The sequence below is a fragment of the Streptococcus sp. V913 genome (genome assembly GCF_054353455.1).
In genome coordinates, this window is record NZ_JBTHHX010000002.1 from 287,820 (window position 1) to 342,651 (window position 54,832).

General features: G+C 40.7%; 63 protein-coding genes, 1 tRNA gene, 4 pseudogenes and 2 other annotated features (2 of these 70 only partly in view). Of the genes and pseudogenes, 52 read left to right on the forward strand and 16 right to left on the reverse strand.

Annotated elements, in window-relative coordinates:
* Both carB and ACXYSL_RS05340 read left to right on the forward strand, forming a co-directional pair.
* Positions 1-2,510, forward strand: the 3' portion of a protein-coding gene (gene carB, locus ACXYSL_RS05335; protein WP_458624178.1) for a carbamoyl-phosphate synthase large subunit. The gene continues 667 nt to the left of window position 1, outside the view; only the last 2,510 of its 3,177 coding nucleotides appear in the window; the start codon falls outside the window, past its left edge; its stop codon occupies positions 2,508-2,510.
* 221 nt (positions 2,511-2,731) lie between these two features.
* Positions 2,732-4,066: an Nramp family divalent metal transporter gene (locus tag ACXYSL_RS05340; protein WP_000100450.1), complete on the forward strand. Its 1,335-nt coding sequence runs from the start codon at positions 2,732-2,734 to the stop codon at positions 4,064-4,066.
* Positions 4,067-4,182: 116 nt separating this feature from the next.
* Here the strand turns inward: ACXYSL_RS05340 and ACXYSL_RS05345 are convergent, their stop codons facing one another.
* A complete protein-coding gene (locus ACXYSL_RS05345) occupies positions 4,183-4,425 on the reverse strand; it encodes a type B 50S ribosomal protein L31 (protein WP_000710762.1) in 243 nt (80 codons plus the stop codon).
* Positions 4,426-4,520: 95 nt separating this feature from the next.
* Positions 4,521-5,456 (reverse strand): DHH family phosphoesterase, encoded by a 936-nt coding sequence (locus ACXYSL_RS05350; RefSeq protein ID WP_458624179.1) that lies wholly within the window; start codon positions 5,454-5,456, stop codon positions 4,521-4,523.
* Between the two features lie 103 nt (positions 5,457-5,559).
* Between ACXYSL_RS05350 and ACXYSL_RS05355 the strand changes: the two genes are divergently transcribed.
* From ACXYSL_RS05355 to ACXYSL_RS05385, 7 genes and pseudogenes are all read left to right on the forward strand, one after another.
* Positions 5,560-6,003 carry a flavodoxin gene (locus ACXYSL_RS05355; protein WP_001162125.1) on the forward strand — a complete coding sequence of 148 codons (444 nt, stop codon included), beginning with the start codon at positions 5,560-5,562 and terminating at the stop codon, positions 6,001-6,003.
* Positions 6,004-6,118: 115 nt separating this feature from the next.
* Complete coding sequence (locus ACXYSL_RS05360; RefSeq protein ID WP_458624180.1) at positions 6,119-6,385, forward strand: chorismate mutase; 267 nt, start codon at positions 6,119-6,121, stop codon at positions 6,383-6,385.
* On the forward strand, positions 6,382-6,756 hold the full coding sequence (gene crcB, locus ACXYSL_RS05365) for a fluoride efflux transporter CrcB (protein ID WP_458624181.1): 375 nt from the start codon (positions 6,382-6,384) through the stop codon (positions 6,754-6,756). Before ACXYSL_RS05360 ends, crcB (ACXYSL_RS05365) begins: the two co-directional genes overlap by 4 nt.
* Complete coding sequence (crcB, locus tag ACXYSL_RS05370; RefSeq protein ID WP_458624182.1) at positions 6,750-7,079, forward strand: fluoride efflux transporter CrcB; 330 nt, start codon at positions 6,750-6,752, stop codon at positions 7,077-7,079. Before crcB (ACXYSL_RS05365) ends, crcB (ACXYSL_RS05370) begins: the two co-directional genes overlap by 7 nt.
* Before the next feature lie 118 nt (positions 7,080-7,197).
* Positions 7,198-7,545, forward strand: a complete 348-nt coding sequence (rplS, locus tag ACXYSL_RS05375) for a 50S ribosomal protein L19 (RefSeq protein ID WP_001068669.1) — start codon at positions 7,198-7,200, stop codon at positions 7,543-7,545.
* 42 nt (positions 7,546-7,587) lie between these two features.
* A tRNA-Arg gene (locus tag ACXYSL_RS05380) sits at positions 7,588-7,659 on the forward strand.
* A 151-nt stretch (positions 7,660-7,810) separates the two neighbouring features.
* A pseudogene (locus ACXYSL_RS05385) lies at positions 7,811-8,376 on the forward strand (AbiV family abortive infection protein).
* Between the two features lie 78 nt (positions 8,377-8,454).
* On the opposite strand, the gene yidA reads toward ACXYSL_RS05385, so the two are convergent.
* On the reverse strand, positions 8,455-9,261 hold the full coding sequence (gene yidA / locus ACXYSL_RS05390) for a sugar-phosphatase (RefSeq protein WP_084875458.1): 807 nt from the start codon (positions 9,259-9,261) through the stop codon (positions 8,455-8,457).
* A 12-nt stretch (positions 9,262-9,273) separates the two neighbouring features.
* Positions 9,274-10,578: an HD domain-containing protein gene (locus ACXYSL_RS05395; protein WP_458624183.1), complete on the reverse strand. Its 1,305-nt coding sequence runs from the start codon at positions 10,576-10,578 to the stop codon at positions 9,274-9,276.
* 71 nt (positions 10,579-10,649) lie between these two features.
* On the opposite strand from ACXYSL_RS05395, the gene ACXYSL_RS05400 reads away from it, so the two are divergent.
* On the forward strand, positions 10,650-11,027 hold the full coding sequence (locus ACXYSL_RS05400; RefSeq protein ID WP_458624184.1) for a YwiB family protein: 378 nt from the start codon (positions 10,650-10,652) through the stop codon (positions 11,025-11,027).
* Between the two features lie 24 nt (positions 11,028-11,051).
* Here ACXYSL_RS05400 and ACXYSL_RS05405 read toward each other — a convergent pair whose 3' ends face one another.
* Together ACXYSL_RS05405 and ACXYSL_RS05410 are read right to left on the reverse strand one after the other, a co-directional pair.
* Positions 11,052-12,134, reverse strand: a complete 1,083-nt coding sequence (locus ACXYSL_RS05405) for a DEAD/DEAH box helicase (RefSeq protein ID WP_033605701.1) — start codon at positions 12,132-12,134, stop codon at positions 11,052-11,054.
* Positions 12,131-13,108 carry a Gfo/Idh/MocA family protein gene (locus ACXYSL_RS05410; RefSeq protein WP_000915909.1) on the reverse strand — a complete coding sequence of 326 codons (978 nt, stop codon included), beginning with the start codon at positions 13,106-13,108 and terminating at the stop codon, positions 12,131-12,133. The genes ACXYSL_RS05405 and ACXYSL_RS05410 overlap by 4 nt, the downstream gene beginning before the upstream one ends.
* 155 nt (positions 13,109-13,263) lie before the next feature.
* Between ACXYSL_RS05410 and ACXYSL_RS05415 the strand changes: the two genes are divergently transcribed.
* The 4 genes from ACXYSL_RS05415 to rpmA all read left to right on the forward strand — a co-directional run bounded on the left by ACXYSL_RS05415 (position 13,264) and on the right by rpmA (position 15,152).
* The gene (locus tag ACXYSL_RS05415; protein WP_223326393.1) at positions 13,264-13,959 is read left to right on the forward strand and encodes a YoaK family protein; all 696 of its coding nucleotides are present in this window, start codon (positions 13,264-13,266) and stop codon (positions 13,957-13,959) included.
* Between the two features lie 54 nt (positions 13,960-14,013).
* Positions 14,014-14,133: a sequence feature (ribosomal protein L21 leader region), on the forward strand.
* A 34-nt stretch (positions 14,134-14,167) separates the two neighbouring features.
* A complete protein-coding gene (rplU, locus tag ACXYSL_RS05420) occupies positions 14,168-14,482 on the forward strand; it encodes a 50S ribosomal protein L21 (protein ID WP_277771750.1) in 315 nt (104 codons plus the stop codon).
* Between the two features lie 15 nt (positions 14,483-14,497).
* Entirely contained in the window at positions 14,498-14,842 is a 345-nt protein-coding gene (locus tag ACXYSL_RS05425) for a ribosomal-processing cysteine protease Prp (RefSeq protein WP_000613705.1), read from the forward strand.
* A gap of 16 nt (positions 14,843-14,858) precedes the next feature.
* Positions 14,859-15,152, forward strand: coding sequence for a 50S ribosomal protein L27 (gene rpmA, locus ACXYSL_RS05430; RefSeq protein ID WP_000916509.1), 294 nt, complete (start codon positions 14,859-14,861; stop codon positions 15,150-15,152).
* A gap of 229 nt (positions 15,153-15,381) precedes the next feature.
* Here the strand turns inward: rpmA and ACXYSL_RS05435 are convergent, their stop codons facing one another.
* The 6 genes from ACXYSL_RS05435 to ACXYSL_RS05460 form a co-directional block, all read right to left on the reverse strand.
* Positions 15,382-16,395 carry a tyrosine-type recombinase/integrase gene (locus ACXYSL_RS05435; protein ID WP_223326395.1) on the reverse strand — a complete coding sequence of 338 codons (1,014 nt, stop codon included), beginning with the start codon at positions 16,393-16,395 and terminating at the stop codon, positions 15,382-15,384.
* A 255-nt stretch (positions 16,396-16,650) separates the two neighbouring features.
* A complete protein-coding gene (locus ACXYSL_RS05440; protein WP_084940174.1) occupies positions 16,651-17,394 on the reverse strand; it encodes a type II toxin-antitoxin system PemK/MazF family toxin in 744 nt (247 codons plus the stop codon).
* 71 nt (positions 17,395-17,465) lie between these two features.
* A complete protein-coding gene (locus tag ACXYSL_RS05445) occupies positions 17,466-17,735 on the reverse strand; it encodes a DUF4177 domain-containing protein (protein WP_084921068.1) in 270 nt (89 codons plus the stop codon).
* Between the two features lie 22 nt (positions 17,736-17,757).
* Positions 17,758-18,144, reverse strand: coding sequence for an ImmA/IrrE family metallo-endopeptidase (locus ACXYSL_RS05450; protein WP_084940175.1), 387 nt, complete (start codon positions 18,142-18,144; stop codon positions 17,758-17,760).
* A 201-nt stretch (positions 18,145-18,345) separates the two neighbouring features.
* Positions 18,346-19,461, reverse strand: a complete 1,116-nt coding sequence (locus ACXYSL_RS05455) for a hypothetical protein (protein ID WP_084940176.1) — start codon at positions 19,459-19,461, stop codon at positions 18,346-18,348.
* Between the two features lies 1 nt (position 19,462).
* A complete protein-coding gene (locus tag ACXYSL_RS05460) occupies positions 19,463-19,816 on the reverse strand; it encodes a helix-turn-helix domain-containing protein (RefSeq protein WP_084940177.1) in 354 nt (117 codons plus the stop codon).
* A gap of 300 nt (positions 19,817-20,116) precedes the next feature.
* On the opposite strand from ACXYSL_RS05460, the gene ACXYSL_RS05465 reads away from it, so the two are divergent.
* Together ACXYSL_RS05465 and ACXYSL_RS05470 are read left to right on the forward strand one after the other, a co-directional pair.
* Positions 20,117-20,326: a helix-turn-helix domain-containing protein gene (locus ACXYSL_RS05465; RefSeq protein ID WP_084940178.1), complete on the forward strand. Its 210-nt coding sequence runs from the start codon at positions 20,117-20,119 to the stop codon at positions 20,324-20,326.
* A gap of 10 nt (positions 20,327-20,336) precedes the next feature.
* Positions 20,337-20,477, forward strand: a complete 141-nt coding sequence (locus tag ACXYSL_RS05470) for a hypothetical protein (RefSeq protein ID WP_158085803.1) — start codon at positions 20,337-20,339, stop codon at positions 20,475-20,477.
* On the opposite strand, the gene ACXYSL_RS05475 is transcribed toward ACXYSL_RS05470, so the two are convergent.
* The 3 genes and pseudogenes from ACXYSL_RS05475 to ACXYSL_RS05485 all read right to left on the reverse strand — a co-directional run.
* Positions 20,451-20,831 carry a DUF2513 domain-containing protein gene (locus tag ACXYSL_RS05475; protein WP_084940179.1) on the reverse strand — a complete coding sequence of 127 codons (381 nt, stop codon included), beginning with the start codon at positions 20,829-20,831 and terminating at the stop codon, positions 20,451-20,453. The genes ACXYSL_RS05470 and ACXYSL_RS05475 overlap by 27 nt on opposite strands.
* A gap of 190 nt (positions 20,832-21,021) precedes the next feature.
* Positions 21,022-21,189 (reverse strand): YjzC family protein, encoded by a 168-nt coding sequence (locus ACXYSL_RS05480; RefSeq protein ID WP_458624185.1) that lies wholly within the window; start codon positions 21,187-21,189, stop codon positions 21,022-21,024.
* 399 nt (positions 21,190-21,588) lie between these two features.
* Positions 21,589-21,684 (reverse strand): annotated as a pseudogene (locus ACXYSL_RS05485) (AraC family transcriptional regulator); the annotation flags it as partial.
* Here ACXYSL_RS05485 and ACXYSL_RS05490 point away from each other — a divergent pair.
* From ACXYSL_RS05490 to ACXYSL_RS05585, 20 genes and pseudogenes are all read left to right on the forward strand, one after another.
* Positions 21,677-22,585: a LysR family transcriptional regulator gene (locus tag ACXYSL_RS05490; RefSeq protein ID WP_458624186.1), complete on the forward strand. Its 909-nt coding sequence runs from the start codon at positions 21,677-21,679 to the stop codon at positions 22,583-22,585. The pseudogene ACXYSL_RS05485 and the gene ACXYSL_RS05490 overlap by 8 nt on opposite strands.
* Positions 22,582-23,049, forward strand: a complete 468-nt coding sequence (lspA, locus tag ACXYSL_RS05495; RefSeq protein ID WP_458624187.1) for a signal peptidase II — start codon at positions 22,582-22,584, stop codon at positions 23,047-23,049. Before ACXYSL_RS05490 ends, lspA begins: the two co-directional genes overlap by 4 nt.
* A complete protein-coding gene (locus ACXYSL_RS05500; protein ID WP_458624188.1) occupies positions 23,033-23,932 on the forward strand; it encodes an RluA family pseudouridine synthase in 900 nt (299 codons plus the stop codon). Before lspA ends, ACXYSL_RS05500 begins: the two co-directional genes overlap by 17 nt.
* Before the next feature lie 101 nt (positions 23,933-24,033).
* On the forward strand, positions 24,034-25,143 hold the full coding sequence (gene proB / locus ACXYSL_RS05505; protein ID WP_458624189.1) for a glutamate 5-kinase: 1,110 nt from the start codon (positions 24,034-24,036) through the stop codon (positions 25,141-25,143).
* A 9-nt stretch (positions 25,144-25,152) separates the two neighbouring features.
* Positions 25,153-26,415, forward strand: a complete 1,263-nt coding sequence (locus ACXYSL_RS05510; protein ID WP_458624190.1) for a glutamate-5-semialdehyde dehydrogenase — start codon at positions 25,153-25,155, stop codon at positions 26,413-26,415.
* A gap of 3 nt (positions 26,416-26,418) precedes the next feature.
* Positions 26,419-27,216, forward strand: a complete 798-nt coding sequence (proC, locus tag ACXYSL_RS05515; RefSeq protein WP_458624191.1) for a pyrroline-5-carboxylate reductase — start codon at positions 26,419-26,421, stop codon at positions 27,214-27,216.
* Between the two features lie 118 nt (positions 27,217-27,334).
* Positions 27,335-27,973: a dTMP kinase gene (tmk, locus tag ACXYSL_RS05520; protein WP_247916900.1), complete on the forward strand. Its 639-nt coding sequence runs from the start codon at positions 27,335-27,337 to the stop codon at positions 27,971-27,973.
* Complete coding sequence (locus ACXYSL_RS05525; RefSeq protein WP_458624192.1) at positions 27,970-28,860, forward strand: DNA polymerase III subunit delta'; 891 nt, start codon at positions 27,970-27,972, stop codon at positions 28,858-28,860. Before tmk ends, ACXYSL_RS05525 begins: the two co-directional genes overlap by 4 nt.
* A gap of 36 nt (positions 28,861-28,896) precedes the next feature.
* The gene (gene yabA, locus ACXYSL_RS05530; RefSeq protein WP_000358229.1) at positions 28,897-29,214 is read left to right on the forward strand and encodes a DNA replication initiation control protein YabA; all 318 of its coding nucleotides are present in this window, start codon (positions 28,897-28,899) and stop codon (positions 29,212-29,214) included.
* A 2-nt stretch (positions 29,215-29,216) separates the two neighbouring features.
* Positions 29,217-30,083: a 16S rRNA (cytidine(1402)-2'-O)-methyltransferase gene (rsmI, locus tag ACXYSL_RS05535; protein WP_458624193.1), complete on the forward strand. Its 867-nt coding sequence runs from the start codon at positions 29,217-29,219 to the stop codon at positions 30,081-30,083.
* 143 nt (positions 30,084-30,226) lie between these two features.
* Positions 30,227-31,561 (forward strand): methylenetetrahydrofolate--tRNA-(uracil(54)-C(5))-methyltransferase (FADH(2)-oxidizing) TrmFO, encoded by a 1,335-nt coding sequence (trmFO, locus tag ACXYSL_RS05540; RefSeq protein ID WP_458624194.1) that lies wholly within the window; start codon positions 30,227-30,229, stop codon positions 31,559-31,561.
* A gap of 83 nt (positions 31,562-31,644) precedes the next feature.
* Positions 31,645-32,382 (forward strand): UMP kinase, encoded by a 738-nt coding sequence (gene pyrH / locus ACXYSL_RS05545; protein WP_000002996.1) that lies wholly within the window; start codon positions 31,645-31,647, stop codon positions 32,380-32,382.
* Positions 32,383-32,388: 6 nt separating this feature from the next.
* On the forward strand, positions 32,389-32,946 hold the full coding sequence (gene frr / locus ACXYSL_RS05550; RefSeq protein WP_458624195.1) for a ribosome recycling factor: 558 nt from the start codon (positions 32,389-32,391) through the stop codon (positions 32,944-32,946).
* A 59-nt stretch (positions 32,947-33,005) separates the two neighbouring features.
* Positions 33,006-33,860 (forward strand): RNA-binding virulence regulatory protein CvfB, encoded by an 855-nt coding sequence (gene cvfB / locus ACXYSL_RS05555; RefSeq protein WP_009730017.1) that lies wholly within the window; start codon positions 33,006-33,008, stop codon positions 33,858-33,860.
* An 11-nt stretch (positions 33,861-33,871) separates the two neighbouring features.
* Positions 33,872-34,450: a GrpB family protein gene (locus tag ACXYSL_RS05560; RefSeq protein ID WP_029710828.1), complete on the forward strand. Its 579-nt coding sequence runs from the start codon at positions 33,872-33,874 to the stop codon at positions 34,448-34,450.
* A gap of 23 nt (positions 34,451-34,473) precedes the next feature.
* Positions 34,474-34,689 (forward strand): YozE family protein, encoded by a 216-nt coding sequence (locus tag ACXYSL_RS05565; protein WP_458624196.1) that lies wholly within the window; start codon positions 34,474-34,476, stop codon positions 34,687-34,689.
* Between the two features lie 80 nt (positions 34,690-34,769).
* Complete coding sequence (locus tag ACXYSL_RS05570) at positions 34,770-35,738, forward strand: PhoH family protein (RefSeq protein ID WP_458624197.1); 969 nt, start codon at positions 34,770-34,772, stop codon at positions 35,736-35,738.
* Positions 35,731-35,934 (forward strand): hypothetical protein, encoded by a 204-nt coding sequence (locus tag ACXYSL_RS05575; RefSeq protein ID WP_458624198.1) that lies wholly within the window; start codon positions 35,731-35,733, stop codon positions 35,932-35,934. The genes ACXYSL_RS05570 and ACXYSL_RS05575 overlap by 8 nt, the downstream gene beginning before the upstream one ends.
* On the forward strand, positions 35,931-36,431 hold the full coding sequence (locus tag ACXYSL_RS05580; protein ID WP_458624199.1) for a GNAT family N-acetyltransferase: 501 nt from the start codon (positions 35,931-35,933) through the stop codon (positions 36,429-36,431). The genes ACXYSL_RS05575 and ACXYSL_RS05580 overlap by 4 nt, the downstream gene beginning before the upstream one ends.
* Before the next feature lie 62 nt (positions 36,432-36,493).
* Positions 36,494-36,768 (forward strand): annotated as a pseudogene (locus ACXYSL_RS05585) (TfoX/Sxy family protein).
* Between the two features lie 291 nt (positions 36,769-37,059).
* Here ACXYSL_RS05585 and ald read toward each other — a convergent pair.
* Positions 37,060-38,172 carry an alanine dehydrogenase gene (ald, locus tag ACXYSL_RS05590; RefSeq protein WP_458624200.1) on the reverse strand — a complete coding sequence of 371 codons (1,113 nt, stop codon included), beginning with the start codon at positions 38,170-38,172 and terminating at the stop codon, positions 37,060-37,062.
* A 176-nt stretch (positions 38,173-38,348) separates the two neighbouring features.
* Between ald and ACXYSL_RS05595 the strand changes: the two genes are divergently transcribed.
* From ACXYSL_RS05595 to ACXYSL_RS05670, 16 genes and pseudogenes are all read left to right on the forward strand, one after another.
* Complete coding sequence (locus ACXYSL_RS05595) at positions 38,349-38,918, forward strand: GNAT family N-acetyltransferase (RefSeq protein ID WP_458624201.1); 570 nt, start codon at positions 38,349-38,351, stop codon at positions 38,916-38,918.
* Between the two features lie 66 nt (positions 38,919-38,984).
* Complete coding sequence (locus ACXYSL_RS05600; protein ID WP_000387315.1) at positions 38,985-39,635, forward strand: helix-hairpin-helix domain-containing protein; 651 nt, start codon at positions 38,985-38,987, stop codon at positions 39,633-39,635.
* Positions 39,619-41,859, forward strand: coding sequence for a DNA internalization-related competence protein ComEC/Rec2 (locus tag ACXYSL_RS05605; RefSeq protein ID WP_458624202.1), 2,241 nt, complete (start codon positions 39,619-39,621; stop codon positions 41,857-41,859). Before ACXYSL_RS05600 ends, ACXYSL_RS05605 begins: the two co-directional genes overlap by 17 nt.
* A gap of 186 nt (positions 41,860-42,045) precedes the next feature.
* Entirely contained in the window at positions 42,046-42,234 is a 189-nt protein-coding gene (locus ACXYSL_RS05610; protein ID WP_458624252.1) for a hypothetical protein, read from the forward strand.
* 32 nt (positions 42,235-42,266) lie between these two features.
* Positions 42,267-42,860: an ATP-binding cassette domain-containing protein gene (locus ACXYSL_RS05615; RefSeq protein WP_458624203.1), complete on the forward strand. Its 594-nt coding sequence runs from the start codon at positions 42,267-42,269 to the stop codon at positions 42,858-42,860.
* Positions 42,857-44,041, forward strand: coding sequence for a hypothetical protein (locus ACXYSL_RS05620; RefSeq protein WP_458624204.1), 1,185 nt, complete (start codon positions 42,857-42,859; stop codon positions 44,039-44,041). The genes ACXYSL_RS05615 and ACXYSL_RS05620 overlap by 4 nt, the downstream gene beginning before the upstream one ends.
* Before the next feature lie 167 nt (positions 44,042-44,208).
* Positions 44,209-44,340, forward strand: a sequence feature (ribosomal protein L20 leader region).
* A gap of 15 nt (positions 44,341-44,355) precedes the next feature.
* Positions 44,356-44,886, forward strand: a complete 531-nt coding sequence (gene infC / locus ACXYSL_RS05625; RefSeq protein WP_007521573.1) for a translation initiation factor IF-3 — start codon at positions 44,356-44,358, stop codon at positions 44,884-44,886.
* Positions 44,887-44,918: 32 nt separating this feature from the next.
* On the forward strand, positions 44,919-45,119 hold the full coding sequence (gene rpmI / locus ACXYSL_RS05630; RefSeq protein WP_001125942.1) for a 50S ribosomal protein L35: 201 nt from the start codon (positions 44,919-44,921) through the stop codon (positions 45,117-45,119).
* 51 nt (positions 45,120-45,170) lie between these two features.
* The gene (rplT, locus tag ACXYSL_RS05635) at positions 45,171-45,530 is read left to right on the forward strand and encodes a 50S ribosomal protein L20 (RefSeq protein WP_000124834.1); all 360 of its coding nucleotides are present in this window, start codon (positions 45,171-45,173) and stop codon (positions 45,528-45,530) included.
* 174 nt (positions 45,531-45,704) lie between these two features.
* A complete protein-coding gene (locus tag ACXYSL_RS05640) occupies positions 45,705-47,369 on the forward strand; it encodes an Hsp70 family protein (RefSeq protein ID WP_458624205.1) in 1,665 nt (554 codons plus the stop codon).
* Positions 47,370-47,382: 13 nt separating this feature from the next.
* Positions 47,383-50,154, forward strand: a complete 2,772-nt coding sequence (locus ACXYSL_RS05645; protein ID WP_096422406.1) for a J domain-containing protein — start codon at positions 47,383-47,385, stop codon at positions 50,152-50,154.
* A gap of 97 nt (positions 50,155-50,251) precedes the next feature.
* A complete protein-coding gene (gene gloA, locus ACXYSL_RS05650; protein WP_007521580.1) occupies positions 50,252-50,632 on the forward strand; it encodes a lactoylglutathione lyase in 381 nt (126 codons plus the stop codon).
* Positions 50,633-50,878: 246 nt separating this feature from the next.
* Entirely contained in the window at positions 50,879-51,679 is an 801-nt protein-coding gene (locus ACXYSL_RS05655) for a dihydroorotate dehydrogenase electron transfer subunit (RefSeq protein WP_007521582.1), read from the forward strand.
* Entirely contained in the window at positions 51,642-52,628 is a 987-nt protein-coding gene (locus ACXYSL_RS05660) for a dihydroorotate dehydrogenase (RefSeq protein WP_172843644.1), read from the forward strand. Before ACXYSL_RS05655 ends, ACXYSL_RS05660 begins: the two co-directional genes overlap by 38 nt.
* Positions 52,629-52,750: 122 nt before the next feature.
* Entirely contained in the window at positions 52,751-54,619 is a 1,869-nt protein-coding gene (locus tag ACXYSL_RS05665) for a glucosaminidase domain-containing protein (protein WP_045616951.1), read from the forward strand.
* A gap of 169 nt (positions 54,620-54,788) precedes the next feature.
* Positions 54,789-54,832 (forward strand): annotated as a pseudogene (locus tag ACXYSL_RS05670) (DNA/RNA non-specific endonuclease); it runs 977 nt beyond the window's last position.

The window sequence follows — 54,832 nt, forward strand, 5'->3', positions numbered from 1 at the left end:
ATTCAGCTGACAATGCCCTCGTTGTTTGTAACATGGAAAACTTTGACCCAGTGGGGATTCACACAGGGGATTCCATCGTATTCGCCCCTGCGCAAACCATGTCAGACTATGAAAACCAAATGCTACGTGACGCGAGCTTGAGCATTATTCGCGCCCTCAAGATTGAAGGTGGGTGTAACGTTCAGCTGGCCCTTGACCCCCATAGCTTCAAGTACTATGTTATCGAAGTAAACCCTCGTGTATCGCGTTCGTCAGCCCTTGCTTCTAAGGCGACGGGTTATCCAATTGCTAAATTGGCTGCCAAGATTGCTGTCGGTTTGACCTTGGATGAGGTCATCAACCCAGTTACAGGTTCAACCTATGCCATGTTTGAGCCAGCCCTTGACTACGTCGTTGCTAAGATTCCACGTTTCCCATTTGACAAGTTTGAAAAAGGTGAGCGCCGTCTTGGTACCCAGATGAAGGCCACTGGTGAAGTCATGGCTATCGGTCGTAACATCGAGGAGTCACTTCTCAAGGCCTGTCGTTCACTTGAAATTGGCGTTCACCACAATGAAATGCCTGAACTTGCAGCAGTTTCTGATGATGCCTTGATTGAAAAAGTTGTTAAAGCCCAAGATGACCGTCTCTTCTACGTATCAGAAGCCATTCGCCGTGGCTATACTCCAGAAGAAATTGCTGAATTGACCAAGATTGATATCTTCTATCTTGATAAACTCTTGCACATCTTTGAAATTGAGCAGGAATTGGGTGCCCATCCACAAGATTTAGACGTTTTGAAAACAGCCAAACTCAATGGTTTCTCAGACCGTAAGATTGCGGAGCTTTGGAAAACGACAGCTGACCAAGTTCGCCAACTTCGCTTGGAAAATAAGATTGTCCCAGTTTACAAGATGGTCGATACCTGTGCAGCCGAGTTCGACTCTGAAACGCCATATTTCTATTCAACCTATGGCTGGGAAAATGAGTCTATCAAATCTGAAAAGGAATCCGTTCTTGTCCTAGGTTCAGGTCCAATCCGTATCGGTCAAGGGGTTGAGTTTGACTACGCAACCGTTCACTCTGTTAAGGCTATCCAAGCAGCTGGTTACGAAGCCATCATCATGAACTCAAACCCAGAGACCGTTTCTACAGACTTCTCGGTATCTGATAAGCTCTACTTTGAGCCATTAACTTTTGAAGATGTTATGAATGTTATTGACTTGGAGCAACCAAAAGGGGTTATCGTTCAGTTCGGTGGTCAAACAGCCATCAACCTTGCGGAGCCTTTGGCAAAAGCAGGGGTGACTATCCTTGGTACGCAAGTCGCTGACTTAGACCGTGCCGAAGACCGCGATCTCTTCGAGCAAGCCCTTAAAGACTTGGATATTCCACAGCCACCAGGACAGACAGCAACCAATGAAGAAGAAGCAGTACTTGCAGCTCGCAAGATTGGCTTCCCAGTACTCGTTCGCCCATCTTATGTCTTGGGTGGACGTGCCATGGAAATCGTTGAAAACGAAGAAGACCTCCGTTCTTACATGCGTACAGCTGTTAAGGCTAGTCCAGACCACCCAGTTCTTGTTGACTCTTACATTGTTGGGCAAGAGTGTGAAGTTGATGCCATTTCAGACGGTGAAAATGTCCTTATTCCTGGTATCATGGAGCATATCGAACGTGCCGGTGTCCACTCAGGTGACTCAATGGCCGTTTACCCACCACAAACCTTGTCTCAAAAGGTGCAGGAAACCATCGCAGACTATACCAAACGCCTAGCAATCGGTCTTAATTGTCTTGGGATGATGAACATCCAGTTTGTCATCAAGGACGAAAAAGTCTATGTTATTGAGGTCAATCCACGTGCCAGCCGTACGGTGCCATTCCTTTCTAAGGTAACTAATATTCCTATGGCTCAGGTAGCGACTAAGCTCATTCTTGGTCAAAGTCTTGAAGAACTTGGCTACCAAGATGGCCTTTATCCAGAAAGCACTCGCGTTCATATCAAGGCGCCTGTCTTCTCTTTTACGAAACTAGCTAAGGTAGACAGCTTACTAGGTCCTGAAATGAAGTCAACAGGTGAAGTTATGGGTTCTGATACGACTCTTGAAAAAGCTTTGTACAAGGCTTTTGAAGCTTCTTATCTTCACTTGCCAACCTTTGGAAATGTGGTCTTTACCATCGCTGATGATGCCAAAGAAGAGGCCTTGGACTTGGCTCGTCGTTTCCAAAATATCGGCTATGGTATCCTCGCAACAGAAGGGACAGCAACCTTCTTTGCCAGTCATGGACTCGAAGCCCAACCTGTTGGTAAGATTGGTGACGATGAACAGGATATCCCAAGCTATGTCCGTAAAGGAAAAATCCAAGCGATCATCAATACTGTCGGAACCAAACGAACTGCTGACGAAGATGGTGAGCAAATCCGTCGTTCAGCCATTGAACACGGTGTGCCACTCTTTACAGCCCTAGATACTGCTAATGCCATGCTTAAGGTGCTTGAAAGCCGTAGTTTTGTCACAGAAGCGATCTAGTTGAGAAAGAATTTTTACAGTTTTAAAGCCAGCGTCAAAAAACGCTGGCTTTTACAATACTGATATTGCCTATTTCAACTATCATTTCTTTTATTAGGAATCATTCTAAAATGTGATATAATAAGGGTGAATTGGAAATAGGTAAACTATTTTCATCATTCTTTCAAAAAAATATTCTATTAAGAAATATGTAAAGACAGATTAGAAAGTGGGAAATCCCTATGTCCTCTTATGAAAAAGTCTCTCTTTCTGAGATCAATCAATCTATTGAGACTCCAAATAACAATCATTTTTGGCAAAATCTAAAAGCATTCTTAGGACCTGGTGCACTTGTGGCAGTTGGCTACATGGATCCTGGAAATTGGATCACCAGTGTGGTTGGTGGTGCCTCCTACAAGTACAGCCTTTTATTTGTTATTTTAATTTCATCCATCATTGCTATGCAGCTACAACAGATGGCTGGGAAGCTCGGTATCGTGACTAGGATGGACCTAGCACAGGCAACAGCTCATCATGCTCCCAAGTGGCTTCGCTATAGTTTGTGGGTGATTTTAGAATTAGCTTTAATGGCGACAGACTTGGCTGAGGTTCTAGGTTCAGCGATTGCCTTAAATCTTTTGTTTAAAATACCGATTATGATTGCTATCCTCTTAACCGTTTTAGATGTGTTTCTTTTGTTGTTGTTGATGAAATTTGGTTTCAAAAAAATTGAAGCTATTGTTACGACCCTTATTTTAACCATATTAGCCATCTTTACCTATCTTGTGGCCTTATCCAATCCAAGTATCCAGGGGATCATTGGTGGTTATTTGCCAACTTCAACTTTATTTGAAACACCGTTACCGGGTCATGAAAGTCAATTGACCTTGGCTCTGGGGATTGTAGGAGCGACAGTCATGCCCCATAATCTCTATCTCCATTCCTCTCTATCCCAAACAAGGAAAATCAATCACAAAGATAAGAAGGATGTTCGAAAAGCCGTGCGTTTTATGACCTGGGATTCAAATCTTCAGTTGTCCCTAGCCTTTATTGTCAATTCCTTGCTGCTCATTTTAGGTGCCTCCCTCTTTTTTGGTCATGCATCTGAAATTTCAGCTTTCTCCCAAATGTACAATGCTTTACAGGATTCGACAATAGCAGGAGCGATAGCCAGCTCAACCTTGTCAACTTTATTTGCTCTAGCCCTCTTAGCAAGTGGTCAAAATTCGACCATTACAGGCACTTTGACAGGACAGATTGTCATGGAAGGTTTCTTACATCTAAGATTGCCTCAGTGGCTTATCCGTATCGGTACCCGTATTTTTGCCTTGCTACCTGTGATTATAGTCGCCGTTTTATTTGGGTATCAAGAAAAAACCTTGGATCAGTTATTGGTCTATTCACAGGTCTTTCTTTCAATTGCTCTTCCGTTTTCAATTTTCCCCTTGATTTATCTAACCTCTAAAAAGTCACTGATGGGAGAATTCACCAATGCCAAGTGGAACACAATCCTAGGTTACGCAGTTTCAATCATCTTGACCATTCTCAATATCAAGCTTCTTTTCGATATTTTTTAAACTTGTTTAAATCAGGTCTCGGCATCAGCTTGAGGATTGATAAAGAAATAATAGTAGCGGTTGGTTCATGAAAATAAGAAACAAAAAAAGAACAGTTGAAACTGTTCTTTTTATGATTATTTGAGACCGTATTTTTTGTTGAAACGATCCACACGTCCATCTGCTTGAGTGAACTTTTGACGTCCAGTGTAGAATGGGTGTGAGTCTGATGATATTTCCACACGGATCAATGGGTAAGTTTCGCCTTCGAACTCAACAGTTTCGTTAGAGCGTTTTGTTGAACCGCTAAGGAATTTGTAACCAGTAGTTGTGTCCATGAAGACAACTGGGCGATATTCTGGATGGATATCTTTTTTCATTTTGCAATATTTCCTTTCTGCCATGGTCTCTTTGTGAGCCATAGATTGTTACCTTACTAGTCTATCAGATTCTGATAAGTTTGGCAAGTATTTTATCAGTTTTTAAGCAAGTTTTTTAACTTTTGATAGATGATTTCGTTTTCTTCTAGACTATAGGAATTGGCGCCACTAGCTAATGGATGTCCTCCTCCGTCGTGTTCTTTGGCAATTTCATTGATAGGGGTGATTTTACTGCGCATACGCACACGGAAGTGACCGTCAGCTTGCTCAACAAAGATAGCCCAAGCCTTAACAGTATCAATTCGACCAGGTGCTCCGACAATCGCAGCCGTTTCAGCATCCGTAACCTTATATTTTTCCAAGATGTCTTGAGTAAGCAGAACGCGTGCAGCCCCATTCTCATCAACTTCTAAGTGATCATAGACATAGCCTTGCAATTTTGCAATCTTGAAGCTCATGGTATCCATTTGACGAGACAATCCAGCAAAGTCAAAATCAACTTCTCGGAGCTGGGCAGCTATTCTAAAGGTACGAGCACTAGTTGACGGGTAGAGAAAACGGCCCGTGTCCCCGACAATTCCTGCATAGAGAAGTCGTGCCGCTTCACTAGACAAAGCCAGCTGATTTTCTTGAGCAAATAGAGTAATCATCTCACTGGCACTGCTTGAACTTGTATCCACCCAAGATAGGTCACCATAGATATCATCATTGGGATGGTGATCGATTTTGATGGTGAAAGCAGCTTGTTCATAGCGTTTATCATCGATACGAGGACGATTTGCTGTATCACAAATAATAGCAAGGGCTTCGTGGTAGTCACTGTCTTGGATAGTATCCATTTCCGCCATCCAGGTTAGAGTTGGTTCGTTAAAACCGACTGCTTTGATAGTCTTTTCTGGAAAATGGTGTGTGAGAAGAGCTTTCAAGCCCACTTGACTCCCTATGGCATCAGGATCTGGTTTCATATGACGATGAATGATAATGGTATCGTATTCTTTGATTTTCTCAAATATTTGCTGGCAAATTTCCATAAATAACCTCAATTCTTTCTCATTTCATTGTAGCACAAGAATTTTTATTTTTAAAATGAAAAAGATATGATATAATGGAGAAAGATAAATTGAGGAGGACGATATGGCATTAGCAAAAATTGTATTTGCCAGTATGACCGGTAATACCGAAGAAATTGCAGATATTGTAGCAGACAAATTACGTGACTTGGGCTTGGATGTCGATGTGGATGAATGTACGACTGTTGACGCTTCAGACTTCTTGGAAGCGGATATCGCAATCGTTGCGACCTATACCTACGGAGATGGAGAGTTGCCAGATGAGATGATGGACTTCTACGAAGACCTAGCAGATCTCAACTTGAACGGTAAAATCTACGGGGTTGTTGGATCAGGTGATACCTTCTACGACGAATTCTGTAAGGCTGTCGATGACTTTGATCGCGTTTTTGTAGCGACAGGAGCAGAAAAAGGTTCAGAGTGTGTTAAAGTAGATCTTTCTGCTGAGGAAGAAGACATCGAACGTTTGGAACAATTCGCAGAAGAATTGGCTGCAAAAGTAGGATAAGAATCAAACTGCACTGACTGGAAGGAGTTGGTGCAGTTTTTAGTAGTTAAACTAGATTTTACTAGCCTATTTGGTGGCTTTTTGATACAATAATTCAAATAAAGGAGGAGACTGTATGAACTTAGATATTATTCGCCAAGAAATTGATCAAATCGACGACCAAATCGTCAAGCTCCTAGAAGAACGAATGCACTTAGTTGAAGGGGTTGTCGCTTATAAGAAAGCATCAGGTAAGCCAATCTTAGATTCTAAGAGAGAAGAAGTTATTTTTGAGAAAGTCAAAAATCGAGTAGAAGATAAGCGCTATCGGGAGACCATTGTTGCGACTTTTTCAGACATTCTCAAACGTTCGCGTGATTATCAGGATCAAAACATCAAATGAAAAGAGAACAATTCTATCCGCTCGGAATTTTTCTGGCTGCAATGGTGGGAGGCCTTGTCCGCTATCTCATTTCCACTTGGTTACCAGCTAGTCCAGACTTTCCTTGGAGTACCCTCCTTGTCAACTATCTGGGCATTTTCTGCTTGGTCTATCTGGTAAAAGGCTATCTGGTCTATAAGGGAAGTAGTAAAGGTTTGGTTCTGGCGCTGGGTACAGGCTTTTGTGGTGGTTTAACAACCTTTTCTAGCCTGCTCTTGGATGCTGTGAAATTGCTCGATACTGGGCGTTATCTTAGTTTAGTCCTATATTTGATTTTTAGTATTGGTGGAGGCCTGCTCTTGGCTTATTATCTAGGGAGGAAGAAATGGTAATCGTCTATCTTGCAATCGTCTGTGGCTTTGGAGCCCTAGTGCGGTATTTCTTTTCCCGATATAATCAATCCTCAAAATTGCCCCTAGGAACTCTCATAGCCAATCTTCTCGGTTGCTTTTTGATTGGCTTGCTCTACAACCATGTGGAGTCCAAGGAAGTTTATGCCGTCCTAGCGACAGGTTTCTGTGGTGGGTTGACGACCTTTTCAACTCTAAATGACGAGCTGCAAAGACTGTTAAGTGACAAGAAGGTATTTTATAGCTATTTCCTCTTAACTTACATAGGCGGTTTTGTTGCGATTTTTTTAGGAATTTTGCTATAAATTTCTTTACTTTTAGGTGGAAATTTGGTAAACTGTATCTTGTGCGTAATGGACGCACAAAAATACAGTTTATCCGCTGAGGAAGGTTCCTCAAGATTGACAAAGATAGGAGAATAAAATGAATCCATTAATCCAAAGTTTGACTGAAGGTCAACTTCGTACAGATATCCCATCATTCCGTCCTGGTGACACTGTTCGTGTACACGCGAAAGTTGTCGAAGGTAACCGTGAACGTATCCAGATTTTTGAAGGTGTTGTTATCGCACGTAAAGGTGCTGGCATCTCAGAAAACTACACAGTTCGTAAAATCTCTAACGGTGTAGGTGTTGAGCGTATCTTCCCAATCCACACTCCACGTGTTGAAAAGATCGAAGTTGTTCGTTATGGTAAAGTACGTCGTGCGAAATTGTACTACTTGCGTGCTCTTCAAGGTAAAGCAGCTCGTATCAAAGAAATCCGTCGTTAATTCGACTAAAAAACTCTGCTTACCCAGCAGAGTTTTTCTCTAGCTCCCTTAGTTCAATGGATATAACAACTCCCTCCTAAGGAGTAGTTGCAGGTTCGATTCCTGCAGGGGGCATATAAACTATTGATTTTACTAGGGTTTGAGGTATTTCGCCCCAAATTAACTTCTAATTACAAGAATTATATGAAGTACCGACATAGGTTCGATAAGAAATCGCTAGAATCAGTTTAACATATTATCACGAATTATAAACTTTGGAGTACTAATGGTTAATAAAGATTGTTCTTTTGATAAGGTAAAAGTTATCTTAAACGGAACTAGCAATTTTTATATTTCTTCAAATGAAGAGTTGAATAAATGTTTAGATCATGTTGTTCAGTTGATTTCGGATTCATATGTTTTATATATAAATAATTCATACACCTCCTCCTCTTTTTTAGCCATTAGTGTGCTAGAAGAGGTTGGAAAAATTCAAATGGGAATATTTATTAAAGGTTCAGATTCTTATGTGAGAAAAGACAAATTAAGAGTTCATAAGTCCAAACAAATTGTAGGAGCGAGCTACACTATTTGTATGGGCGAAAGGATTAAAAATGCAATTTCTAATGAAAATTTGGAAAAATTTTTCGATTTATTTATTCTGGTGAATTAAAAGATTTAAGAGAAAAAGCAATTTATTGTGATAGAAAAAATAACAGTGTTGTAATACCGAAAGATTTAATCACTCAAGAATTTGCAAGAAATTTGCTTTTATTTGCGATAGAATCGTTTGATGATAATCTAGTTGGCTGGACGAATTACTCAATAGAGTTATCAAAGAAAACTGATTGATTTTTTGAAATTGTTGCTAATTCTAAGATGAAATAGAAAAAACCGCTCTGCTGAGCGGTTTTCGTATTTTATCATACTTTACAATACCCATGTACGGATAGCATGGGCTACGCCAGATTCGTCATTTGTTTTAGTGATGTATTTGGCGATTTTTTTGAGTTCTGGATTTCCATTTTCCATAACAACGGGATTACCCACGACTTCCAGCATGGCACGGTCATTTTCTTCGTCACCAATCGCCATAGTTTCATCTTTGGTTAATCCGAGTTTTTCAGCTAAGTGAGTGATGGCTGAGCCCTTGTCTACATTCTTTTTAAGTAGTTCTAGGTAGAAAGGAGCAGATTTGTTGATAGAGTAGCGTTCGTAAAATTCTGCTGGGATTTTTTCAATCGCAGCATCCAGAATTTCTGGTTCATCGATAAACATACATTTGACGATTTCTTTATCAGCCATTTCTTCAGGTGTACGATAGAAGATTGGCATGCTGACGAGGGTTGATTCGTGTACCGTGTATTTTCCGATATTGCGATTGGCAGTATAGATACCATCCTTGGTAATAGCGTGCATGTGGACACCGAGCTTACGGCTGAGAAATTCCATATCCAAATAATCCTCATAGGTCAAGGATTCGCTGATAATCTCATGGCCAGTAGCAGTTTCTTGGACAAGGCCACCGTTGAAGGTCACCACATAGTCACCCTCATCTCTCAACTGCAAGTCGTCCAGAAGTTTGGCAACACCTGCGATGGGACGACCTGTTGCAATCACGATTTTGACACCGGCTTGTTTGGCGTCTTGGATGGCAGAAAAGACTTCAGGAGTGATTTCTCTTTTACTGTTGACTAGGGTACCATCGATATCGACGGCGATTAGTTTAATACTCATAAATTTCCTCTTCTAGTTTTTATTTGGGGTAAAATGATCGTTCTCAATCAAGTGTAAAAATTGCTGGGTAATGCTTGCGAAGATGCTGTTTTGGTCCAACATTTCTTTCGGAAAATAGAAACGATTGTCTCCGTGGCGACTGCCAGCAAGGGATTGAACGATAGGAGATAAGCTAGAGAGTTCTGCCAGTTCTCCATTTTTCTGTAGAATCTCAATCTGTGTTCGTGGATTTTCAGATTCGGGACGATAGATATCATAAGGGAGGTCAAAATTCTTATGAATAGCAGTATAGTAGTCTGGATCAAAACCGATTTCTTCAACCAGTTGTCTCATGGTTGCGAGTTGGTCTTGGTCTTCTTGTGAAAAAGTAATGGATTTAAAGACCTTGCGGTTGACAAAGCGTTGCGACAAATCTGCGAGAATCTTGTCAGGACTGGTCATCCAGAGCTGAAAGTAGGTATTCATCACGCCATCATCAAGAGCTAGATAGTCAGACAAGGTCACATTTTTTTCAAAGAAAGGAAGAAGGTGTGGAGAAGTTCGTGAAAAGAAGTCCTTGTCCTCAGGAAAGAGTTCCTTAGCGCGTTTGAGGAGATTCTGTAGGAGAACTTCCATGGCGCGTGTTGCTGGGTGGAAATAAACCTGCATATACATCTGGTAGCGACTGAGAACATAGTCTTCGATGGCATGCATGCCATTGCGCTGAAAGGCGATACCATTTTCAACAGGACGAATCACTCGGAGGATTCGAGTCAGGTCAAATTCCCCATAAGATGCTCCTGTAAAATAAGAGTCGCGCAAGAGATAATCCATACGGTCTGCATCAATCTGACTAGAAATGAGCTGAACGACCTGCTTGTTAGGATAGGTATGGTCGATAACACTGGCTACCTTTTCCGGGAAATCTGGCGCTACTTGTAGCAGGACTTGGTGAATCTCTGTCTCAGGACTTTGGATGATTTCCTGGGTAATGGCTTCATGATCTGTATCAAAGAGATGCTCAAAAGTATGGGAGTAGGCACCATGCCCGAGGTCATGAAGGAGCGCAGCGGTCATGGTTAAGAGAGACTCAGCAGGATCCCATTCTTCAGGATATTTTTCTTCAAAAATCTCCGTGATACGACGAGCGATCTCATAGACACCCAAACAATGGGAAAAGCGACTGTGCTCCCCACCATGGAAAGTATAGCTGGAAGTCCCTAGCTGTTTGATACGACGCAGACGTTGAAATTCTTTTGTATTGATCAAGTCATAGATGACCTGGTTGTTTACATGGATGTAGTTGTGAACTGGGTCACGGAATACTTTTTCGTTCATATGACCATTATAGCAAAATCCTGCTCTTTTTGGTAAAATAGTAGGACAAGAGACAAGAAAGAGGATTTGATGTGAAGATTCGAATGCGAAATAGGATTCAGCTTGATGAACAGTTGGAAGTCATCGACCAACTCTATGACGTGGAAGTGCGTAAAAAAGGGGATTATAGCTATTTACTCTTTTATAATGAGGAAAAGGAAAAAGTGGTTCTCAAGTTTCATCAAGAAGAACTGGTGATGAGCCGTTTTTCCACTCCCAAGACCATCATGCGTTTTCTAAAGGATAGTGATAGTTTGGCCTATATTCCTACTCCAATGGGGATGCAGGAGTTCATCATTCAAACAAGTCACTACAAACTGGATGGACAAAAGATTGAGCTAGCCTATCAACTACAAAATCCAGAGGGACACCCTTTTGCCAGCTATCAATTGGAAATTACTTGGGGATAAGAAAAAGGTTGGTGTGAGCCAACCTTATTTGATATAGAGTTCTTGGTTTTTTAGGACAATTTCACCTACACTTGCGAATTTCTTGAGTTTTTTAAGTTCTTCAGGATGGGTTACGAGAGTGATAACATAGCCCTCTTTACCCATGCGACCTGTACGACCAGCGCGGTGAGTGTAAGTTTCGATATCTCTGGGAATATCAAAGTTTATGACACATTCTAGACTATCGATATCAATTCCACGAGCCAGAAGGTCTGTTGCAAGAAGAAGAGTTAGTTGCTTGTCCTTAAACTTTTCCAAGATAACTTTTCTAAACTTGACATTGACATCACTAGCGAGGGAAACAGCCAAGACATCTCGATATTGCAGTTTTTCTTCTGCACTTCCTAGATCTGACAAGCTGTTAAAGAAGACCAGACCACGGAAATCCTCTACATGAGCCAGCTTTCGTAGCATATCCACACGATGGCGTTGGTCCACCTGCATGTAGAAGTGTTGAATGTTGTCCAACTTTTGATCAGAAAGATCAATGGTGCGCGTGTTGGTAGCAATCTTTTCTTGGTCAAACTTGGTCGTCGCACTCATGTAGATGAGTTGGTGGTCACGAGGTGCGTAGTGAGTGATTTTCTCGACAAAGTGAATCTGAGAATCATCAAGCAATTGGTCAAATTCATCCAGAATGATGGTTTCCACATTCATCATCTTGATTTTTTTCAATTTAATCAACTCAAAGATACGGCCAGGAGTTCCAATCAGAATTTCTGGTCCTTTTTTTAGGCGTTCAATCTGACGTTTCTGACTCGAACCTGATAAGAAGAGCTGAGCAGTCAAGCCGATAGCCTCTGCCCACGTTTTACATACATCAAAAATCTGTCCAGCAAGTTCCGTATTTGGTGCTAGAATCAAGAGTTGCTGGGCTTTTTTCTTTTGTAGCCTGAGAAGGCTTGGCAGGAGGTAAGCGAGGGTCTTACCAGTTCCTGTTGGGCTCACTCCTAGGAGGTTTTCTCCAGCAAGAATAGGTTCAAATAGTTGAGTTTGAATGGGGGTGAATTCTTGGAAACCGAGTTGGTCACTTAGTTCTTGCCATTCAGTCGGTAGTTTGGTTTTCATTTTTCTGCCTCAAATCTAATGCCAGCAGTCTGGCGCATGGTATATAATAGGTCATGAACAGAACCTGCATCATCCAGCCAGTTCTGGTAAAGTGTCTGGTCTGGTTGCTGGATCATGTGTGCAAATGCAGCGACTTCCTCAGTCATCGTATGAGGAGCCTGTTGGATAGGGAGCTGGACTTGATTTCCTCGGTGGTCGGTAAAAATAGCTGAGCGGACATGCTCAATCGTGTTAAGGGTCAAGGTTCCATCTACTGTATAAATCTCGCAAGGAAGATTGGAAGTGATGTTTTTCCCAGCTTTAATGTGAACTTGAAAGTCAGGGTAGAAGAGGATACCGTCGCCATTTAGGTCAATGCTATTGTCAAGCTGTTGAGCCTGATAAGTCGCGTCCTGAGCCTTCCCAAAGAGACGAACAGCGGCATAGATAGGATAAATCCCCAAATCCATAAGGGCTCCACCAGCAAAACGATCTGAAAAGACATTTGGCGTCTCCCCAGCCAACAAATCCGGCATCTTGGAAGAATACTTGGCATAGTTGAAATCTGCTCCCAGCACTTGCTTGTCTGCTAAAAAGTTTTTGATAGTGGTAAAGGCTTCCTCGTGGTAATTACGAGCTGCCTCAAAGATAAAACAGTGATTTTTCTCAGCCGTTTGAATCAGATTAAGCCATTCTTGTGGCTGAGTGACAGCTGGTTTTTCAAGAATGACGTGCTTACCAGTAGACAAGGCAACCTTGGCTTGTACAAAATGCAAGGAGTTTGGACTGGCGATATAGACTACATCAAAGGAAGACTTAAAGAAGTCTTCTAATTGATCAAAGAGTTTGATATCTTGATAACGAGAAGCAAAGGTTGCGGCAGTTTCTAGTTTTCTAGAGTAGACAGCAACCAGCTGGTATTGGCCACTGGTATGGGCTGCCTCTATGAAGTGATGGCTGATAGCCCCTGTTCCGATGACACCTAATTTAAGCATAAATACTCCTTTTCCGACTTCAATTCCTTCCTTCATTATATCATAGAAAAGAAGGACTATCCAACAGATGGTAAAAATTTTCAAATGGACTACGCATTTTTAGGAGAAAGTGGTACAATATTTAGATAAGTAGATGAAATGAAAAGGGGGAAAAAATGAGATTATTACCAATAAGAAAAATATCACGTCAGTCTAAGAGACTAGCGCTTTTTTTGACTTTTTGTGCAGGATATGTAGATGCCTACACCTTTATCGTGCGAGGAAATACCCTTGTGGCAGGACAGACTGGGAATGTGGTTTTTCTATCAGTAGGACTCATTCAACACAATGTGTCAGATGCCAGTGCCAAAGTAATGACCTTGCTAGCTTTTATGATGGGAGTCCTTTTATTAACTGTTTATAAGGAAAAATTGAGAATTGTTAAAAAGCCAATTTTGTCCGTAATTCCACTTGCAGTCTTGTCCCTAATTATTGGCTTTGTGCCGCAAACTGTAGAGAATATCTATCTCGTACCGCCATTGGCCTTCTGTATGGGACTGGTGACAACTGCTTTTGGAGAAGTATCAGGGATTGCCTATAATAATGCTTTTATGACTGGGAATATTAAACGTACCATGTTGGCTTTTGGTGATTATTTCCGGACCAAGCATACGCCTTTCCTACGAGAGGGCTTGATTTTTGTTAGCTTACTTAGCAGTTTTGTCTTCGGAGTTATTTTTTCAGCTTATTTGACGATTTATTATCAGGAAAAGACAATTCTAGGTATTCCTCTTATGATGAGTATCTTTTACTTCAGCATGCTTTTTGCTTCTTGGAGAAAAAAGGGAAAGAAAAAACTTAATTTTAATTGATTTTACTTGTAAGAAAAAAGAAGATATGCTATAATCGAAGAGTTGACTATGCACAGTCCTGTGCAACCGCACGAACATCGTTGCTCATCGTATACAAAATTTAAACTTTGTTATACTTAGAGCTCTTCTTTTAAGTGGTTCGTCCCACGATGCTAGGCGAGTCTTCACAAAAATACGGGGAAACCCTAAAAATCATAGGAGGTGCATAATGAGCACATACGCAATTATCAAAACTGGCGGAAAACAAGTTAAAGTTGAAGTTGGTCAAGCAGTTTACGTTGAAAAATTGAACGTTGAAGCTGGTCAAGAAGTTACTTTTAACGAAATTGTTCTTGTTGGTGGTGAAAACACTGTTGTCGGAACTCCACTTGTTGCTGGAGCTACTGTAGTTGGAACTGTTGAAAAACAAGGAAAACAAAAGAAAGTTGTTACTTACAAGTACAAACCTAAAAAAGGTAGCCACCGCAAACAAGGTCACCGTCAACCATATACCAAAGTTGTCATCAACGCGATCAACGCTTAATTTTAAGGAGAACACATGATACAAGCAGTCTTTGAGAGAGCCGAAGATGGCGAGCTGAGGAGTGCGGAAATTACTGGACACGCCGAAAGTGGCGAATACGGCTTAGATGTCGTGTGTGCATCGGTTTCTACGCTTGCCATTAACTTTGTCAATTCCATTGAGAAATTTGCAGGCTATGAACCAATCTTAGAATTAAACGAAGATGAAGGTGGCTATCTAAAGGTTGAAATACCAGCGGATCTTCCTTCACACCAGAGAGAAATGACGCAGTTATTCTTCGAATCATTTTTCTTAGGTATGGCAAACTTATCGGAGAACTCTTCTGAGTTCGTCCAAACCAGAGTTATCACAGAAAACTAACACGGAGGAAAACATTATGTTAAAAATGACTCTTAACAACTTGCAACTTTTCGCCCACAAAAAAGGTGGAGGTTCTACATCAAACGGACGTGATTCACAAGCGAAACGTCTTGGAGCTAAAGCAGCTGACGGACAAACTGTAACAGGTGGATCAATCCTTTACCGTCAACGCGGTACACACATCTACCCAGGTGTAAACGTTGGACGTGGTGGAGACGATACTTTGTTCGCTAAAGTTGAAGGCGTAGTACGCTTTGAACGTAAAGGTCGCGATAAAAAACAAGTTTCTGTTTACCCAATCGCAAAATAAAAAGGTCTAGTGAACCTTTTTATCCCGAGCCTTAAAATGAAAAGGCGAGGAAGCTAGAAGTAGCATAAAATCAGGCTTTCCGGGTTTTCGGAGAGCCTATTTTTTTGTTTTAATACCCATACTGATACCCATATTTTAAAAACCAATGTAGGAAGCGAACTTGTCAGCCACTTCATCCTTTGCTTTTTGAGTGACATGAGCATAGATATCCATAGTGGTTTGAATATTCTCATGATCGAGTCTTTCCTGGACCTTCCTTGATAGTAGCACCGGCTTCGAAAAGTAGTGAGCAGTGTGTGTGTCTGAAACCATGAGGAGTGATTCGCTTGAAATCAGGATACTTCCTCCAAATCTTGTTCAACATATTATTGACATGGACAATACTTTTAGGCTCGCCATTCTCATTTTTAAAAAGAAGTCCCTTTGTACTATACATGTGCCAATCTTTTAAAGCTTCAATCGTTTTTTGATCCAGAGTAATAGTCCGAGCATTCTTTTTGGTTTTTGGAGTCTGAAAAATTAGTTTATTATCTTCACCCTTTGCTAGAGTTTGCTTGACAGAAATCTGTCCAGTTTTCAAGTCAATATCGGACCATCTTAGAGCGCTAATGTCGTTCTTTCGCATTCCGGTAAAGGCTAGCAATCTAAAATACATCAGCATTTCGGCATCGTTGAATCCTTTAACGATTTTAAAAAACTCTTGTAGTTCTTCTTTGTTGTAGAACTTTTCAAGTTCATCTGTATTATTTTTTTGTCGTTTAGGCTTCAGTGTCTTTCTCATTGGATTCGTTTCAATCAGTTCCATGGATATAGCGTAGTCAAAGATTTGATTTGCTATGCTGATGATTCCAAAAAATCTCTTATATTCATCTGCCCACTTATTCACTTGGGTTTGGCACATCGTCATGGTGATCTTGTTTATGGCTTTATTTCCAAAAATTGGTAAGATATGACGGTCAGCAATGCTAGTTTGGCTCACGTAGGTTGATTCTTTGACTGTGTTTTTATAATGATCCTTCCAAATCTCATAGACTTGGAGAAAAGTAGTTGTGGTGGTGTTTTGTGCTCTGAATGTCTTTTTTTCATACTCGGTAAGGCACTTTGCTTCAGCAAGTCTTGCCTCACGTTCTGTTTTAAAACCACGACGGAAGGTTTGAATCTTCTTGCCAGTTAATGGATCTAATCCATGATAGGCTTTAAAGTAATAAGTAGTAGTTCCATTCTTTTGATATTTTCCAATCATTGATTTTTAACCTCATTTCTGATAAAATGGGCATAAGAAAACGACCATTTGAATGGTTGTTTCTTATACCTTAAGTTCCTCACACTCAAAGTTTGGCGATGGCGAGTGTGGGGATTTTTTCCTTTTGATTCAACAAAAAACGGCAACTAAGTTTATAGTTACCATTTCTGCGTGGCAGCCTGTGCCAACCAGATTATTTGCTCTAGGATTTTTCCTAGGTTAGTAACTACATATTATCAAATATACGTTATTTTGTCAAATAAGATAGCGTGCTTTAATTTCATCGCTTAAAATTTTCATCTGTGGTTCAAGTATTTGCGCAACACCAATTCCATCTAGAAGATTGTTTTTCTTAAAAATCTTCACTTTGTCAATAGTTGTAATCGAATCTAGTTTCGCATAGGTTGTTTTATCTAGGTCAGATATATATTTTTCAAGACGTTCACCAGCCAATAAAATATTATCTGTGAGTTTTTGAACAAGGTTTATTGCACGTTCTTTCCCATCTAATCGACCTTCTTTCTCCAATTTTGCGATAAGTTCGTCAAAATCATCATATTCTCCAAAATGTGTCACCAGTTCATTTTTAACCTTATCTTCAGCCGCTTTGATGAGGTTCATAGTTAGTATGCTAAGACCATCAGCTAAGTTAAACTCTAGTGGTAAATTGTCGTATCCAGGTTTAGATGTTAAAGGAATAACCGTTATAGTGTTTCTATTCTTTTTGTCTTCTTTGCTAAGCGTAATAGCATAATGAGGCGCAGAAAATTCTGACCCAAAGTTTATTCCAAAATCAACATAGACAAGTGTGCCGTATGGGAATACTCTATTCCTACGACGCTTTCCTTGAATTTCACGCTCTAATTGATTGCTATAGTTGGTCATACTTTGACCGAGCCTAGAGGTTTTGAAGTGATTTGGATTTTCAACAGTCAGTTGTTTCATTTTATCTGTTGAAACTGTCAATTTATCAAGATTATTTTTCTCAAACTTTTCCATTTTCTACCCCTCTATACAGTATGTTCTCATGAACTCCTCAGCCAAACTTTGCGAGAGTGGGGATTTTTTTATTAGATGATTTTTTCAAAAACCATAGTAGCTTGAATACGGTCTCCACCTCCAAGCCCTTTACTTCCACCGTTAGCTGTAGTAATAGTATGTAGTCGATATCCTTTAGCTACTTGTTTATTAATTACATCTTCCAGTTCTGTCAGGTTCCCTGATCCAGTACCAAAGAATTTTTCTTTCAAAGTAACTTGAAGGACGACATAGTGTAGTCCATTTGAGCCTGAAGCTGTAGAGAATGACGACTCTTGTTTAACATTATCAAAAAATCCCATAAGATTTTACTCCTTTAAAATATTAAAATGATTCAACTTGTTTATAAAATTCGGTGCGGACCATAATTTCATCAGTTACAGTCTTTAATTGATATCGCTCCATAAATCGAACACTATTAAAACTTTCAACTCCATATGTAGCTATTTCTTCGGCTACTAGATTTTGGATCATATAGCGATTAGCCTCATTCTCACATAATAGTGGAGCATTTTGGTACAAACTGCGGTAGTGTTCTAGATGCCCGAGTTCGTGAAAAAGAACTTTTCGTCTTTCGTCTGGACTTAAATCAGCATTGATGATATAGACAATTCGGTTAATTTCGTCGTAGAATCCGTTTCTTTGCCATTGTTTAGTGGTAAATTCACGTAAAGTAACTTTATGGAGATCCAATAATTCTTTTTCTGTCATATTTTTCTCGCTAAATTCCTTTACTAATCAGCGTGTTTTTGTTAAAATCAAATTAAAAATAGAGAGGAGGAAGTCATATGAAACTAGTTCAAATCCTTTGGGGATATTTGCTGGCGTATTCTATTTTTTCTCTCACTCTTTTCTTTTTAGACAGAGGTATTATTTTCATTACTTTTTTGATTTTTATTCTAGTAATAAAAATTATCCCTCATCCTGATTCTCATTTGAATCCATTTGCGTTTGGGGTGCGTTTTCGTAAGGAACACTAGGTGGGTCAACAGTGATTTCAAATGCTCTCACATTTCTTAATGATTCTAGTTCTTTGCGAGCTTTTTCTATTTCAACATCTCGCTGTACATCTTTCAACTTGGCGTCTTTTTCCATCGTTTCAACTTCTACAGTCAGTTTGCGTTCTTCCAAACTGGCTGTTTTTCTTTGTTGCAAGTATGGGAAGAGTCCCTTTACTTTGATGCCTTTGATATCAATATCTCCGAATAAGAGACCAATACCTATTAATCCTGAGTTCAACATCCAATGATTATCTGATATGAATTGACTGATGGATTGTAGAGTTATAACTCCTGGGCTCTCTACGTTAGAAGTGGCAACGATTTCCTCATTAATTTCAGGATTTTTATATTCATCGATAATAGAATAGAGATTTTTCCACATACTAGACGTAATTGGATGTTTGGTGTTAACTCTCAACTGAAGGTGTAATTTCCCTTCTTTGAAGTAAAGTGGAGATATGAGTCCATCGATATATTTTGATAAATCAGTGATATTAAAGATGGTATGATGGACGGTTAGCGTGCTATATAGAAATTTTGGATTTACTTTTCTTCGTGGCACTTCGTTAATCCACTTGACTTCTCGACGTTTGATATCCGTAGACTGTTCGTAGCCGTGATTTAGGGTTAGTTGCTCTTTCGGTATATCTTTTTCATAGACATCACTTGTGATTTGTCCAATCAAGAAGTAGTTTGATTTAAATGATGGAACTACGACGTAATCCCCTATACTCATATCCTCTACAAAGCTATAGAGTCGTTTAGCGGTAAACGTGATTTGGTGTTTTGATAGATTTTGGTCTTTATATACTCTTGTTATCTGCTGCTTATAGTGCTCAATGGTTTTTTCTGTTGTGAGAAGTAAGTCAGTTGTCTGCAAGTCAGCAAGCTTCACCTGATTGTGGTGAATTGAGATGAAGTGGTTGCATTTAAAATCATCGTAATATTTCCCACCTTCAGCTCGGACCAACCAATATTTTGCACGACTATTAAACTGGTAAATTTCAATTTGATTTTTGTGAGACATTCTAATCTCCCTTGCTATTCATATACCCTGAGATGATTCCTCTGATGGCTCTACGATCTTCATCTGTCAGAGGCTTCCCATCAAATAGCATAGCGTGGTCTATGATTTTATAGATGTCATCTGGTTCATTTACGTGCGAATCCCCAGCTATATTCGGGTTATCCGTACGACCGAGAAGATAGTCTGTGGACACATTGAAATAGTCGGCAATTTCTTGTAATCGCTCAGCACTTACTTTTTGTCGTTTTAAGGAATAAAGTGTATTTTTGCTATATCCCAATTTTTCTTCAACTTGATTTAGAGATAAGCCCTTTTTTCGAGCCAATTCTCTAACTTTTTCAAATGTTGGAAACATTGATTTATCAACCTTTCTGAGAGATTGACAAAAATTATTTAAATTATTTATTTAAAAATGTTAACAAAATTAAACAAATGATTTAAAATAGTTTTTGTAAGTTAATGATTTAGTAAAAAATGAAGTTAAAATATATCTAAAAATAAATAGCTTTGGCGAGCAAGAAAATTGATAGATATAGTATTTTTATCATTCTTTTTATTACGCTTTTATTTTAAATTATTTATTTAAAATTGTCAAGCGTTTTATAAAATAATTTACTAGCTCTTTAACTCTATTAAAAATAAAAGGAGGAGGAACATGAGCCAACAGCATCGTAAATGGATTGAGCTTGTAAAAGAGCGAATTGAGAAACGTGGATGGTCACAGACAGACTTGGCCATTGTTGTAGGTGTTAGTCCATCAGCCATCACACAGCTGCTAAAAGATGGAAAAGGGAGCGATGACTTGAAGCTACGCATTAACAAGAAGTTGCGAATCAATGAGTCGTGGGAGAAATTTGAGGAGTAGGAGGTTGAAGATGGACGAACTCAAAATAAGAGAAGATGGTATTTATTTGAATGACCAAAAATTAAAAGGTGTGCAAGCAGTTAAAACAAAAAGCACGGCTGAAAGCAACCATGCTACTGTCTACTTAAAATTTATTGCCAAGCTGATTTGAAATAAGGTTGGTAATAACTTGTGATGAAATATCTTTAAGGACATCCAGTGAAAAAGAGCCGACATTCTTTGCTATATCTTTTGTTCGATTCCAATTGTTATCTTGTCGGATATCATTGATGAACTGATGGCCGTAAGGAGATAAATCTTGAATTGAGAAACCGCCGAAATAGTGTTGAACTTGGAGAAATAAACCACTATGTTCACATTGTCGAACATGGTAGAGGATTTCCTCTTGTGAATATTTTGAAATAAGGTTTTCATATAATTTATCTTCCGAGACATCATTAGAGTATGTCGAATACTCTTCAATAACAAAAAGGATATCACGAATACAATCAGGATTTAATTTCATCAAAATTACCTCGTTTTATTTTCATTATACTAAATTTAGAAAGGAAAAATATGATTCATCATTATACAACTCATTATGCAAGCAATGGGAAAAATTACGCCGAAGCATGGATTCAAATCAATATTTTTGGAATGTGCTTTTGTTTATGGAAAAAGCGTACAACCATTGAACGATTGTACGCAAACGAAGATTAGACTTTCTTCCAGCCGTTGCCTTTAGCTGATGTCGGAGGGAGCCGATCACCTTTTTCAATAGTTGCGGTATGACCGTTAGTGACTTTTCCACCACGAGGTCCAACCTCTACATAGTGGCCAGGTTTCTGATTGTCTGTTCCAGGTTTTATTGGAGTATTTGACATAATAATGCTCCTTTCTGTTGAAATTTTGACTAAAACGGTGAGAGGTCCTAGTCAAGAATGATTATAACATAGAACGAAGAAAAGCACAACATATTGTTGTTTAAAATTATTCATCAAACAACATATAGTGTTTTTGTAGGTGTGAAATATGGAAACAATTAAACAGAATAATGTTGAAAAGAAATTTGAATGGCAATCAATTATCTAAGATGGCTGGAGTTAATCGAAGTTTCTGTTTACCCAATCGCAAAATAAAAAGGTCCAGTGAACCTTTTTATCCCGAGCCTTAAAATGAAAAGGCGAGGAAGCTAGAAGTAGCATAAAATCAGGCTTTCCGATTTTTTGGAGAGCCTATTTTTTGTTTTGATATCTATATTTAATTTAATAGAGAATAGTTAGATTTAAACTTGCGATGGATCCTTTTTTCTTTTTTGGAAAAATTCTGAAATATGGTATAATGAACAGATAGAGAAGTTGGGGGTAGAAGATGAATATTCAACAATTACGCTATGTTGTTGCTATTGCCAATAGTGGTACTTTCCGAGAAGCTGCTGAAAAGATGTATGTCAGTCAGCCCAGTCTGTCTATTTCTGTACGTGATTTGGAAAAAGAGCTGGGTTTTAAGATTTTCCGCCGGACGAGTTCGGGGACTTTTTTGACCCGCCGAGGTATGGAATTTTACGAGAAAGCGCAGGAATTGGTCAAAGGATTTGATGTTTTTCAAAATCAATATGCCAATCCTGAGGAAGAAAAAGATGAATTCTCTATTGCTAGCCAGCACTATGACTTCTTGCCACCAACGATTACGGCTTTTTCAGAACGCTATCCTGACTACAAGAACTTTCGTATTTTTGAGTCTACTACCGTTCAAATCCTAGATGAAGTAGCTCAGGGTCACAGTGAGATTGGGATTATCTACCTCAACAATCAAAATCAAAAGGGAATTATGCAACGGGTTGAAAAGTTAGGTCTCGAAGTCATTGAGTTGATTCCTTTTCAGACTCACATCTATCTGCGTGAAGGACATCCCTTGGCGGAAAAAGAAGAACTGGTCATGGAGGATTTAGCTGATTTACCAACAGTTCGCTTTACTCAGGAAAAGGACGAGTACCTTTACTATTCAGAGAACTTTGTTGATACCAGTGCTAGCTCCCAGATGTTCAATGTGACGGACCGTGCGACCTTAAACGGTATTTTAGAGCGAACGGATGCTTATGCGACTGGGTCTGGATTTTTGGATAGTGACAGTGTTAATGGCATTACAGTTATTCGTCTCAAGGATAATTTAGATAATCGCATGGTTTATGTCAAACGAGAAGAAGTCGAGCTTAGTCAAGCTGGGACACTTTTCGTTGAGGTCATGCAAGAATATTTTGATCAAAAGAGGAAATCATGAAAAAAAGAGGAATAGTGGCAGTGATTGTACTGCTCTTAATTGCACTGGATCAGTGGGTTAAAACCTATGTCGTCCAAGAGATACCTTTGGGAGAGGTTCGGTCTTGGATACCCAATCTCGTTAGCTTGACCTACCTGCAAAATAGAGGGGCAGCCTTCTCCATGCTGCAAGACCAGCAGTGGTTTTTTGCTGTCATTACCTTGGTTGTCATGGCGGGTGCCATTTGGTATCTACATAAACACATGGAAGATTCTCTCTGTTTAGTTTTTGGACTGACCCTGATAATCGCGGGAGGACTGGGCAACTTTATCGACAGAATGAGTCAAGGTTTTGTGGTGGATATGTTTCACCTAGACTTTATCAACTTTGCGATTTTCAATGTGGCTGATAGTTATTTGACAGTTGGTGTCATTGTTTTATTGATTGCAATGCTTAAAGAGGAAGTAAATGGAAATAAAAATTGAAAGAGGTGGGCAACGTCTAGACAAGGCTCTGTCAGATTTGACAGAATTGTCTCGCAGTCTCGCTAATGAACAAATCAAAGCAGGACAAGTTTTGGTTAATGGGCAAGTCAAGAAAGCCAAATATACTGTCCAAGAGGGGGATGTCGTAACTTACCATGTTCCAGAGCCAGAAGTTTTGGAGTATGTAGCCGAGGACCTTCCTCTTGAAATTATCTATCAAGATGAGGACGTAGCCGTCGTCAACAAACCTCAGGGAATGGTTGTCCACCCAAGTGCCGGTCATACCAGTGGAACCTTGGTCAATGCCCTCATGTACCATATCAAGGACTTGTCAGGAATCAATGGGGTTCTTCGCCCAGGAATCGTTCACCGCATTGACAAGGACACGTCAGGTCTGCTCATGGTTGCGAAAAATGATGAGGCCCACTTAGCACTTGCCCAAGAACTCAAGGACAAGAAGTCTCTACGCAAATACTGGGCGATTGTTCACGGCAATCTGCCAAATGATCGTGGTGTGATTGAAGCACCGATTGGTCGGAGTGAAAAAGACCGTAAGAAACAGGCAGTGACTGCCAAAGGTAAGCCAGCTGTGACTCGTTTTCAAGTCTTGGAACGCTTTGGAGACTATAGTTTGTTAGAGTTGCAACTGGAGACAGGACGTACCCATCAAATCCGTGTTCATATGGCTTATATTGGCCATCCAGTCGCTGGGGATGAGGTCTATGGTCCGCGCAAAACCTTGAAAGGACATGGACAATTTCTCCATGCTAAAACTCTAGGATTTACCCATCCGAGAACAGGTGAAACCTTGGAGTTCACAGCAGATATTCCAGAGATTTTTAAGGAAACGCTGGAAAGATTGCGTAAAACTGAGAATAGATAAAAGAGTTGAGATGCCTTGTCTCAACCTTTTTCATTTCAAGTCTTTTCTATTTTAAAGCATTCATGTTATAATGGATAAATATGAAGAATCGGAGTGAGAATATGAAGTACAAACGAATCGTCTTTAAGGTAGGGACCTCCTCCTTAACAAACGAAGACGGGAGTTTATCAAGAAGTAAAGTAAAGGTAATTACCCAACAATTAGCTATGTTGCATGAAGCTGGACATGAGTTGATTTTGGTTTCATCTGGGGCAGTTGCCGCTGGATTTGGAGCTTTGGGTTTTAAAAAACGTCCGACCAAGATTGCAGATAAACAAGCTTCGGCTGCGGTAGGACAAGGATTGCTGCTAGAAGAGTACACAACCAACCTCCTCATGCGCCAAATCGTCTCTGCGCAAATCTTGCTGACACAGGATGATTTTGTAGATAAACGTCGTTATAAGAACGCCCACCAGGCTTTGTCTGTATTGCTTCATCGTGGAGCCATTCCAATCATCAACGAGAATGACAGTGTCGTTATTGATGAGCTCAAGGTTGGGGACAATGCTACTCTGAGTGCTCAGGTAGCGGCTATGGTACAAGCAGATCTCTTAGTTCTCTTAACGGATGTAGACGGTCTCTATACTGGAAATCCCAACTCAGATCCAAGAGCTAAACGTCTTGAGAAAATCGAGACTATCAATCGTGAGATTATTGATATGGCTGATGGAGCAGGTTCGTCTAATGGTACAGGTGGCATGTTGACTAAGATCAAGGCGGCTACGATCGCGACGGAGTCGGGTGTGCCAGTCTATATCTGCTCGTCTATGAAATCAGATGCCTTGATTGAGGCAGCGGAGGAGACCAAGGATGGTTCCTTCTTTGTTGCGCAAGAGAAGGGACTTCGTACCCAGAAACAATGGCTGGCCTTCTATGCTCAAAGTCAGGGAACGATTTGGGTAGATGGTGGAGCTGCAGAGGCACTTTCAAAAAACGGGAAAAGTCTCCTTTTATCAGGCGTTGTAGAAGTGGAAGGGGATTTCTCTTACCATGATATTGTCACAGTAGCAGATAAAGAAACAGGTCAATCTCTTGGAAAGGGACGTGTCCAATTTGGTGTCTCAGCCCTAGAAGATATGCTCCGTTTTCAAAAAGCTAAGGGAGTCTTGATTCACCGTGATGACTGGATTTCCATCACTCCTGAAATCCAGCTGCTCTTTACAGAATTTTAGAGGTGAACGATGGTAAGTACACAAGAACAATTTGAACAGGTACAAGCTGTTAAAAAATCGATTAACACAGCTAGTGAAATAGTGAAAAACCAAGCCTTGCTAGCTATGGCTGATCATTTATTGGCGGCTACTGAGGAGATTTTAGTGGCAAATGCCCTCGATATGGCAGCGGCCAAAGGGAAAATCTCAGATGTCATGCTAGACCGTCTTTATTTGGATGAGGGACGTATAGAAGCGATGGCAAGAGGGATTCGTGAAGTGGTTGCTTTACCAGATCCTATCGGTGAAGTCCTAGAAACAAGTCATCTTGAAAATGGTTTGGTTATTACCAAGAAGCGTGTGGCCATGGGAGTTATTGGGATTATCTATGAAAGTCGTCCAAATGTGACGTCTGATGCGGCTGCTTTGGCTCTCAAAAGTGGCAATGCGGTCGTTCTTCGTAGTGGTAAGGACGCCTACCAAACAGCTCATGCTATTGTTACAGCCTTGAAGAAGGGCTTGGAGACGACGACCATCCATCCAGAGGTGATTCAACTGGTGGAAGACACCAGCCGAGAAAGTAGCTATGCCATGATGAAGGCCAAGGGCTACCTAGACCTTCTCATTCCTCGTGGAGGCGCTGGCTTGATCAATGCTGTTGTTGAAAATGCTATCGTGCCTGTTATCGAGACAGGGACTGGGATTGTCCATGTCTATGTAGATAAGGATGCAGACGAAGACAAGGCACTATCGATTATCAACAATGCTAAAACCAGCCGTCCTTCTGTCTGCAATGCCATGGAGGTCTTGCTGGTTCATGAAGACAAGGCAGCAAGCTTCCTTCCTCGCTTGGAACAAATTCTGGTTGCAGAGCGTAAGGAAGCTGGACTGGAACCAATTCAATTTCGTTTGGATAGCACAGCAAGTCAGTTTGTTTCAGGTCGAGCAGCTGAGGCACAAGACTTTGACACCGAGTTTTTAGACTATATACTAGCGGTTAAGGTTGTGAGCAGTCTAGAAGAAGCGGTTGCGCATATTGAAGCCCACAGTACCCATCATTCGGATGCCATTGTGACGGAAAATGCTGCAACTGCAGCTTACTTTACAGATCAAGTGGACTCAGCAGCGGTTTATGTCAATGCCTCAACGCGTTTCACTGACGGGGGCCAGTTTGGACTTGGATGTGAGATGGGGATTTCTACTCAGAAACTGCATGCACGTGGGCCTATGGGCTTGAAAGAGTTGACCAGCTACAAGTATGTGGTTACTGGGGACGGACAGATAAGGGAGTAAGAGATGAAGATTGGATTTATCGGTTTGGGGAATATGGGAGCTAGCTTGGCTAAGGCTGTTTTGCAGGCCAAGACGGGTGCTCAGATTCTCCTTGCCAATCGCAGTCAAGCGAAAGTAGATGCTTTCATCGCCAATTTCGGTGCTCAGGCTTCTAGCAATGAAGAAATTTTTGCAGAAGCTGATGTGATTTTTCTAGGAGTTAAGCCTGCTCAGTTCTCAGACTTGCTTTCTCAATATCAGACCATTCTGGAAAAGCGAGAGAGCCTTCTTTTGATTTCCATGGCAGCTGGATTGACTTTAGAAAAACTAGCGAGTCTTCTGCCAAGTCAACATCGTATCATTCGCATCATGCCTAATACACCAGTTGCTATCGGCCAAGGAGTGATTAGTTATGCCATGTCAGCAAACTGTTGTGCTGAGGACAGGGAGCTCTTTTGTCAGCTTTTAGCCAAGGCTGGTCTTTTGGTTGAGCTGGGAGATGGCTTAATCGATGCGGCGACAGGTCTCGCAGGTTGTGGACCAGCTTTTGTCTATCTCTTTATCGAGGCTTTGGCAGATGCGGGTGTTCAATCAGGATTGCCACGAGAAAGGGCCTTGAAAATGGCAGCCCAAACAGTAGTCGGCGCTGGGCAAATGGTTCTCGAAAGCCAGCAACATCCTGGAGTTTTGAAAGATCAAGTTTGCAGCCCAGGAGGTTCGACAATCGCTGGTGTAGCAAGTCTGGAAGAACATGCCTTTAGAGGCACAGTCATGGACGCAGTTCATCAAGCCTATAAACGAACACAAGAACTAGGTAAATAAGAGGTTGGATGACTATCAACCTCTTTTATGGTCGATTGAATGGAGAAGAAAAAAAGATTGTCACAAAAACCTATTTTTTTGATAGAATAGAAGGTAGAAAAAAAGAAATGAGTTAGACATGTCAAAAGGATTTTTAGTCTCTCTTGAGGGACCAGAGGGAGCAGGGAAGACTAGCGTTTTAGAGGCTCTACTCCCCATTTTAGAGGAAAAAGGAGTAGAGGTACTGACGACCCGTGAGCCAGGTGGAGTCTTGATTGGGGAGAAGATTCGTCAAGTGATTTTGGACCCAAGTCATACTCAGATGGATCCTAAAACAGAGCTCCTTCTCTATATCGCAAGTCGCAGACAGCACTTGGTGGAAAAAGTTCTCCCTGCTCTTGAAGCTGGTAAGTTGGTCATTATGGACCGCTTCATCGATAGTTCCGTTGCTTATCAGGGATTTGGCCGTGGCTTGGATATTGATGCCATTGATTGGCTCAATCACTTTGTGACAGATGGCCTCAAACCTGATTTGACACTTTATTTTGACATTGAGGTGGAAGAGGGGTTGGCTCGCATTGCTGCAAATAGTGATCGCGAGGTCAATCGTTTGGACTTGGAAGGTTTGGACTTGCACAAAAAAGTCCGTCAAGGCTACCTTTCTCTTCTGGAAAAAGAAGGAAATCGTATTGCCAAGATTGATGCGAGTCTTCCTTTGGAGCAAGTTGTGGAAGCTACCAAAACTGTCTTGTTTGAGAGAATGGGATTGGCAAAATGAAACAAGAACAACTAAAGGCTTGGCAACCAGACCAGTTTGACCGCTTTGTCCGTATCCTAGAACAAGATCAGCTCAATCACGCCTATCTCTTTTCAGGTTTCTTTGGAAGCTTGGAAATGGCGCAGTTTTTGGCTAAGAGCCTCTTTTGTAGGGATAAAGTAGGCGTTCTACCATGTGAGAAATGCCGAAACTGCAAGCTGATTGAACAGGAAGAATTTCCCGATGTTACCTTGATTAAGCCAGTCAATCAGGTCATCAAGACAGAACGCATTCGAGAATTAGTGGGTCAGTTTTCCCAAGCAGGGATTGAAAGTCAGCAACAGGTCTTTATCATCGAGCAGGCCGAAAAAATGCATCCCAACGCAGCCAACTCTCTGCTCAAGGTCATCGAAGAACCTCAGAGTGAAGTTTACATTTTCTTCTTGACCAGCGATGAGGAAAAGATCTTGCCGACCATCCGTAGTCGGACCCAGATTTTTAACTTTAAAAAGCAAGAAGAAAAGCTCATCCATCAATTAGAACAAGCAGGTCTCGTCAAGAAAAAAGCGACTCTCTTAGCCCAGTTTTGTCAATCACGAGCTGAAGCGGAGAAGTTGGTCAATCAGGCAAGCTTTTGGACTATAGTTGATGAAAGCGAGCGCTTACTGACCTGGTTAGTAGCCAAGAAAAAAGAGAGTTATTTGCAGGTAGCCAAATTAGCCAGCTTGGCAGATGACAAGGAAAAACAAGATCAGGTCTTGCGAATCCTTGAAGTCCTCTGTGGGCAGGACCTCTTGCAAGCAAGGATCCGACAGATTTTACAAGATTTGCTAGAAGCTAGAAAAATGTGGCAGGCTAATGTCAGCTTTCAAAATGCCATGGAATATCTAGTCTTGAAAGAAATATAAACTCAATGAAGAATAAAGAAAGGAAAGGGCTGGTTTATGGACAAAAAAGAATTATTTGACGCGCTAGACGATTTTTCTCAACAGTTATTGGTGACCTTGGCCGATGTAGAAGCCATCAAGAAAAATCTCAAGAGCCTGGTAGAGGAAAATACAGCTCTTCGCTTGGAAAATAGTAAGTTGCGCGAACGCTTGGGCGAGGTGGAAGCAGATACCCCCGTTAAGGCCAAGCACGTTCGCGAAAGCGTCCGCCGAATCTATAAAGATGGGTTTCACGTATGTAATGATTTTTATGGGCAACGTCGAGAACAGGACGAAGAATGTATGTTCTGTGACGAGTTGTTATACAGGGAGTAAGCATGCAGATTCAAAAAAGTTTTAAGGGGCAAACTCCCTATGGCAAGCTTTACCTAGTAGCAACGCCGATTGGCAATCTAGACGATATGACCTTTCGTGCCATCCAGACTCTAAAAGAAGTGGACTGGATTGCGGCTGAGGACACCCGTAATACGGGGCTTTTGCTCAAGCATTTTGATATTTCAACCAAACAGATCAGTTTTCACGAACACAATGCCAAGGAAAAAATTCCTGATTTGATTGGTTTTCTGAAGGCGGGACAAAGTATCGCTCAGGTCTCTGATGCGGGTCTGCCTAGTATCTCAGACCCTGGGCATGATTTGGTCAAGGCAGCTATTGAGGAAGAAATCGCAGTTGTTACCGTTCCAGGTGCCAGTGCAGGCATTTCTGCTTTGATTGCCAGTGGCCTAGCACCACAACCACATATCTTTTACGGTTTCTTACCGAGAAAATCAGGCCAGCAAAAGCAATTTTTCGACTTAAAAAAAGATTACCCAGAAACTCAGATTTTCTATGAATCACCCCACCGTGTAGCGGATACGTTAGAAAATATGCTAGAAGTCTACGGTGACCGCTCGGTGGTCTTGGTGAGAGAATTGACCAAAATCTATGAAGAATACCAACGAGGAAAGATTTCTGAATTGCTAGAAAGCATCGCAGAAACGCCGCTAAAGGGAGAATGCCTTCTCATCGTTGAAGGCGCCAGTCAGGATGTGGAAGAAAAAGACGAGGAGGACTTGTTTTCAGAAATCCAATCTCGTATCCAGCAAGGCATTAAGAAAAATCAAGCTATTAAGGAAGTTGCGAAACTCTACCAGTGGAATAAAAGCCAACTCTACAGTGCCTACCACGACTGGGAAGAAAATTAAGAAAATGACTAAACAGGGAAGTTTGCCTTCTTCCCTTTTTTTGTTATACTAGTAAAAGAAAAATTAGAAAGATTTGTGGGTGTCAAATAGTCTAGTAGCTTGTTTTTTTGGACCTAGTTTTCACCCAAAGAGGTATTAGTGTCGTGTCTCAATCTTATATCAATGTTATCGGTGCTGGTTTGGCAGGGTCTGAAGCTGCTTATCAAATCGCAGAACGTGGTATTCCAGTTAAACTCTATGAAATGCGTGGGGTCAAGTCAACACCCCAGCACAAAACAGACAATTTTGCTGAGTTGGTTTGTTCCAATTCTCTTCGTGGCGATGCCCTGACTAATGCTGTTGGGCTCCTCAAGGAAGAAATGCGTCGCTTGGGTTCGGTCATCTTGGAATCTGCTGAGGCTACACGTGTTCCTGCAGGTGGGGCGCTTGCGGTGGACCGAGATGGTTTCTCTCAGATGGTAACCGAAAAAGTAGCCAACCACCCTCTGATTGAAGTAGTGCGTGATGAGATTACAGAATTGCCGACAGATGCTATTACAGTTGTCGCTACTGGTCCTTTGACCAGTGATGCCCTAGCTGAGAAGGTTCATGCCCTTAATGATGGCGATGGTTTCTATTTCTATGACGCGGCAGCACCTATTATCGATGTCAATACTATCGATATGAGCAAGGTCTATCTCAAGTCTCGATACGATAAGGGAGAAGCGGCCTATCTCAACGCTCCTATGACCAAGCAAGAGTTTATGGATTTCCATGAAGCCTTGGTCAATGCGGAGGAAGCTCCGCTCAATTCTTTTGAAAAAGAAAAGTACTTTGAAGGTTGTATGCCGATTGAAGTCATGGCAAAACGTGGCATTAAAACCATGCTTTATGGCCCTATGAAACCAGTTGGTCTGGAGTACCCAGAGGACTACACAGGCCCTCGTGATGGAGAATTTAAAACACCTTATGCGGTCGTCCAACTTCGTCAGGATAATGCGGCTGGTAGTCTCTACAATATCGTTGGTTTCCAGACCCACCTCAAATGGGGAGAACAAAAACGTGTCTTCCAAATGATTCCAGGTCTTGAAAATGCGGAGTTTGTTCGCTATGGGGTCATGCATCGCAATTCTTATATGGATTCACCAAATCTTCTTGAACAGACTTACCGTTCTAAGAAACAACCAAACCTTTTCTTTGCTGGTCAAATGACGGGTGTGGAAGGCTATGTTGAGTCAGCAGCCTCAGGCTTGGTTGCAGGTATTAACGCAGCTCGACTCTTTAAAGGAGAAAGCGAGGCTATTTTCCCAGAGACAACAGCGATTGGAAGTCTGGCTCATTACATCACTCATGCAGATAGCAAACATTTCCAACCCATGAATGTCAACTTTGGCATTATCAAGGAGTTGGAAGGCGAGCGTATCCGTGATAAGAAGGCTCGTTATGAAAAAATTGCAGAGCGTGCCCTTACCGACTTAGAGGAATTTTTAACTGTCTAATTTTTTTGAAAGAATTGCTCATGGTACTATAAAAATCTTAGAAATTGTGATAAAATAGGTAGGATGAAAAAAGGAGAGTAAAAATGGCGAACCCCAAGTATAAACGTATTTTAATCAAGTTATCAGGTGAAGCCCTTGCTGGTGAACGTGGCGTAGGGATTGATATCCAAACAGTTCAAACAATTGCAAAAGAGATTCAAGAAGTTCATAGTCTAGGGATCGAAATTGCCCTTGTAATTGGTGGAGGAAATCTCTGGCGTGGAGAACCTGCTGCAGAAGCAGGAATGGACCGTGTTCAGGCAGATTACACTGGAATGCTTGGGACCGTTATGAATGCTCTTGTAATGGCAGATTCATTGCAACAAGTTGGTGTCGATACGCGAGTGCAAACAGCCATTGCTATGCAACAAGTTGCAGAACCTTATGTACGTGGACGTGCACTTCGTCATCTTGAAAAAGGCCGTATCGTTATCTTTGGTGCCGGAATTGGTTCACCTTACTTTTCAACAGATACAACAGCGGCTCTTCGTGCAGCTGAAATCGAAGCAGATGCCATTCTGATGGCTAAAAATGGCGTAGATGGTGTTTACAATGCCGATCCTAAGAAAGACAAGACAGCCGTTAAGTTTGAAGAATTGACTCACCGTGATGTTATCAACAAAGGTCTTCGTATCATGGACTCAACTGCTTCAACCCTCTCAATGGATAACGACATCGACTTGGTTGTTTTCAACATGAACCAACCAGGCAACATCAAACGTGTCGTATTTGGGGAAAATATCGGAACAACAGTTTCAAACAATATCGAAGAAAAGGAATAAGAAATTATGGCTAATGCAATTGTAGAAAAAGCTAAAGAGAGAATGACCCAGTCCCACCATTCACTTGCGCGTGAATTTGGTGGTATTCGTGCAGGACGTGCCAACGCAAGCTTGCTTGACCGTATCCATGTAGAATATTATGGAGTAGAAACTCCCCTTAATCAAATCGCTTCAATTACCATTCCAGAAGCGCGTGTTTTGTTAGTAACGCCATTTGACAAGTCTTCATTAAAAGACATCGAACGCGCCTTGAACGCTTCTGACCTTGGTATCACACCAGCTAATGACGGTTCTGTGATTCGCTTGGTTATTCCAGCTCTTACAGAAGAAACTCGTCGTGACCTTGCTAAAGAAGTGAAGAAGGTCGGTGAAAATGCCAAAGTAGCTATTCGTAACATCCGTCGTGATGCTATGGACGAAGCTAAGAAACAAGAAAAAGCAAAAGAAATCACTGAAGATGAATTGAAGACTCTTGAAAAAGATATTCAAAAAGTAACAGACGATGCTGTTAAACACATCGACGACATGACTGCCAATAAAGAAAAAGAACTTTTGGAAGTCTAAAAATAAACAGAAAAACTCAGTTGGCATTGCTGGCTGAGTTTTATTCGAAAGAAGGAAATATGAATACAAATCTTGCAAGTTTTATCGTTGGACTTATCATCGATGAAAATGACCGTTTTTACTTTGTGCAAAAGGATGGTCAAACCTATGCACTTGCCAAGGAAGAAGGTCAACATACAGTAGGGGATACGGTCAAAGGTTTTGCCTACACGGATATGAAGCAAAAACTTCGCTTGACAACTCAAGAAGTGACTGCCACTCAGGATCAATTTGGTTGGGGAACTGTAACGGAAGTTCGTAAGGACTTGGGTGTTTTTGTTGATACCGGTCTACCTGATAAAGAAATCGTTGTGTCACTCGATATCCTCCCTGAGCTCAAGGAACTCTGGCCTAAGAAAGGTGATAAACTTTACATCCGTCTTGAGGTGGACAAGAAAGACCGAATCTGGGGACTCTTGGCTTATCAGGAAGACTTCCAACGTCTGGCTCGTCCTGCTTACAACAACATGCAGAACCAAAACTGGCCAGCCATTGTTTACCGTCTCAAGCTGTCAGGGACCTTTGTCTATCTGCCAGAGAATAACATGCTTGGTTTCATTCACCCAAGTGAGCGCTACGCAGAGCCACGTTTGGGACAAGTTTTAGATGCGCGTGTCATTGGTTTCCGCGAGGTTGACCGCACTCTGAACCTCTCCCTTAAACCGCGTTCTTTTGAGATGTTGGAAAATGATGCCCAGATGATTTTGACCTACTTGGAAAGCAATGGCGGTTTTATGACCTTGAATGATAAGTCATCCCCTGAGGATATCAAGGCAACCTTTGGAATTTCTAAAGGTCAGTTCAAGAAAGCACTCGGAGGCTTGATGAAGGCTGGTAAAATCAAGCAAGACCAGTTTGGGACAGAGTTGATTTAAACCTTATAGACATGATAAAGAAACTTGAAGAAATGAGTTTAGAGGAACTCTGGCAACTTTTTCCTATTTTTCTAGTAGAGCACAAGTCAGAGTGGAAAGACTGGTATGAATCGGAAAAAACAAGTCTGAAAAAAATATTGGGTGCAAATGTTATTAAAAGAATAGAACATATCGGTAGCACTGCTATCCCTAATATTTGGGCCAAAAATATCGTTGATATTCTGCTAGAAGTAGGTAAAATAGAGGATTTAGCAAGAGTTAGGGATTTATTGGTGAAGAATGGTTGGCTAGTGATGTCGGAGAGTCCTACCAGGATTTCGCTAAATAAAGGATATACAGAGCAGGGATTTGCTGAGAAAGTTTTTCATTTACATTTGCGAATGGCGGGAGATCATGACGAGATTTATTTTAGAGATTATCTCTGCCAGCATCCAGATATTGCCCAAGCGTATCAGGAATTAAAACTAAGTTTGTGGAAAAAATTTGAACACGATCGAGACGCCTATACAGATGCGAAAACAGATTTTATAAACCACTACGTTTCAGAGGCTAAGTCCAGTAATTTTCAAGAATCAGAAAAGTGTCATTAAAAAACTCTTGATAGGAGAAAGAATTGAGAAAATCATTTTACAGTTGGCTCATGACTGAGCGCAATCCTAAAAGTAACAGTCCCAAAGCCATCTTGGCAGACCTCGCTTTTGAGGAGTCAGCCTTCCCAAAACACACGGATGATTTTGATGAGGTGAGTCACTTTTTGGAGGAGCATGCCAGTTTCTCTTTTAACCTAGGAGACTTTGACGCCATCTGGCAAGAATACTTAGAACACTAGAGACAATGAGATGAGGCTAGTATTTTATTGTTCTCTTTGCTATAATAAAAAGAAATAAACGGATTAGAGAGGTTCTTTATTTGAAGGAACATTCAATAGACATTCAACTGAGTCATCCAGATGACTTGTTTCATCTTTTTGGATCCAACGAGCGCCATCTTCGTTTGATGGAAGAAGAGCTCGATGTGGTGATTCATGCCCGTACGGAGATTGTCCAGGTTTTGGGAGAAGAAGCTGCATGCGAGGAAGCCCGTCAGGTTATCCAAGCCTTGATGGTCTTGGTGAATCGAGGAATGACGGTTGGCACGCCAGATGTGGTGACGGCTATTACCATGGTCAAAAATGATGAAATTGATAAGTTTGTCGCCCTTTACGAAGAAGAAATTATCAAGGACAATACTGGGAAACCGATCCGTGTCAAAACCTTAGGTCAAAAACTTTATGTGGACAGTGTCAAACAGCATGATGTGACCTTTGGAATCGGACCAGCAGGGACAGGGAAGACCTTTCTTGCAGTGACTTTGGCAGTAACTGCCCTTAAACGTGGGCAGGTCAAGCGAATTATCCTAACTCGTCCAGCAGTGGAAGCTGGTGAGAGTCTTGGATTTCTTCCGGGTGATCTCAAGGAAAAGGTGGACCCTTACCTTCGACCTGTTTACGATGCCTTGTATCAGATTTTAGGAAAAGACCAGACGACTCGTCTTATGGAGCGTGAGATTATCGAAATTGCGCCCCTTGCTTACATGCGTGGTCGGACCTTGGATGATGCTTTTGTCATTCTCGATGAGGCACAAAATACGACCATCATGCAGATGAAGATGTTCCTGACTCGTTTAGGTTTTAATTCTAAGATGATTGTCAATGGAGATATCAGTCAGATTGACCTGCCGCGTAACGTCAAGTCAGGTTTGATTGATGCCCAAGAAAAGCTCAAGAACATTCACCAAATTGACTTTGTTCACTTTTCAGCCAAGGATGTGGTTCGCCATCCAGTTGTCGCTCAAATTATCCGAGCTTATGAATATTCTACTGAAGTTGCACATGACTGATTTTGAGGAAGTTCGCCTGCAAAAGAATCTACTTTTGAGAGAGGAAAATCCAGTTGTATGGGCTAAAGGTTTTATCCAAAGGTCTGAGACAACGATTAGGCATGATGGACAGAACTTTTATGTGGCTGATGACGATCAGTGCATCTTCCTGTGTCATAATCACAGGGCACAAGAAAGTAGGAATTTGAAAAGATGATTGACCAACTATCTAAGTATTACAGTTGTAGGATACTAACTGAAAAGGATATTCCAAGTATTTTATCTTTATATGAAAGTAATCCTCTGTATTTTCAGCATTGTCCACCAGAGCCAAATTTTGCAACTGTAAAAGAGGACATGCTTTGTCTACCTGAAGGTAAAGCTAAGGCTGATAAGTTTTTTGTTGGATTTTGGAATGGATCTGACCTTGTGGCTGTTATGGATTTTGTTTATGCACATCCTGATGAGGAGATTGTTTTTATTGGTTTGTTTATGGTTGATCAAGCCTATCAGAGGAAAGGGATTGGTAGTCATATTGTGACAGAAGCACTAGCTTATTTTGCTAAGAACTTTCGAAAAGCACGTTTGGCTTATGTTAAGGGAAATCCGCAATCTCAGCATTTTTGGGAAAAGCAGGGCTTTAAATCAATTGGATGCGAGGTTAAGCAAGAACTCTATACGGTTGTTATCGTTGAACAGAGCTTAGAAGATTAGAAATGGCATCAAGTAAGAACTATTTGGAATTTGTTTTGGAATAATTATCAGGATTAGATGATGTGACTTACCGTTCCATGATGGGAGGTATATCCTTTACTTCCGCGGCAAGATTATTGGCGGCATTTATGACGATCGCTTTTTAGTTAAACCCGTGCAAGCAGTCTTATATAAGATTGACCAATCTTCTTTTGAGTTTCCATACGAAGGTGCCAAAGAAATGATTTGAGTGGAAGAACTTGATAATAAGATGTTTCTATAAGACCTGATTTTAGCTATGTATAACCAACTGCCAACGCCCAAACCTAAAAAGAAAAAGCAAGGGTGGACGAAGTAAAAAAGAAGTCTGCTAAGGCCCTGTCTTTGCACGGGTAAAATTTTATATATAAAAAGAAGCTGGGACTAAAGAGCTCAGCTTCCTTTGGTTTATATAGTTGTCATTACAAGAGGAAGTGGTTGGGCGAAACTCTGTTGACTTTATTCAATTTAGAGTTTCTTATGCACAATTGAGTCTGGAACGAAAGTCTCCAGTTGCAAAGTATACAGTACAATAAACCAACGATGTAATAGCTGATGACACAAAGCACAGTGGGTAGGACTTGCGAAGTCACCCTTTTCTTTTCAAAATTTATACTAAATCATTGATATCAGTGTAGTCACGATTAAGTCCTTGAGCAACTGGGAGGCTGGTCAAGTAACCTTGATAAGTGGTCACACCTTGACGCAAGCCCTCATCTTCAGCAATTGCTTGTGCGAATCCTTTGCCAGCCAGAGCTTCGATATAAGGAAGAGTGACATTGGTTAGGGCGATAGTAGAAGTACGGGCAACCGCACCAGGGATATTGGCAACGGCATAGTGGAGAACACCGTGTTTTTCATAGACGGGTTCATCGTGGGTTGTCACACGGTCAGCTGTCTCGATAACGCCACCTTGGTCAACGGCAACGTCAACGATGACAGAGCCTGGACGCATTTGTTTGACCATCTCATCTGTCACTAATTTCGGAGCCTTGGCACCAGGGATGAGAACTGCACCAATCACCACATCAGCATCTCTCACACTTGCTTCGATGTTGAATGAATTGGACATAAGAGTTTGGATTTGGTTTCCAAAGACTTCTTCTAGAACTGAGAGTCGTTTGGCACTGATATCTAAAATAGTCACTTGAGCACCGAGTCCAAGGGCAATGCGGGCAGCATGTGTACCGACGACACCACCACCGATGATGGTTACTTTTCCTTTTGAAACACCTGGTACACCACCTATTAGGACACCAGAGCCACCAGCTTGCTTAGTAAGGAAGTGAGCTCCGATTTGAACGGCCATACGACCTGCAACTTCACTCATAGGAACGAGGAGTGGTAGTTGTCCTTGATTGTCACGGACCGTTTCATAGGCAATTCCTGTTGTTTTGGCTGCTAGCATAGCATCTGCCAATTCTGGAGCAGCGGCCATGTGCAAGTAAGTGAAGAGGAGAAGATCATCACGCAAATAACCGTATTCAGAAGCTAGTGGTTCTTTTACTTTCACGACTAATTCGGCAGCCCAGGCTTCAGCAGCAGTAGCGACAATCTCAGCTCCTTGCTTTTGATAGTCCGCATCAGTAAATCCTGAACCGAGACCAGCATTTGTTTCGATGAGAACACGATGTCCACGACTGACTAAACTGTGGACGCCAGCAGGAGTGAGGGCAACACGGTTTTCATTATTTTTAATTTCTTTTGGGATTCCGATTAACATAGAGATAACCTACCTTTCAATTGACGGGATTATTATAGTTGTCACATTCCATTTCATAAATCAAAAATGTGATGGTTATATTTTATATGAAACCGCTTCAAAAATCAAGAAAAACTTGTTATCAAAATTTATTTATGCTAGACTAGTGGGAATCAAGTTTTAATGGAGGGAAAAGTATGGAATCAATATTTGTGAAATTTGCCCAGTATCCGTCTATAGAAACAGAGCGTTTGTTGCTCCGACCTGTAATCTTGGATGATGCGGATGCTATGTTTCAGTATGCCTCAGACAGAGAAAATACGCGCTACACTTTTCCAACCAATCAAAGCTTGGAAGAAACCAAGAATAACATCGCTCAGTTCTACTTGGCCAATCCCTTGGGACGATGGGGAATCGAACTAAAAAGCAATGGTCAGTTTATCGGTACCATTGACCTGCACAAGATTGATCCTGTTCTTAAAAAAGCAGCTATTGGCTACATTATCAATAAAAAGTATTGGAATCAAGGATTGACAACAGAAGCCAATCGAGCCGTGATTGAGCTGGCTTTTGAGAAGATTGGGATGAACAAGTTAGTTGCTTTATACGATAAGGATAATCCGGCGTCAGGAAAGGTCATGGAGAAATCAGGCATGTGCTTTTCCCACGAAGAACCATATGCCAGAATGGACAAAAAAGAACCAGGTCGAATCGTTACAAGAGTTCATTATGTCTTGACCAAGGAAGATTATTTTGCAAATAAATAAGCAGTTGAAAAGAAATTTTCGACTGTTTTTTCTTACTCTTACGAATAACATAAGAGAGGAGAAAATATGGAAGCAATTATCGAGAAAATCAAAGAGTATAAAATCATTGTCATCTGTGCAGGTTTGGGTCTGGCCTTAGGCGGCTTTTTCTTGTTAAAACCAACTTCACAAACACCTGTGAAAGAAACAAATTTACAGGCAGAAGTTGCATCTGTTTCAAAGGATTCAACTTCTGAAAAAGAAGTGAAGAAGGAAGAAAAGGAAGAGTCTCCTGAACAAGATTTAATCACAGTAGATGTCAAAGGTGCTGTTAAATCACCAGGGATTTATGACTTGCCAGTAGGAAGTCGGGTCCATGATGCCGTTCAAAAGGCTGGTGGCTTGACAGAGCAAGCAGATAGCAAGTCGCTCAATCTAGCTCAGAAAGTTAGTGACGAGGCTCTGGTCTACGTCCCGAGTAAGGGGGAAGAAGCAGCTAGTCAGCAGGCTGCCTCTGGAACGACTCCTTCGTCAAGTAAAGAAAAGAAGATCAACCTAAATAAAGCTAGTCTGGAAGAGCTCAAGCAGGTCAAGGGACTGGGTGGTAAACGAGCCCAGGATATTATCGACCATCGTGAGGCAAATGGTAAATTTAAGTCAGTAGATGAACTCAAGAAAGTCTCTGGTATTGGGGCTAAGACCATAGAAAAGCTAAAAGATTATGTCACAGTGGATTAAGAATTTCCCTATCCCCCTAATCTATCTGAGTTTTCTGTTACTCTGGCTTTACTATGCAATTTTTGGAGCGTCCTATCTCGCACTGCTAGGTTTTGTTTTTTTGCTTGTCTGTCTCTTTTTCCAATTTCCTTGGAAATCGGCTGGTAAAGTTCTAGCGATTTGTGGAGTTTTTGGATTTTGGTTTCTGTTTCAAACTTGGCAACAGACACAAGCTAGTCAAAAGTTAGTGGATTCTGTTGAGAAGGTACGGATTTTACCAGATACTATCAAAGTCAATGGAGATAGTCTGTCCTTTCGGGGCAAGGCTGACGGTCGTACCTTCCAAGTTTACTATAAACTCCAGTCCGAGGAGGAGAAAGAGCACTTTCAAGCCTTGACAGACCTTCATGAGGTTGAACTAGAAGGAAAACTTTCCGAGCCAGAAGGCCAGAGAAATTTTGGTGGATTTGACTACCGAGCCTATCTGAAGACTCAGGGGATTTACCAGACACTGACTATCAAGAGTATCCAGTCACTTAAAAAGGTTAGCAGTTGGGATATAGGTGAAAATTTGTCGGCTTTACGTCGAAAGGCTGTAGTTTGGATCAAGACGCACTTTCCAGACCCTATGCGAAACTATATGACAGGGCTTCTTTTTGGACATCTGGATACGGACTTCGAGGAGATGAATGAGCTCTATTCTAGTCTAGGAATTATCCACCTTTTTGCCTTGTCAGGTATGCAGGTAGGATTTTTTATGGATGGGTTTAAGAAGCTCCTTTTGCGATTGGGCTTGACTCAAGAAAAGTTGAAGTGGCTGACCTATCCCTTTTCCCTTATCTATGCAGGTTTGACAGGATTCTCAGCTTCGGTCATTCGCAGTCTCTTACAAAAGTTACTAGCCCAACATGGCTACAAGGGCTTGGACAATTTTGCCTTAACGGTCCTTGTCCTCTTTATCATTATGCCCAACTTTTTCTTGACAGCAGGAGGAGTCTTGTCCTGTGCCTACGCTTTTATCTTGACCATGACCAGTAAAGAAGGGGAGGGGCTCAAGGCTGTTGCTAGAGAAAGTCTAGTCATTTCCTTGGGAATATTGCCTATTTTGTCTTTTTATTTTGCAGAATTTCAGCCTTGGTCAATTATTTTAACCTTTGTCTTTTCCTTTCTTTTTGATTTGGTTTTCTTACCACATTTGTCTATCTTATTCATTCTGTCTTTTGTTTACCCAGTCACTCAGTTTAACTTTGTCTTTGAGTGCTTGGAGAACATCATTCGCTTGGTATCGCAGCTGGCAAGTAGACCTCTAGTTTTTGGACAACCCAATGCAGGGCTGTTGATTCTACTGTTGATTTCCCTGGCAATACTGTATGATTTTAGGAAAAACATCAAAAAGGTAGCAGGATTCAGTCTCTTTATCGTAGGACTCTTTTTCTTGACCAAGCATCCACTGGAAAATGAAATTACCATGCTGGATGTAGGGCAGGGAGAAAGCATTTTTCTAAGGGATGTAACTGGTAAAACCATACTCATAGATGTAGGAGGAAAGGCAGAATCCGACAAAAAAATCCAAGCTTGGCAGCAAAAGTCGACGACCAGCAATGCCCAGAGAACCTTGATTCCCTATCTAAAAAGTCGAGGAGTAGATAAGATTGATCAGCTGATTTTGACCAACACAGATAGGGAACATGTTGGAGATTTACTGGAGGTGACCAAGGCTTTCCATGTCGGAGAGATTTTAGTATCAAAAGGAAGTCTGACACAGAAGGAATTTGTGGCAGAATTAGAAGTAAGCCAAACCAAGGTACGCAGTGTGACAGCAGGGGAGAATTTTCCGATTTTTGGCAGTTACTTAGAAGTCCTATCTCCAAGGAAGATTGGAGATGGAAGTCATGATGATTCTCTCCTTCTTTATGGGAAACTCTTGGATAAGCATTTTCTCTTTACTGGAAACTTGGAGGAAAAAGGAGAGAAGGACTTGCTGAAGCATTATCCTGACCTAGATGTGGATGTCTTGAAAGCAGGTCAGCATGGTGCTAAAACATCATCGAATCCAGTTTTCCTAGAACAGCTCAAGCCAGAGATTACACTCATCTCAGTTGGAAAAAACAATCGTGCCAAACTCCCCCATCAGGAAGCCTTGACACGACTAGAAACTATCAAGAGTAAGATTTACCGAACTGATCAGCAAGGGGCTATCCGCTTTACAGGGTGGAATAGTTGGCGAATTGAAAGCGTTCGTTAGGAAGAAAAATGTTATATATTAGTTAAATAAACTAAAAATCTGTTGCATAATACTGAGAAAAACGATATAATAAAAGTGTTTTCAATAGTAGTGATATAAATGCAATGTAAACATGAAGAATCAGCAAAAGTCGTTTTATTAGCTAGTTTGTTATCTATTGGTCTTTTTCAGTCCAGTGTATCTGCTGTGAGAGTCACTAAGAGTTATTGGTATGATTGGAATACCGTGTGGGAATATGGTACTAACTATCATAACCATCAATACATTTCTATCCCATCATGGTCTCGTTATTACAGCTATTCTGAGTATAAAGTTGATAGTGGTTGGAATTACGATCGTTATGAGGTCATAAACTACTACAGCGGAGGCTATTAAACGTTAAATAGTTAGAATAAGGAGGGCTGGATATGTTAAATCTTACTCATGTTACCTTAAAAACGCGACAAGTCATCTTGCAAGATGCGGATTTTACCTTTAAAATGGGTAGGATTTATGGCCTTCTTGCTATCAATGGCTCGGGAAAGACGACCCTGTTCCGAGCTGTGAGCAAGCTACTTCCCCTTAGTAGTGGACATATCGCAGCCCCTCCTTCTTTGTTTTATTATCAGAGCGTTGAATGGCTGGATGGAAACCTAAGTGGGATGGACTACCTTCGTCTCATAAAAAACATCTGGAAGTCAGATCTAAACTTGGGGGACGAAATCGCCTATTGGGAAATGTCTGACTATATCAACCTTCCCATCCGCAAGTATTCCTTAGGGATGAAGCAACGCTTGGTGATTGCTATGTATTTCCTCAGTCAGGCGAAATGCTGGCTCATGGATGAGGTAACAAATGGTTTAGACGAATATTATCGACAGAAGTTTTTTGATAGGCTGGCACAAATCAATAGACAAGAACAGCTGGTTCTTTTGAGTTCCCACTACAAAGAGGAGTTGGTGGAGATTTGCGATAGCATGGTAACCATTCGTCAGGGGCAGATAGAAGAGGTTCCGTTATGAAAGATATTAGCCTATTTTTGTTAAAGAAAGTTTTCAAAAGTCGCTTAAACTGGATTATCTTAGCTTTATTTGTATCTGGACTCGGTGTTACCTTTTATTTTAATAGTCAGACTGCAAACTCCGTCAGCTTGGAGAGAGAGTTGGAAACTAGTCTTGTAGACCGTGAGAGAGTCATCAATGGATATGAAGAGAAACTCTCCCAAATATCTGACACCAGCTCGGAGGAATACCAGATTGCTGAAAGTAATTTAGAATTGCAAAAAAATCTTTTGACTCAAAAGAAAGAAATTCTGGCTTTGTTAAAAGAAGGACGCTGGAAAGAAGCCTACTATTTGCAGTGGCAAGCTGAGGAAAAGAGTTATGAAATTGTATCGAAGCAACCGACTTCTAGCTCTGACTTTAAAATGGCGGTTGACCGCGAACGAAAGACTTACCAAGCCCTATATCCCTTGAACATAAAAGCCCACAATTTAGTTTATCCGACCCACGGGATTGATCAGATTGTCTGGATTTTAGAGCTTATCATCCCAAGCTTGTTTGTGGTTGCTATTATTTTTATGCTAACGCAACTGTTCGCAGAAAGATATCAAAATAATCTCGATACAGCTCAATTATATCCTTTTTCAAAAGTGACATTTGCCATGTCCTCTCTTGGAGTTGGAGTGGGTTATGTAACTGTGCTGTTTATCGGAATCAGCGGATTTTCTTTTCTAGTGGGAAGTCTGATAAGTGGTTTTGGACAGTTAGATTATCCCTACCCGATATATAGCTTAACGAATCAAGAGGTAACCATTGGAAAAATACAAGATGTATTATTTCCTAGCTTGCTCTTGGCTTTCTTAGCCTTTATCGTCATTGTGGAAGTAGTGTACTTGATTGCTTACTTTTTCAAGCAAAAAATGCCTGTCCTCTTTCTTTCACTTATTGGGATTGTTGGCTTATTGTTTGGTATCCAAACGATCCAGCCTCTTCAGAGTATTGCACATCTGATTCCCTTTACTTACTTGCGTTCAGTAGAGATTTTATCTGGAAGATTACCTAAGCAGATTGATAATGTAGATCTAAATTGGAGCATGGGGATGGTCTTACTTCCTTGCCTGATTATCCTTTTGTTAGTAGGTATTCTATTTATCGAAAGATGGGGAAGTTCACGTAAAAAGGAAGATTTTAATAGGTCTTAGCATTCCTATACGGAAGGTGAGGAAAAAACTAACACAAGGAGGGAACCAAGTAGGTTCTCTCTTTTTGATGCGGACATCAAGAAGAATCAAGAATAAAACAGAAAGTTTTTCGAAAAAATGACTTTTTATCTTGACAAGGGATAGAAAACTTGGTATCATATAAAAGTTGAGAAAAGCAGAAGTGAGAGCTTCTCGCCTTGTGACATCAAGTTGCCTGGCCCTACGGATGAAAAGTTTCTAAGAAACGCTATCATAACGTGCGGGCTTGTATCATTACGAGTCCGCTCTTGTTTTTCTCTAATAATAAAAAAGAGGTGAAAACCATAGCAAAGCAAGACTTATTCATCAATGATGAAATTCGTGTACGTGAAGTTCGCTTGATCGGTCTTGAGGGAGAACAGCTAGGCATTAAGCCACTCAGCGAAGCGCAAGCATTGGCTGATAGTGCAAATGTTGACTTAGTATTGATTCAACCCCAAGCAAAACCGCCTGTTGCTAAAATTATGGACTACGGTAAGTTCAAATTTGAGTACCAGAAAAAACAAAAAGAGCAACGCAAAAAGCAAAGCGTTGTGACCGTGAAAGAAGTTCGTTTGAGCCCAGTTATCGATAAGGGTGATTTCGAAACGAAACTTCGCAATGCTCGCAAGTTCCTTGAAAAAGGGAACAAAGTTAAGGTATCCATTCGCTTTAAAGGGCGTATGATCACCCATAAAGAGATTGGTGCAAAAGTTTTAGCCGAGTTTGCTGAAGCAACACAAGATATTGCGATCATCGAACAACGAGCTAAGATGGATGGACGCCAAATGTTCATGCAGTTGGCGCCAGCAACTGACAAAAAATAATTGTCAGAAAGTTAAATAAAGGAGAAAAAATCATGCCAAAACAAAAAACACACCGCGCATCAGCTAAACGTTTCAAACGTACAGGTTCTGGTGGACTTAAACGTTTCCGTGCTTACACTTCTCACCGTTTCCACGGAAAAACTAAGAAACAACGTCGTCATCTTCGTAAAGCATCTATGGTGCATTCAGGAGATTTCAAACGTATCAAAGCAATGCTTACTCGCTTGAAATAATAGCCTGACAGTAAGTAAACAATTCTAGGAAATATTTGGAGGAAATAAAACATGGCACGTGTTAAAGGTGGCGTTGTATCACGCAAACGTCGTAAACGTATTCTTAAATTAGCAAAAGGTTACTATGGAGCTAAACACATCTTGTTCCGTACTGCAAAAGAACAAGTAATGAACTCTTACTACTATGCATACCGTGACCGTCGTCAGAAAAAACGTGACTTCCGCAAATTGTGGATCACTCGTATCAACGCGGCAGCTCGTATGAACGGACTTTCATACTCACAATTGATGCATGGTTTGAAATTGGCTGAGATCGAAGTAAACCGTAAAATGCTTGCTGACTTGGCTGTTAACGATGCAGCAGCTTTCACAGCTCTTGCAGATGCAGCGAAAGCAAAACTTGGTAAATAATAACAAACTGTTTCATTCTTACTCTTGTGGTTTTTACCGCTTGAGTAAGGTGAAACTTTTTTGTTTTCCTTAAATGATTTTCTATTTTATAGAGTAAATCACAGATTTTTTCAAAGAAAATAGGATATTTCTTGTATAATAGGAATAACTAAAAAGATTTGGAGTTAGAAGAAGATGATAGTAGGTATTGATTTAGGAACGACGAATTCTTTGGTAGGAGTTTATCAAGATGGTCAAGTCAAGCTGATCCCCAACGCTTTTAGTGAGTATTTGACGCCTTCTGTTGTGGCCTTGGATGACAATGATGAGATTATAGTTGGGAAAATTGCCAAGGAACGTTTGGTGACTCATCCAGACAAGACGGTTTCTCAGTTCAAGCGTTTTATGGGGACTAAACATGAATTGACCCTAGGAAATCGAGCATATAAGGCTGAAGAATTAAGCTCTTTTATCATTCGAAAGTTGGTAGATGATGCAGAGACCTATCTTGGAGAAAAGGTCGAGGAAGTGATTGTCAGTGTACCAGCCTATTTCAACGATGCTCAACGCTATGCGACCAAACTAGCAGGGAAATTTGCTGGAGTTCAGATTGATCGGATTATCAATGAACCCTCTGCAGCTGCACTTGCTAAAAGATCTATGGCCAATCAAGAAGATCAATCTTTTATTGTAGTCGATTTTGGTGGTGGCACTCTGGATATTTCAGTTGTAGAGCTATTTGATAACATCGTTGAAATCGTGTCAATCGCAGGGGACAATCGCTTGGGGGGAGAAGACTTTATTGCGGCTATTGCAGAGGAATTTTTAGCCTCCAATCAATTAACCAAGGATACTATTTCCCGTGAATTTTATAGCAAAATTTTGGTACAGGCTGAAAAGACAAAGCTGGAACTGAATGATAAAGAAGAAGTGAAGATGACAGTGATGGACCAAGATCAGGAATACTTTTTAGACTTGAGCTACCAGCGCTTTTACGAGCTTTGTCAACCGCTGCTGGCTCGTGTTAAGGCTGTTTTGGACCGTGCCTTGATGGATGCACGCTATAGCTATGTGTCATCTGATAATTTTGTTCTTGTTGGTGGGACTTCTAAACTCCGCTTGGTTCAGGACTTTTTATCCTACTGTATCAATCAAACGGTTCAGGTATCTGATGATCCTGATCGGATGATTGCGAGAGGTTGTGCCCTCCTAGCAGGAATCAAAGAACGTCAGGGTGAGATACGAGATTTATTACTGTCTGATATTTGCCCTTTTACACTGGGGATTGAGATAGTTGGAGACCGTTTTTCGCCGATTATTGAGCGAAATTCAACCCTACCTGCTTCACGCATCGAGCAGTACTATACGGCTGAACTGGGACAGAGCCAAGTCAAGATAAAGGTCTATCAAGGTGAGATGATGAAGGCATCACAAAACCTGTTTCTAGGAGAATTAGAAGTTCCCGTCCCTGTGAATACTAGAGTAAATGAAAGTTTCACAGTTCGTTTTACCTATGATTTAAATGGAATCTTGGATGTAGAAGTCAAAATTGATTCAACACAGGAAGTCTTTAGTCATGTTATTCTCCAAGATAGTGTTACTCTGACAGAAAAGGAAATCAAGGCTAAGCAAGCAGAGTTGACTCGCTATAAGATCAATGCTCAAGAAACAGAGGTTTATCGTTTCTTGATGGAGAAAGCAAATCGTGTGTACAGTATGCTCTTGGGGAGAAGAAGAGATGAGCTAATGGCTGAAACTAGACGATTTGAAGAAGAGGTCAGTCAAGCATCTGTTTATCATTTGCCAAAACTCTATCAATCATTTTCAAACTATTTAGACTTCCTAGAGCGAGGACTGTAAAAGAGGAGACCTTATGAATATATGGGAAACTTTAGGGATAGAGCCAACGACTGACGTCAAGCTTATTAGAAGGCGTTATGCTGAACTGGTTCGGCTCTATCACCCAGAAGACCAACCAGAAATTTACCAAGAAATTGTCGAAGCGTACCAAAAAGCCTTGACTTATGCGAGGTCTAGAAACACAAGACCAGAAAATAGTCTAAGAAAAGCGAGTGACTCTCAAGAAGCTGCTGAACTTGAAGAAGAGGCGAATGAAAAGCCTAACTCTAGTCTCAATTTTGAAAACTTGACTGAAGAAACGAAGACTGAGAACGAAGAGTCTGAAAGATCTAGTCTTGAATTCAGTGATTATCAGCAATCAACTGATAAAACCAGCGATTCCTTTAACTTTGAAACCTTTAAAGCAGAAGAGGATGAGCCAAAGTCTACCCATAATTTTACTGACTATGATGAGGAAACTAGGTTAAACGGTAACTCTGAAGAGAGTGCTAAGAGTACTCTCAACTTTGAAACTTTTGGTGATGATGAGGGCAAAAGGCAAGAAGAAACAAGCAAGTCTACCCTTGATTTTAGCGGTTATAATGACGCAACCTATTTGATTCGAAATGCGATTGAAAGTATTGTTGGGAATGACGGTTATAACCAAGAGGAACAAGAGCATCTGTGGCGTCAGTTCTTTCATCAGTATCAATATGATATGGACATTGTTCAATCCGTTTTAGAGGAAATGGATGTTTATATTTTCAACAAATCGGAACAATTTTCTATCGTCATTCCTTTGCTGGAAGACTATGTACCCGACTTTCGATACTGGGGATATTACTATAAACTGAAGCATTGGAAGGTTAAAAGAGCTACTGCAAACAAAAATGGAGAACCTCTAGAAGCTGCGAAAAAAGAAACTGCTAAATTGTATGCTTCTTATCGTTTATGTCAAGCAATCCTTGAAGATTCCCAAAGAGCTAATCAGATGGGGACTTGGATAAATTTTTTCAGTCAATCATTTTCTCCTAATACTGTCCTTTTTCTCTTGAATAGCAGTAAACAAATAATTACTAGCGTTCCAGTTTTAACCTTTATCTTGGAGAAGATTGAACCAGAGATGAGAGAGGAGGATAAAAAAGCCTATGATGAGCTTGTGGTTTACTTAGATGAATTAAATTCAAATACAGATGAACCATTCGATATTCACCGTTATAATCTTCTAGATCCATCGGAGGTTGAGGAAAAACTATATCTCTTAGTCTATAGTCCATATCAAGATGAATACAATCTTTTACGTGATTGGCAATATCTTTTTGAATCAGTCAAAGATCACACTCTCCTACTTGATTTGTTAGAAAAGGTGGACGTCTATCCTTTAACCAATGCGAAAGTGTTAGCTCTCGTTCTTCAATTTGTAGAGCGTTACAGTGATGAGGAATCAAATCCTTACCTGAAAAAACTCCATTTCTGGAAGAGTATCCATTCTTATCCTTCAGTGGTAGAGGAGTATGCACTTAACAAAAAAGAAAATTTTGATTACTGGTACAATGAAGGTTATCTTTATATAGATAAACTCACTAAGAACGATGAAGATATCAATGATTGGGAAAAGTGGAGAAGCTACTTTAAAGGAAGACCACGCATTCTAACGATTTTGCTTCAACAAATCTATAAGGAGTACCATCGGTTTACAGATGGCAAGCTCTTGAGATATGTTTTGGCTCCTTTTCCTACTTCTAAAATGGCTCCCCAAATGATGACGGAGGAGACAGACCAGAAACTAGAAGAGATGACGACTTATGCCTATGAACTTAGTCATCCGAAGGCCAAGCTCTCTTATTTGGATTGGAAAAAAAGACAGGTCTTTAAAAATAAGTTTCTTCAGGTTTTCTTTGGCCTCTTTACGATTGTAAGTTTGCTACTTAGTGTTCTAGAGCGACCGGGTTATAATTCATGGGTTCATGCGGGTATGTTTTCACTCTTTTACGTCTATATGCTAAAATTAAGGCAAACACCGATTGAGGAGGGAGTGACTGCTAGGGGGGAAAAACGGAAATTCTACTACAGCCCCCATCCATGGTTCCTATTAATCTTGTTATTGACCCTCGTCATTCCATCCTTACCGTTTGGTCTCATTGGTGCCCTTATGTTCATTACATTTTTCAGCTTCATCGATGGTTTCCAAGTGAGTCAGGGGCTGAAGTGGGATTATTCTTTGGATAAGCTGATTCCTATCGGTATCTTTCTTTCTGCTGGCTTTCTTTCTGCTTTGGTAAATCAAAGCCAGACTATTTCAGGAGTTGCCATAGCTTACTTCCATATTTTTGCAATCCTTGTGATTTGCTTATCTTTTACAAGATTTAGTCCTGGATTTCCACCATCTCTTAAGAAAATTTTCATACCAGCAATCTTGGGGCTCCTACTCTTTCAAACGTTGCCTTACATTCACAGCCGTTTAGATATCTTTGATCCAACTATTCTACGAAATGAAACTCTGGCTATAACTGTTATCCTCTTGTTAAATGGAGTTGCCTTGTCTTATTTTACAAAGGATCAAGGCTTCATGATTGGTGTGAAGAAGGTCTTTATGATTTATGGATTGCAGATCTTTATTTTCCTAAGAAGACTGTTCCGAATCCTATTCGCACCAAATTCAGTTTTCGGTAATAACTATCATTACAAAGACTTACTAATCATAAACAGCGAATTTGCTTTCTACTTCCTCGAGGGACTTTTTATCCTTATCATACTTTTCCTTATTGGCAATATACGCAAGGAAAATCGTAAAAGTGCTTCTTAGAATGAAAGCGTAGAGAAGAGGACTCTAGTTCAAGTTTCTAGTAAATTTTCCTGAATAAAGGTATAATAGAACTATTCAAATGAAAGAGGTAATGAAAATGGCTTCAAAAATGCTACACACTTGCTTACGAGTAGAAAACCTTGAAAAATCAATCGAATTCTATCAAGATGCTTTTGGTTTTAAAGAATTGCGTCGCAGAGATTTTCCAGACCATGCCTTCACGATTGTCTATCTAGGACTTGAGGGGGATGACTACGAGTTGGAGTTAACCTATAATTATGACCACGGTCCTTATGTGGTAGGAGATGGCTTCGCCCATATCGCCCTCAGTACACCTGACCTTGAGGCCTTACATCAAGAACATAGCGAGAAGGGCTATGAGGTGACAGCCCCTAATGGACTTCCAGGAACTCAACCAAACTATTACTTTGTCAAAGATCCTGACGGTTACAAGGTCGAAGTCATTCGTGAAAAATAATCCAGTAAGGTCAAGTAGAATGTTCGTTTTCTACTTGACTTTTTTTCTTTGAAAGAGTATACTAATACAAATTTAACCTTTAAGGGGAGTCCAGAGAGACTCACAAGGTGTCAGATAAAAGGGATAGGGGACTCTCTGTGGAGACTTTTTAAGTGTGCACATGAGTTCTGTCCTATCTCGACTGAGACCTTGCATTAGCAAGGTTTTTTCTTTATCTGATCCCCTTAAAATTTAAGGAGGAAAATCATGAATCCCACATGTAAGAAGCGTTTGGGTGCGATTCGTTTAGAAACCATGAAGGTGGTTGCACAGGAGGAAATTGCGCCAGCAATCTTTGAATTAGTCTTAGAAGGAGAAATGGTTGAAGCGATGCGAGCAGGCCAATTTCTACATTTGCGTGTGCCTGATGATGCCCATCTCTTACGCCGTCCTATTTCAATTTCGTCTATCGATAAGGCAAACAAGCAGTGTCATCTCATTTATCGGATTGAGGGGGCTGGGACCACTATTTTTTCAACATTAAGTCAGGGAGATACTCTTGATGTGATGGGGCCTCAGGGAAATGGTTTTGACTTGTCTGATCTGGACGACCAGAACCAAGTTCTCCTCGTTGGTGGGGGGATTGGTGTTCCGCCCTTGCTCGAAGTAGCCAAGGAATTGCATGCGCGTGGGGTGAAAGTAGTAACAGTCCTCGGTTTTGCTAACAAGGATGCTGTTATCCTCGAAAAGGAATTGGCCCAATATGGTCAGGTCTTTGTTACGACAGATGATGGTTCGTATGGTATTAAGGGAAATGTGTCAGTTGTCATCAATGAATTAGAAAATCAGTTTGATGCTGTTTACTCATGTGGGGCTCCAGGAATGATGAAGTACATCAATCAAAGATTTTATGACCACCCAAGAGCCTATCTATCTCTAGAGTCTCGTATGGCTTGCGGGATGGGGGCCTGCTATGCCTGCGTTCTAAAAGTGCCAGATAGTGAGACGGTCAGCCAACGCGTCTGTGAAGATGGTCCTGTTTTCCGTACAGGAACAGTTGTATTATAAGGAGAAAGTCATGACTACAAATCGTTTACAAGTTTCTCTCCCGGGCTTGGACTTGAAAAATCCTATCATACCAGCATCTGGCTGTTTTGGTTTTGGACAGGAGTATGCCAAGTACTATGATTTAGACCTTTTAGGCTCCATTATGATCAAGGCGACGACACTAGAACCCCGTTTTGGAAATCCAACTCCCAGGGTGGCAGAAACACCTGCCGGTATGCTCAATGCAATCGGTCTGCAAAATCCTGGTTTAGAAGCTGTTTTAGCTGAGAAGTTGCCTTGGCTGGAAAGAGAGTATCCTACGCTTCCCATCATCGCAAATGTTGCAGGCTTTTCAAAACAAGAGTACGCTGCCGTTTCTCGAGGAATTTCCAAGGCAGCAAATGTAAAAGCGATCGAGCTCAATATCTCTTGTCCGAATGTGGATCACGGCAATCATGGACTTTTGATTGGGCAAGATCCTGATTTGGCCTACGAAGTGGTAAAAGCAGCTGTGGAAGCCTCTGATGTGCCAGTTTATGTTAAGTTAACCCCTAGTGTAACGGATGTTGTCACTATTGCTAAAGCCGCAGAAGATGCAGGAGCAAGTGGCTTAACCATGATCAATACCCTTGTCGGTATGCGCTTTGACCTTAAAACCAGAAAACCAATCCTAGCCAATGGAACGGGTGGGATGTCTGGTCCAGCAGTTTTTCCAGTAGCCCTCAAACTCATCCGTCAAGTCACCCAAACAACAGACCTGCCCATCATTGGAATGGGGGGAGTGGATTCGGCTGAAGCCGCTTTAGAAATGTATCTGGCTGGTGCCTCTGCCATCGGAGTTGGAACAGCTAACTTTACCAATCCTTATGCCTGTCCTGATATCATCGAACATTTACCAAAAGTCATGGACAAATATGGCATTAGCAGTTTGGAAGATCTCCGTCAGGAAGTCAAAGCCAGTCTGAGATAAGCTAGGTCTTCCTTATCGTCAACAAGAAATAGAATCTTCATCAATTTGTAATATTTCCGTTGGTTAACTATGTTACAATAGGGTTTAGAAAATGTATATAGTTTTTTACTAAGGAGAATAAAATGAAGAAGATACTACTTGCAAGTACTGTTGCTCTCTCTATAGCAGGATTTGCAAAATCGGCAGTGTATGCCGAAGAGTCTCAAGTTACAAAAAAAACTCAGACAACAGATGTAGTTGAGAAAAAAGAAGAGTCTGCTCCGAATAAAGAAGAGTCTGCTCCGAAAAAAGAAGTTCCCCGAGTTGATACTAGGAAAGAGTCAGTTGTAAAAGAGAAAGATCCCGCTAAAGAAGATTTATCAAATAAGGAAAAAGATAGGGAAAGCAAAAAAGAAGGTTGGCTGAAGGAGCAGGGAAGTTGGCGCTTTTATGAAAATAATCAACCTGTCTTAGACTGGAAACAAATCGATAACAAATGGTATTACTTCAATAAAGAAGGTGTTATGATTAGTAATATTATAATCGATGATTATCTTATTCAAGACAATGGTGCTTTGGCAGAAAATACATGGGTAAAAATTTCTGACAAGTGGTACTATGCTACAGCTTCTGGAAAAATTCTCCGTAATAAATGGGAAAAAATCGCTGGTATTTGGTATTACTTTGATAAAGAAGGCATCATGGTAACTAATACTTTAGTTGGTGATTATCTTATCCAAAATAGTGGTGCTCTTGCAGAAAATACATGGGTAAAGATTTCTAACAAGTGGTACTATGCTACAGCTTCTGGGAAAATTTCTCGTAATAAATGGGAAAAAATCAAAGGGATATGGTACTATTTTGATACTGATGGTGTAATGCTAAGTAATCAGTGGAAAACAGATTACTATCTAAAAGACAGTGGTGCCATGGCAGAAAAAGAATGGATATTTGATAATTCATACAATAGTTGGTTTTATTTAAAAACAGGAGGGGCTTATGCTTCTCGAGAATGGAGTGGCTCATATTACCTTAAAACAGGTGGATATATGGCCAAAAATGAGTGGATTTTTGATAAAGATTATGATGCTTGGTACTATCTAAAAGAAGATGGTATGTATGTGACAGGTACTTTTAATATTAAAGGTAAAGAGTATTCTTTTCAAAACAATGGAAAGTGGATTTCAGAATCTAAATATTACAAAGTGAAACCTATCACTGCATATGTATATAGTAGTTCGGGAGAAAAATTAAGCTATGTATCAAAAGGAACAATTGTCTCGCTTGGAGATACTCAATCTACGAAAAACACCCAAATACCAGTGAATATTTCTGGACTTTCGGGTTTCATGAATAAAAGTGATTTGACAGCAGTGGATGAAGGAAGCGAGTTTATCCCTCATTATACTAGTGATGGGAAATTCCTCTACCATGAACTCTCTCCTTATACGAGTATCAAAGTAGCTCCACATACATCTGCTATGGTTATTGGTAAGAAGTACTACTCAACTGATGGAGAGCATTTTGATGGCTTTACGGTTAAAAATCCTTTCCTCTTTAAAAACTTGAGAGAGCCAAGTAATTATAGTGCAGCTGAGTTGGATAAAGTTTATTCTGTTATGAATATTCAAAATAGTCCTCTAGCGGGGAAAGGAGCGACTTTCAAAGAGGCTGAAGAACGTTACGGTGTCAATGCCCTTTACTTGATGGCTCATAGTGCCCTTGAAAGTGCTTGGGGTCGCAGTCAAATTGCCAGAGATAAGAACAATTTCTTTGGTATTGCGGCTTATGATACTAGCCCTTATCTCTCAGCCAAGAGCTTTGATGATGTGGACAAAGGAATTCTCGGTGCGGCCAAGTGGATTCGTGAGAATTATATCGACTACGGCAGAGACCACCTTGGAAACAAGGCAACAGGAATGAATGTTCGCTATGCTTCCGATCCTTACTGGGGAGAGAAAATAGCCAGCATCATGATGACCATCAATAGTAGACTTGGTGGGAAAGACTAATCAAAAAAATCAACGGTAACTACTGAAAAAGTGGTTATCGTTTTTGTTTTGGACACGCGAGAAAAATAGTATAATAACAGTTTCTTTATTGTTGAATAATTAGCAAAATGATAGTAAAATGTAGAAGGAAGTATTAGTATAGTTATTATACAAAATAAAGGAGTTTATTATGAAAAAGTTGCTCACCCTTTCACTTGCCTTACTTTCAGTAAC

Excerpts from the sequence above, each read along its gene's own strand:
- ACXYSL_RS05340 (WP_000100450.1), top strand. The coding sequence starts at position 2,732 with ATGTCCTCTTATGAAAAAGTCTCTCTTTCTGAGATCAATCAATCTATT.
- ACXYSL_RS05345 (WP_000710762.1), bottom strand. The coding sequence starts at position 4,425 with ATGAAAAAAGATATCCATCCAGAATATCGCCCAGTTGTCTTCATGGAC.
- ACXYSL_RS05350 (WP_458624179.1), bottom strand. The coding sequence starts at position 5,456 with ATGGAAATTTGCCAGCAAATATTTGAGAAAATCAAAGAATACGATACC.
- ACXYSL_RS05355 (WP_001162125.1), top strand. The coding sequence starts at position 5,560 with ATGGCATTAGCAAAAATTGTATTTGCCAGTATGACCGGTAATACCGAA.
- ACXYSL_RS05360 (WP_458624180.1), top strand. The coding sequence starts at position 6,119 with ATGAACTTAGATATTATTCGCCAAGAAATTGATCAAATCGACGACCAA.
- crcB (WP_458624181.1), top strand. The coding sequence starts at position 6,382 with ATGAAAAGAGAACAATTCTATCCGCTCGGAATTTTTCTGGCTGCAATG.
- crcB (WP_458624182.1), top strand. The coding sequence starts at position 6,750 with ATGGTAATCGTCTATCTTGCAATCGTCTGTGGCTTTGGAGCCCTAGTG.
- rplS (WP_001068669.1), top strand. The coding sequence starts at position 7,198 with ATGAATCCATTAATCCAAAGTTTGACTGAAGGTCAACTTCGTACAGAT.
- yidA (WP_084875458.1), bottom strand. The coding sequence starts at position 9,261 with ATGAGTATTAAACTAATCGCCGTCGATATCGATGGTACCCTAGTCAAC.
- ACXYSL_RS05395 (WP_458624183.1), bottom strand. The coding sequence starts at position 10,578 with ATGAACGAAAAAGTATTCCGTGACCCAGTTCACAACTACATCCATGTA.
- ACXYSL_RS05405 (WP_033605701.1), bottom strand. The coding sequence starts at position 12,134 with ATGAAAACCAAACTACCGACTGAATGGCAAGAACTAAGTGACCAACTC.
- ACXYSL_RS05410 (WP_000915909.1), bottom strand. The coding sequence starts at position 13,108 with ATGCTTAAATTAGGTGTCATCGGAACAGGGGCTATCAGCCATCACTTC.
- ACXYSL_RS05415 (WP_223326393.1), top strand. The coding sequence starts at position 13,264 with ATGAGATTATTACCAATAAGAAAAATATCACGTCAGTCTAAGAGACTA.
- rplU (WP_277771750.1), top strand. The coding sequence starts at position 14,168 with ATGAGCACATACGCAATTATCAAAACTGGCGGAAAACAAGTTAAAGTT.
- ACXYSL_RS05425 (WP_000613705.1), top strand. The coding sequence starts at position 14,498 with ATGATACAAGCAGTCTTTGAGAGAGCCGAAGATGGCGAGCTGAGGAGT.
- rpmA (WP_000916509.1), top strand. The coding sequence starts at position 14,859 with ATGTTAAAAATGACTCTTAACAACTTGCAACTTTTCGCCCACAAAAAA.
- ACXYSL_RS05435 (WP_223326395.1), bottom strand. The coding sequence starts at position 16,395 with ATGATTGGAAAATATCAAAAGAATGGAACTACTACTTATTACTTTAAA.
- ACXYSL_RS05440 (WP_084940174.1), bottom strand. The coding sequence starts at position 17,394 with ATGGAAAAGTTTGAGAAAAATAATCTTGATAAATTGACAGTTTCAACA.
- ACXYSL_RS05445 (WP_084921068.1), bottom strand. The coding sequence starts at position 17,735 with ATGGGATTTTTTGATAATGTTAAACAAGAGTCGTCATTCTCTACAGCT.
- ACXYSL_RS05450 (WP_084940175.1), bottom strand. The coding sequence starts at position 18,144 with ATGACAGAAAAAGAATTATTGGATCTCCATAAAGTTACTTTACGTGAA.
- ACXYSL_RS05455 (WP_084940176.1), bottom strand. The coding sequence starts at position 19,461 with ATGTCTCACAAAAATCAAATTGAAATTTACCAGTTTAATAGTCGTGCA.
- ACXYSL_RS05460 (WP_084940177.1), bottom strand. The coding sequence starts at position 19,816 with ATGTTTCCAACATTTGAAAAAGTTAGAGAATTGGCTCGAAAAAAGGGC.
- ACXYSL_RS05465 (WP_084940178.1), top strand. The coding sequence starts at position 20,117 with ATGAGCCAACAGCATCGTAAATGGATTGAGCTTGTAAAAGAGCGAATT.
- ACXYSL_RS05470 (WP_158085803.1), top strand. The coding sequence starts at position 20,337 with ATGGACGAACTCAAAATAAGAGAAGATGGTATTTATTTGAATGACCAA.
- ACXYSL_RS05475 (WP_084940179.1), bottom strand. The coding sequence starts at position 20,831 with ATGAAATTAAATCCTGATTGTATTCGTGATATCCTTTTTGTTATTGAA.
- ACXYSL_RS05480 (WP_458624185.1), bottom strand. The coding sequence starts at position 21,189 with ATGTCAAATACTCCAATAAAACCTGGAACAGACAATCAGAAACCTGGC.
- ACXYSL_RS05490 (WP_458624186.1), top strand. The coding sequence starts at position 21,677 with ATGAATATTCAACAATTACGCTATGTTGTTGCTATTGCCAATAGTGGT.
- lspA (WP_458624187.1), top strand. The coding sequence starts at position 22,582 with ATGAAAAAAAGAGGAATAGTGGCAGTGATTGTACTGCTCTTAATTGCA.
- ACXYSL_RS05500 (WP_458624188.1), top strand. The coding sequence starts at position 23,033 with ATGGAAATAAAAATTGAAAGAGGTGGGCAACGTCTAGACAAGGCTCTG.
- proB (WP_458624189.1), top strand. The coding sequence starts at position 24,034 with ATGAAGTACAAACGAATCGTCTTTAAGGTAGGGACCTCCTCCTTAACA.
- ACXYSL_RS05510 (WP_458624190.1), top strand. The coding sequence starts at position 25,153 with ATGGTAAGTACACAAGAACAATTTGAACAGGTACAAGCTGTTAAAAAA.
- proC (WP_458624191.1), top strand. The coding sequence starts at position 26,419 with ATGAAGATTGGATTTATCGGTTTGGGGAATATGGGAGCTAGCTTGGCT.
- tmk (WP_247916900.1), top strand. The coding sequence starts at position 27,335 with ATGTCAAAAGGATTTTTAGTCTCTCTTGAGGGACCAGAGGGAGCAGGG.
- ACXYSL_RS05525 (WP_458624192.1), top strand. The coding sequence starts at position 27,970 with ATGAAACAAGAACAACTAAAGGCTTGGCAACCAGACCAGTTTGACCGC.
- yabA (WP_000358229.1), top strand. The coding sequence starts at position 28,897 with ATGGACAAAAAAGAATTATTTGACGCGCTAGACGATTTTTCTCAACAG.
- rsmI (WP_458624193.1), top strand. The coding sequence starts at position 29,217 with ATGCAGATTCAAAAAAGTTTTAAGGGGCAAACTCCCTATGGCAAGCTT.
- pyrH (WP_000002996.1), top strand. The coding sequence starts at position 31,645 with ATGGCGAACCCCAAGTATAAACGTATTTTAATCAAGTTATCAGGTGAA.
- frr (WP_458624195.1), top strand. The coding sequence starts at position 32,389 with ATGGCTAATGCAATTGTAGAAAAAGCTAAAGAGAGAATGACCCAGTCC.
- cvfB (WP_009730017.1), top strand. The coding sequence starts at position 33,006 with ATGAATACAAATCTTGCAAGTTTTATCGTTGGACTTATCATCGATGAA.
- ACXYSL_RS05560 (WP_029710828.1), top strand. The coding sequence starts at position 33,872 with ATGATAAAGAAACTTGAAGAAATGAGTTTAGAGGAACTCTGGCAACTT.
- ACXYSL_RS05575 (WP_458624198.1), top strand. The coding sequence starts at position 35,731 with ATGACTGATTTTGAGGAAGTTCGCCTGCAAAAGAATCTACTTTTGAGA.
- ACXYSL_RS05580 (WP_458624199.1), top strand. The coding sequence starts at position 35,931 with ATGATTGACCAACTATCTAAGTATTACAGTTGTAGGATACTAACTGAA.
- ald (WP_458624200.1), bottom strand. The coding sequence starts at position 38,172 with ATGTTAATCGGAATCCCAAAAGAAATTAAAAATAATGAAAACCGTGTT.
- ACXYSL_RS05595 (WP_458624201.1), top strand. The coding sequence starts at position 38,349 with ATGGAATCAATATTTGTGAAATTTGCCCAGTATCCGTCTATAGAAACA.
- ACXYSL_RS05600 (WP_000387315.1), top strand. The coding sequence starts at position 38,985 with ATGGAAGCAATTATCGAGAAAATCAAAGAGTATAAAATCATTGTCATC.
- ACXYSL_RS05605 (WP_458624202.1), top strand. The coding sequence starts at position 39,619 with ATGTCACAGTGGATTAAGAATTTCCCTATCCCCCTAATCTATCTGAGT.
- ACXYSL_RS05615 (WP_458624203.1), top strand. The coding sequence starts at position 42,267 with ATGTTAAATCTTACTCATGTTACCTTAAAAACGCGACAAGTCATCTTG.
- ACXYSL_RS05620 (WP_458624204.1), top strand. The coding sequence starts at position 42,857 with ATGAAAGATATTAGCCTATTTTTGTTAAAGAAAGTTTTCAAAAGTCGC.
- rpmI (WP_001125942.1), top strand. The coding sequence starts at position 44,919 with ATGCCAAAACAAAAAACACACCGCGCATCAGCTAAACGTTTCAAACGT.
- rplT (WP_000124834.1), top strand. The coding sequence starts at position 45,171 with ATGGCACGTGTTAAAGGTGGCGTTGTATCACGCAAACGTCGTAAACGT.
- ACXYSL_RS05640 (WP_458624205.1), top strand. The coding sequence starts at position 45,705 with ATGATAGTAGGTATTGATTTAGGAACGACGAATTCTTTGGTAGGAGTT.
- ACXYSL_RS05645 (WP_096422406.1), top strand. The coding sequence starts at position 47,383 with ATGAATATATGGGAAACTTTAGGGATAGAGCCAACGACTGACGTCAAG.
- gloA (WP_007521580.1), top strand. The coding sequence starts at position 50,252 with ATGGCTTCAAAAATGCTACACACTTGCTTACGAGTAGAAAACCTTGAA.
- ACXYSL_RS05655 (WP_007521582.1), top strand. The coding sequence starts at position 50,879 with ATGAATCCCACATGTAAGAAGCGTTTGGGTGCGATTCGTTTAGAAACC.
- ACXYSL_RS05660 (WP_172843644.1), top strand. The coding sequence starts at position 51,642 with ATGGTCCTGTTTTCCGTACAGGAACAGTTGTATTATAAGGAGAAAGTC.
- ACXYSL_RS05665 (WP_045616951.1), top strand. The coding sequence starts at position 52,751 with ATGAAGAAGATACTACTTGCAAGTACTGTTGCTCTCTCTATAGCAGGA.